Source organism: Dictyobacter formicarum (assembly GCF_016587435.1).
Genome location: NZ_BNJJ01000008.1, coordinates 346,028 through 392,464 on the forward strand (window position 1 = coordinate 346,028; position 46,437 = coordinate 392,464).

40 protein-coding genes and 1 pseudogene (1 of these 41 running past the window's edge) are annotated in these 46,437 nt (G+C 50.4%); 19 read left to right on the plus strand and 22 right to left on the minus strand.

Features of this window, described 5'->3' with window-relative positions; genetic code table 11:
* From fxsT to JMI88_RS16345, 4 genes are all read right to left on the minus strand, one after another.
* On the minus strand, positions 1-1,799 hold the 5' portion of the coding sequence (gene fxsT, locus JMI88_RS16325) for an FxSxx-COOH system tetratricopeptide repeat protein (RefSeq protein ID WP_201362993.1). The gene continues 1,066 nt to the left of window position 1, outside the view; only the first 1,799 of its 2,865 coding nucleotides appear in the window; its start codon is at positions 1,797-1,799; the stop codon falls past the left edge of the window.
* A 107-nt stretch (positions 1,800-1,906) separates the two neighbouring features.
* Positions 1,907-3,529: a gamma-glutamyltransferase gene (gene ggt, locus JMI88_RS16330; RefSeq protein ID WP_201362994.1), complete on the minus strand. Its 1,623-nt coding sequence runs from the start codon at positions 3,527-3,529 to the stop codon at positions 1,907-1,909.
* Between the two features lie 289 nt (positions 3,530-3,818).
* Positions 3,819-5,423: an ATP-binding cassette domain-containing protein gene (locus tag JMI88_RS16335; protein ID WP_236022931.1), complete on the minus strand. Its 1,605-nt coding sequence runs from the start codon at positions 5,421-5,423 to the stop codon at positions 3,819-3,821.
* Between the two features lie 215 nt (positions 5,424-5,638).
* Positions 5,639-7,420, minus strand: coding sequence for an ABC transporter ATP-binding protein (locus JMI88_RS16345; protein ID WP_201362997.1), 1,782 nt, complete (start codon positions 7,418-7,420; stop codon positions 5,639-5,641).
* A gap of 392 nt (positions 7,421-7,812) precedes the next feature.
* Between JMI88_RS16345 and JMI88_RS16350 the strand changes: the two genes are divergently transcribed.
* The 3 genes from JMI88_RS16350 to JMI88_RS16360 all read left to right on the plus strand — a co-directional run bounded on the left by JMI88_RS16350 (position 7,813) and on the right by JMI88_RS16360 (position 10,807).
* A complete protein-coding gene (locus tag JMI88_RS16350; protein WP_201362998.1) occupies positions 7,813-8,955 on the plus strand; it encodes an aspartyl protease family protein in 1,143 nt (380 codons plus the stop codon).
* Positions 8,956-9,179: 224 nt separating this feature from the next.
* Positions 9,180-10,073 (plus strand): RDD family protein, encoded by an 894-nt coding sequence (locus tag JMI88_RS16355; RefSeq protein WP_201362999.1) that lies wholly within the window; start codon positions 9,180-9,182, stop codon positions 10,071-10,073.
* A gap of 140 nt (positions 10,074-10,213) precedes the next feature.
* Positions 10,214-10,807 (plus strand): DoxX family protein, encoded by a 594-nt coding sequence (locus tag JMI88_RS16360; RefSeq protein ID WP_201363000.1) that lies wholly within the window; start codon positions 10,214-10,216, stop codon positions 10,805-10,807.
* Positions 10,808-10,911: 104 nt separating this feature from the next.
* Here JMI88_RS16360 and JMI88_RS16365 read toward each other — a convergent pair whose 3' ends face one another.
* On the minus strand, positions 10,912-11,574 hold the full coding sequence (locus JMI88_RS16365; RefSeq protein WP_201363001.1) for a LysE family translocator: 663 nt from the start codon (positions 11,572-11,574) through the stop codon (positions 10,912-10,914).
* Between the two features lie 382 nt (positions 11,575-11,956).
* Here JMI88_RS16365 and JMI88_RS16370 point away from each other — a divergent pair, with 382 nt between their 5' ends.
* The 5 genes from JMI88_RS16370 to JMI88_RS16390 all read left to right on the plus strand — a co-directional run bounded on the left by JMI88_RS16370 (position 11,957) and on the right by JMI88_RS16390 (position 15,863).
* Positions 11,957-12,148 carry a hypothetical protein gene (locus JMI88_RS16370; RefSeq protein ID WP_201363002.1) on the plus strand — a complete coding sequence of 64 codons (192 nt, stop codon included), beginning with the start codon at positions 11,957-11,959 and terminating at the stop codon, positions 12,146-12,148.
* A gap of 166 nt (positions 12,149-12,314) precedes the next feature.
* Complete coding sequence (locus JMI88_RS16375) at positions 12,315-12,860, plus strand: TetR/AcrR family transcriptional regulator (protein WP_201363003.1); 546 nt, start codon at positions 12,315-12,317, stop codon at positions 12,858-12,860.
* 180 nt (positions 12,861-13,040) lie between these two features.
* Positions 13,041-13,592: a hypothetical protein gene (locus JMI88_RS16380; protein ID WP_201363004.1), complete on the plus strand. Its 552-nt coding sequence runs from the start codon at positions 13,041-13,043 to the stop codon at positions 13,590-13,592.
* Between the two features lie 127 nt (positions 13,593-13,719).
* Positions 13,720-14,169: a hypothetical protein gene (locus JMI88_RS16385; RefSeq protein WP_201363005.1), complete on the plus strand. Its 450-nt coding sequence runs from the start codon at positions 13,720-13,722 to the stop codon at positions 14,167-14,169.
* Positions 14,170-14,441: 272 nt separating this feature from the next.
* Positions 14,442-15,863, plus strand: a complete 1,422-nt coding sequence (locus JMI88_RS16390; RefSeq protein WP_201363006.1) for a hypothetical protein — start codon at positions 14,442-14,444, stop codon at positions 15,861-15,863.
* An 86-nt stretch (positions 15,864-15,949) separates the two neighbouring features.
* Here the strand turns inward: JMI88_RS16390 and JMI88_RS16395 are convergent, their stop codons facing one another.
* Both JMI88_RS16395 and JMI88_RS16400 read right to left on the minus strand, forming a co-directional pair.
* Positions 15,950-16,765: an alpha/beta hydrolase family protein gene (locus tag JMI88_RS16395; RefSeq protein ID WP_201363007.1), complete on the minus strand. Its 816-nt coding sequence runs from the start codon at positions 16,763-16,765 to the stop codon at positions 15,950-15,952.
* A gap of 403 nt (positions 16,766-17,168) precedes the next feature.
* Positions 17,169-18,647, minus strand: a complete 1,479-nt coding sequence (locus JMI88_RS16400) for a glucoamylase family protein (protein ID WP_236022932.1) — start codon at positions 18,645-18,647, stop codon at positions 17,169-17,171.
* A gap of 628 nt (positions 18,648-19,275) precedes the next feature.
* Between JMI88_RS16400 and JMI88_RS16405 the strand changes: the two genes are divergently transcribed.
* On the plus strand, positions 19,276-19,680 hold the full coding sequence (locus tag JMI88_RS16405) for an HNH endonuclease signature motif containing protein (RefSeq protein ID WP_236022933.1): 405 nt from the start codon (positions 19,276-19,278) through the stop codon (positions 19,678-19,680).
* 186 nt (positions 19,681-19,866) lie between these two features.
* Here JMI88_RS16405 and JMI88_RS16410 read toward each other — a convergent pair whose 3' ends face one another.
* Complete coding sequence (locus JMI88_RS16410) at positions 19,867-21,498, minus strand: FAD-binding oxidoreductase (RefSeq protein ID WP_201363009.1); 1,632 nt, start codon at positions 21,496-21,498, stop codon at positions 19,867-19,869.
* Between the two features lie 376 nt (positions 21,499-21,874).
* On the opposite strand from JMI88_RS16410, the gene JMI88_RS16415 reads away from it, so the two are divergent.
* Entirely contained in the window at positions 21,875-22,186 is a 312-nt protein-coding gene (locus JMI88_RS16415) for a hypothetical protein (protein WP_201363010.1), read from the plus strand.
* A 170-nt stretch (positions 22,187-22,356) separates the two neighbouring features.
* Here the strand turns inward: JMI88_RS16415 and JMI88_RS16420 are convergent, their stop codons facing one another.
* Complete coding sequence (locus tag JMI88_RS16420; RefSeq protein WP_201363011.1) at positions 22,357-22,569, minus strand: hypothetical protein; 213 nt, start codon at positions 22,567-22,569, stop codon at positions 22,357-22,359.
* Positions 22,570-22,967: 398 nt separating this feature from the next.
* Here JMI88_RS16420 and JMI88_RS16425 point away from each other — a divergent pair, with 398 nt between their 5' ends.
* Entirely contained in the window at positions 22,968-24,899 is a 1,932-nt protein-coding gene (locus tag JMI88_RS16425; RefSeq protein WP_201363012.1) for a glycoside hydrolase family 127 protein, read from the plus strand.
* Between the two features lie 234 nt (positions 24,900-25,133).
* Here the strand turns inward: JMI88_RS16425 and JMI88_RS16430 are convergent, their stop codons facing one another.
* Complete coding sequence (locus JMI88_RS16430; protein WP_201363013.1) at positions 25,134-26,117, minus strand: L,D-transpeptidase family protein; 984 nt, start codon at positions 26,115-26,117, stop codon at positions 25,134-25,136.
* Positions 26,118-26,471: 354 nt separating this feature from the next.
* Between JMI88_RS16430 and JMI88_RS16435 the strand changes: the two genes are divergently transcribed.
* The 3 genes from JMI88_RS16435 to JMI88_RS40705 all read left to right on the plus strand — a co-directional run bounded on the left by JMI88_RS16435 (position 26,472) and on the right by JMI88_RS40705 (position 30,596).
* A complete protein-coding gene (locus tag JMI88_RS16435; protein ID WP_201363014.1) occupies positions 26,472-29,114 on the plus strand; it encodes a helix-turn-helix transcriptional regulator in 2,643 nt (880 codons plus the stop codon).
* 205 nt (positions 29,115-29,319) lie between these two features.
* Positions 29,320-30,363 carry an alpha/beta fold hydrolase gene (locus JMI88_RS16440; protein ID WP_201363015.1) on the plus strand — a complete coding sequence of 348 codons (1,044 nt, stop codon included), beginning with the start codon at positions 29,320-29,322 and terminating at the stop codon, positions 30,361-30,363.
* Between the two features lie 8 nt (positions 30,364-30,371).
* On the plus strand, positions 30,372-30,596 hold the full coding sequence (locus JMI88_RS40705; protein ID WP_201363016.1) for a MazG nucleotide pyrophosphohydrolase domain-containing protein: 225 nt from the start codon (positions 30,372-30,374) through the stop codon (positions 30,594-30,596).
* Between the two features lie 271 nt (positions 30,597-30,867).
* Here the strand turns inward: JMI88_RS40705 and JMI88_RS16450 are convergent, their stop codons facing one another.
* Positions 30,868-31,425 carry an RBBP9/YdeN family alpha/beta hydrolase gene (locus JMI88_RS16450; RefSeq protein WP_201363017.1) on the minus strand — a complete coding sequence of 186 codons (558 nt, stop codon included), beginning with the start codon at positions 31,423-31,425 and terminating at the stop codon, positions 30,868-30,870.
* 118 nt (positions 31,426-31,543) lie between these two features.
* On the opposite strand from JMI88_RS16450, the gene JMI88_RS16455 reads away from it, so the two are divergent.
* Positions 31,544-31,930: a tyrosine-type recombinase/integrase gene (locus tag JMI88_RS16455; protein WP_236022934.1), complete on the plus strand. Its 387-nt coding sequence runs from the start codon at positions 31,544-31,546 to the stop codon at positions 31,928-31,930.
* 135 nt (positions 31,931-32,065) lie between these two features.
* On the opposite strand, the gene JMI88_RS16460 is transcribed toward JMI88_RS16455, so the two are convergent.
* Positions 32,066-32,635: a redoxin domain-containing protein gene (locus tag JMI88_RS16460; RefSeq protein WP_201363018.1), complete on the minus strand. Its 570-nt coding sequence runs from the start codon at positions 32,633-32,635 to the stop codon at positions 32,066-32,068.
* A 309-nt stretch (positions 32,636-32,944) separates the two neighbouring features.
* On the opposite strand from JMI88_RS16460, the gene JMI88_RS16465 reads away from it, so the two are divergent.
* Positions 32,945-33,961 carry a phosphotransferase enzyme family protein gene (locus JMI88_RS16465; protein ID WP_201363019.1) on the plus strand — a complete coding sequence of 339 codons (1,017 nt, stop codon included), beginning with the start codon at positions 32,945-32,947 and terminating at the stop codon, positions 33,959-33,961.
* Between the two features lie 43 nt (positions 33,962-34,004).
* Here the strand turns inward: JMI88_RS16465 and JMI88_RS16470 are convergent, their stop codons facing one another.
* The 5 genes from JMI88_RS16470 to JMI88_RS16490 form a co-directional block, all read right to left on the minus strand.
* Positions 34,005-34,415, minus strand: a complete 411-nt coding sequence (locus JMI88_RS16470; RefSeq protein ID WP_201363020.1) for a DUF2000 family protein — start codon at positions 34,413-34,415, stop codon at positions 34,005-34,007.
* Between the two features lie 98 nt (positions 34,416-34,513).
* Positions 34,514-34,957: a MarR family winged helix-turn-helix transcriptional regulator gene (locus JMI88_RS16475; RefSeq protein WP_201363021.1), complete on the minus strand. Its 444-nt coding sequence runs from the start codon at positions 34,955-34,957 to the stop codon at positions 34,514-34,516.
* 405 nt (positions 34,958-35,362) lie between these two features.
* A complete protein-coding gene (locus tag JMI88_RS16480; RefSeq protein ID WP_201363022.1) occupies positions 35,363-36,697 on the minus strand; it encodes an SCP2 sterol-binding domain-containing protein in 1,335 nt (444 codons plus the stop codon).
* 44 nt (positions 36,698-36,741) lie between these two features.
* Positions 36,742-37,176 carry a MarR family winged helix-turn-helix transcriptional regulator gene (locus JMI88_RS16485; RefSeq protein WP_201363023.1) on the minus strand — a complete coding sequence of 145 codons (435 nt, stop codon included), beginning with the start codon at positions 37,174-37,176 and terminating at the stop codon, positions 36,742-36,744.
* Positions 37,177-37,482: 306 nt separating this feature from the next.
* The gene (locus JMI88_RS16490) at positions 37,483-38,082 is read right to left on the minus strand and encodes a nitroreductase family protein (protein ID WP_201363024.1); all 600 of its coding nucleotides are present in this window, start codon (positions 38,080-38,082) and stop codon (positions 37,483-37,485) included.
* Positions 38,083-38,287: 205 nt separating this feature from the next.
* On the opposite strand from JMI88_RS16490, the gene JMI88_RS16495 reads away from it, so the two are divergent.
* Positions 38,288-38,770 carry a GNAT family N-acetyltransferase gene (locus JMI88_RS16495; protein ID WP_201363025.1) on the plus strand — a complete coding sequence of 161 codons (483 nt, stop codon included), beginning with the start codon at positions 38,288-38,290 and terminating at the stop codon, positions 38,768-38,770.
* Between the two features lie 65 nt (positions 38,771-38,835).
* On the opposite strand, the pseudogene JMI88_RS40710 reads toward JMI88_RS16495, so the two are convergent.
* The 4 genes and pseudogenes from JMI88_RS40710 to JMI88_RS16520 all read right to left on the minus strand — a co-directional run bounded on the left by JMI88_RS40710 (position 38,836) and on the right by JMI88_RS16520 (position 42,740).
* Positions 38,836-39,512: pseudogene (locus JMI88_RS40710) on the minus strand (dienelactone hydrolase family protein).
* A gap of 139 nt (positions 39,513-39,651) precedes the next feature.
* Entirely contained in the window at positions 39,652-40,647 is a 996-nt protein-coding gene (locus JMI88_RS16510; protein WP_236022935.1) for a L,D-transpeptidase family protein, read from the minus strand.
* Between the two features lie 471 nt (positions 40,648-41,118).
* Positions 41,119-41,964 carry an MBL fold metallo-hydrolase gene (locus JMI88_RS16515; protein ID WP_201363028.1) on the minus strand — a complete coding sequence of 282 codons (846 nt, stop codon included), beginning with the start codon at positions 41,962-41,964 and terminating at the stop codon, positions 41,119-41,121.
* A gap of 224 nt (positions 41,965-42,188) precedes the next feature.
* The gene (locus JMI88_RS16520; RefSeq protein WP_201363029.1) at positions 42,189-42,740 is read right to left on the minus strand and encodes a hypothetical protein; all 552 of its coding nucleotides are present in this window, start codon (positions 42,738-42,740) and stop codon (positions 42,189-42,191) included.
* Positions 42,741-43,291: 551 nt separating this feature from the next.
* Here JMI88_RS16520 and JMI88_RS16525 point away from each other — a divergent pair.
* Positions 43,292-43,972, plus strand: a complete 681-nt coding sequence (locus tag JMI88_RS16525; RefSeq protein ID WP_236022939.1) for a collagen-like protein — start codon at positions 43,292-43,294, stop codon at positions 43,970-43,972.
* Between the two features lie 175 nt (positions 43,973-44,147).
* Here JMI88_RS16525 and JMI88_RS16530 read toward each other — a convergent pair whose 3' ends face one another.
* A complete protein-coding gene (locus JMI88_RS16530) occupies positions 44,148-45,200 on the minus strand; it encodes a class I SAM-dependent methyltransferase (RefSeq protein WP_201363030.1) in 1,053 nt (350 codons plus the stop codon).
* Positions 45,201-45,684: 484 nt separating this feature from the next.
* On the opposite strand from JMI88_RS16530, the gene JMI88_RS16535 reads away from it, so the two are divergent.
* The coding region (locus tag JMI88_RS16535) for a multicopper oxidase domain-containing protein (protein ID WP_201363031.1) at positions 45,685-46,437 on the plus strand (753 nt) is incomplete at its 3' end.

Consider the following 46,437-nt stretch of genomic DNA (forward strand, 5'->3'; position numbering starts at 1 on the left):
CTGCGATGACGAGGGCCCAGTATATGTTTTCTAAGTGTCAGGGCTTTTTGTAGATAGGTTTCAGCTTCAGCATAGGTGGCCTGCTCGGCTAGAAATCGGCCTGTCCAATTGAGTAGGGTTGCTGCTCCCGAAAACTCCATTTGCCAGCGATCAATCAAGCGTATACAGTTTTTCGCATGCGGCAATAACTCAAAGCAGCGTGGCCAGTTACCATAATTGATGCGAGGGATAATACGATTGAATGCTCGAATAGTGCGTTCGGCCCATACGCGTTGTATTTCTGCTTCCATCTCCATCAGGAGCACGGCTTGTACCAGGCGGTGGATGGTCAGGGTCTGATTGGGATTACGCTGAATGAGGGAATAATTGCGCAACTCGGCCAGCGCGTCATTGAGCGCGATAGGATCCTGTCCAAGCTGCTCTAAATCTGGTCCCAGTTGCCTGGCCCCTTTGCTGAAGATAGCCAGTGGAATAGCATCAGGATCTAAAAACGCACATAAGCGGAGGATTTCCAATGCCTTTGGATTTGTGCGTTGGACTTTATCGATCGAAAGTGACCAGGTCGTCGTTACGGGATCTGGATGATCGAGCACATTTTTGCCACGGCGTTTGAGTAATTCGCTGAGCCGCGTTTGATAAAGAGTGAGGTAATCTTGCAATGTGCAGCTGGTTTCTTCGATATATGCGCCGGCCTGATCGAGCGCCAGTGGCAAGCCACCGGTTCTCTGGACAATTTTAAGCGCCAGTTTGCGTTGCGCAGGTGCCGCGTCTTCCAGTGTTTTATCTAAATCAAGCAGGGTGGCGCGTCGTAGTAAAAATAAAGTTCCCTCCTTGCCCGCCATTTGTTCGATTTCTACGCGATGGGCTGCCTTGCCTGTAATTTGTGTGCGCGTGGTCAGGAGAATGTGCCCCTGGGGCGTGGCCGGGAGTATATCACGTACTATTGAAAGATCATCAGCGTTATCCAGCACAAGGAGCCAGCCTTCGTGTGTTTGTAGCCAGCGTTTGACCGCTTGCAATAGTAGTGGTTGATTTTGTTCCTGGCGCTCAGGCAGTTTCAGATATTGGGCAATCTCATCGACACTCGACAGCAAGGCCTCACGTGAATCTGCCTGAGCCCATAAAATAGTAGTATATTCGCTTTGGTAGCGGTAGGCATACTCAATGGCGATCTGTGTTTTGCCGATGCCGCCCAGTCCGCTAATAGCCTGCGTTGTCATGGTCTGGAATGAGGCATGGAGGCGATCCAATACCTCATCGCGACCGGTGAAAAAGAGATTGCGTTCATAGGGCAGGTTATGTAAAAGAAGCTGTCTGCCTGGCGATTGCGGACGCTGTTTATATAATTCATCAATGATTGTGCGTAGCTCGGAGACGACATCCAGAAATGCTTCGTCGTGCTGTTTCCAACTGGTAATAGGCAGGCCGTTGCTCGGCAGGCATTTCAGGTTCTCGAATGCGCTGCCCTGCCAATCACAGGGACGCAGAATAACGGGGATGACGCGCGCCTCATGGTTCTGGTGGCGTTCAATTGCCCGCGCCATCTCGACGCTTGAACAATACTCCGAAGCCAGAAAATCAGCGCTGATCAGCAAAAAAATAATGTCGGCCGTTTCTAAATGCAGCGCGACGGCTTTTTCCCATTCATCCCCGGCACGTATGGCATGATCCTGCCAGCTCGTGATCAGTCCCTGCCGCTTCAAACTGCTGAGGTGTTTCTCCAGTTCTTTAAGCAGCACTTTATCTCTATGGACATAAGAAATAAAGACTTTCAGGGGCCGTGAAGAGCTGGCAGCCATAATGCTATCTCCTTATTTAGGTGTCGTTTGTTAAAGTGCAGTATACCGTTTTTGCTCCTCCAGTGCAAAAAGAGGAAATAAAAAGTACTTTACCCACAATTGTTGATTTACCATCCGGCTGCAATGCCTTCAGCGCGCGGATCTGAGCCGCCTTGCATAACTCCGGTTTCGGGATCAAATACGATGCCCTGGGCATAACCCATGGTGGGAAGCCATGCATCACCTACCTGTATGGTGTGCCCCATCTGGCGTAGTATTTCCAGTGTAGTGGTCGGGAAACGATTTTCTACCAGCAGCGTCTCTTCGATTCCTCCATATTGTGCGCCATGTATCCAGCGTGGCATCTCGATGGCTTGTTGGATATTTAAGCCGAAGCGTGCGCTGGCTGTGTAAACCTGCAGGTGAGTCTGCGCCTGTCCATCGCCTCCCATGGTGCCAAAAACCATCGCTGGTTTGCCATCTTTGAGGGCCAATGAAGGAATCAAGGTATGTAAGGTGCGTTTGTGGGGCGCCAGTGCATTGGCGGCTTGTGGATCAAGCGAGAAGTATGCGCCACGATTTTGCAGGACAATGCCCAATCCATCGACTACCAGGCTGCTGCCAAAGCCCATATAATTGCTCTGGATCAGCGAGACTATGTTACCATCTCGGTCAGCCGCGCAGAGGTAGATAGTGTCTCCTGTAAAGCTGCCGGGCGATGCAAAGTTTTGTGCGTGCTGCAGATCGATCAGTGAGCGGCGCTGATCGAGATAGGCCGGGCTAACCAGTTGTGCCGGATCAACGCGCATGTGCGTGGGATCGGTCAGGTAAGCGGCCCTGTCGGTAAAGGCGATTTTCTTTGCCTCGACAGCTGGATGAACGGTTTGGGGAGCTAGCGGATCACTGCCCAGAGGGAGTTGATCCAGCATGCCGAGCATCTGGAGGGCGGTTACACCCTGGGTATTGGGTGGCATTTCATATATATGTAGGCCCGCAAATGGCACACTGAGTGGTGTCACCCATTCTGCTTGATGGGCGGCTAGATCTTCACGTGTAATCAGGCCCCCTTCGCGCGCAAAGAAGTCAGCAATTTCAGCGGCAATCGCTCCGTTATAAAAACTGGCTGGCCCTTCTTGCGCGATGGTTTTGAGCGTCTGCGCGAGCGTCGGAAAGCGTATGATGCTTCCAATTGGCGGAACGTTACCGTCGGGTAGGAAATGCCGATGCCATGAGGCATGGACTTCGGCCCGTGTACTCATGGTGGTCAAGGCATTGTGTAGTCCTGGTCCAATGGCAAAGCCCTCCTCCGCATAGGCAATTGCAGGCTGTAGGGACGCGGCTAAGCCGAGCCGACCGAAGCGCTGCGAGGCGGCATCCCAGCCACTTACACAGCCTGGCACGGTAATCGTGTGGACGCCGAAGGTTGGCATCGTTTGATAGCCCAATTCCTGATAGCGTTCGATGCTGGCTGCTTTAGCTGAACGGCCGCTCCCGTTTAGGCCATACACATTGCCGCTGGCGGCTTCATATATCATCATAAATGTATCGCCGCCCAGACCACACACAAAGGGATAGACAACCTGCAGCATGGCGTTGGCCGCAATGGCTGCATCTATTGCATTGCCTCCTGACTTCAACATATCCAGACCCGCTTCGGCGGCCAAATAATGTGGTGCGGCAACCACTCCACGTCGAGCGAGCGTAACTGGGCGATGTTGGGGAAATGATCGTATGGTTGCTGAATTGGTCATCAGGATCCTCCTTTTTCCGCTATCCATGGCGTAACTGGTAGCTATAGGATAGGAGTAAATAAATATAGCATTGTTTGGAATTGCTTGATAAGAGTATAACATTGTTTTGTATAGCACATATAGTCTTTGTTTTTATTTGTAGCTTTTTTACTTCAACATTATTATTGATAAAATATATGGCGATCCCGCTCACCTGCATTCAAGTTACCGTCAGCGAAAGCAAGGTGAGAGACAAATTGGACCTTGCGCCCGATTTGTCTCTCGACGCACGAAACATTGCCGTTCCCGATCAAATGGGGTTTTCGAGGCCAGGAGTCATGGAAGAAAACTGCTTGTAGGCACCATGCCAGATGTATCTGAACTCTTCGCTGGTGGAGAGGAGCTCTGGCAGTGTGCCCATGGCCTCAACTTGACCATTTTTAAGGACGATAATGTTGTTTGCTTGTTGTAGCACTGCTTTGCGATGCGAGATGACCAGGCAGGTGTTCTGGTGTTGTGCCAGCAAGCGCTGCCAGAGCAGCTGTTCGGTCTCGACATCAAGTGCGCTGGAGATGTCGTCAAAGACGAAGAGCTCGCTATCCCTTACCAGCATTCTGGCGGCTGCCACGCGTTGCGCCTGGCCTCCCGAGAGTTTCACGCCGCGCGTGCCGATGATACTCTGCAGTCCATGTTCCAGGTGAGCGATATCTGGCTCAAGTACGGCCAGGCGTAGTGCTTGCGGGATATCTACGTGCTCGGGCGGTATCCCTAGCAGGATGTTTTCTTCCAGTGTGTCGCTGAAGAGATGCGGCACCTGGGGCGTATAGGCGCTGTGTGGTGGCACGAAGAAGTTAGCGGGCTCGAGGACCCGTTGACCATTCCAGGTAATTTCACCCTCTTCTTTTGGGAGCAGTCCAAGCAGTGTTTGTACCAGTGTCGTTTTACCAGCCGCGATGCGTCCTGTAATTACCGTGAGTGTGCCACGCTGCACCTGAAAGCTGATATTGGCGATGCCGCGCCCGGTATCGGGATAGTGGTAGGTTAGATTGTTGACGGCGAGTACCGTCAGCCTATCCCTGTCTGCCTTAACTGGAACCTTCAACTCGGGTAAAGGTTGCTTGAGATAGAGGGGATCGTTGTTGAGCAGTATCTCTTCATCGGCTCCTTGCAGCAGCGATACCAGTCGTTGATGCGATACCCTGGCTTGAGTGTATTGTGTGAGCAGCGAAGCAGCGGAAACGATAAATGTCGTAATGGTTCCCAGATACGAAATGAAGATCGCGATATCACCAGGATTGAGGTGACGATAGAGGGCCGCTAGCACGAGGATGAGGCCGGTGCCGATGCCGACCGTGTTGCCAAAGACTGATTGCAAGGCGCTAAAAAAAACGGTGTCTTTCAGTATTTGACGCTGGCGTATGCGACTGAGCCGGCTAAAATAGTCGACTGCCGATGCCTCTGCCCCGGCCACCTGTATTGCTTGCACCGCACTAAAGATCTCGCCGATAGCCCCTGTCAGCAATCCTGTGGCTTCTCGGCTGGCGGCACGCAGTTGCTGTTGTCGTTGCCGCATGGCTTGAGCGATGGCTACCACACAAAAGAGTGGCAGGAAAACGCAGAGGGTAATCAGAACATCGATATGAAGTAAGATAATGGCCGCTGGTATCATAAAGAGAAGCAGGCCTACCATGTCGGCGATTTGTCCGAAGAGCCCATCGATGGCATCGGTGTCGTCCCGAAAGTAGTTGATGGCTTCTCCTGTGGACCCTGGAATTGCTCGCGCCTGGCTTTTGCAGGATATAGCGCAGCAGGTTCCTTTGTAACAATGCTGTGGTATTGAAGATGCAGGTAATGGTCGGCGCGAGCGCGGCAGCCTGAATGGAGGCTCTGAGTATCGCAGCCAGTGCGAGCACACCCAGGAGCAGCCAGGGAAGCATGCTGGCGCGGCTAGCGCTGTGGACCAGTGTATTTAACGCATTAAAAAAGGCTTGCAAGATCAATCCAAATGCCAGCCGTCCTATGACATAGAAACTGATGTTGCCGCATAAAGATCCGTAGTAGGACCAGGAGCGATAGCGGATCAGCCGTCCGATAAACTGATATGTTTTCATGCTGCTTATGCTTCCTTTTCTAGTGCGCTTCATTAGCGCTCTCTGGCTGGCTGGTTACTGCGCTGTCGATTTCCTGGGCTGTATGCAGTAAGCGAGAAAAGTGCGAATCTGGATCTTGTTCCAGTTCCATTCGTGGTCCCCACTCGCGTATGCGACCCTCTTCCAGTAGCAAGATGTCATCGACTCTTTGAATGGTTTTCAAGCGATGAGCGATCACCAGCGCGGTGCGCCCGTTCAACAGCTTATCAACGGCCCGTTCAATCTGGTGCTCGGTGGCTGGATCCAGTCTGGATGAAGCCTCATCCAGAACGACAATGCCTGGATTGGTCAGGAAGACACGCGCGAATGCGAGCAGTTGGGCCTCGCCCGCTGATAATCCTTCGCCGGCTGTCCCCAACATTGTATCCAGGCCATCCGGAAGGGTTGCCAGCCAGTTTGCGAGGTCAACTTCGAGCAGTGCTTTTTTGATCTTCTCATCTGAGATGGCGCTGTTGAAGAGGGTCAGATTGTCTCGAACGGTAGCATGAAAGAGTTGCACCTCTTGTGTCACCATGCCAATGTGCTGGCGCAGCGAACGCAGTTGTAGAGTTGGCAGTGGCTGATCGTTTAGACGTATCTCACCAACTTGAGGATCATAGAGGCGGAAGAGCAGGCGTGACAGCGTACTCTTGCCGCTGCCCGTGCGGCCAACGATGCCCAGTACGCGCCCGGCTGCGAGGTGAAAAGAGAGTTGCTGCAGCACCGGCTCATCTGCCACATAGCCAAAAGTGACAGTATCAAACGTAACGTCGAGTGCGCTACTGGCGTTTATTTCTTGTGTCCCATCAACCAGAGCTGATTGTGTTTCGCGCAACTCTTCTATACGCCTGATACAGGCCTCGGCCTGTTGTAGATCCTGTAGTTGTTGCTGAATCTGCTGGATGGGCTGTGAGAGCTGATCGGTATATGAAAAGATCAGGTAGACGGTTCCGATGCTAATCGTCCCTTGCATCCATAGAGCCGTACCAATGGAGAGAGAGAGGACGCTGCCCAGGACGAAGAGGAGCAGGCTGATAATGCCCATCATGGCTCCTGCCCTGGTTGATTTGCGAAAGATGGGCGACCACGCTCGCAGCAGGAGATAAAAGCGATGAAGCACGTAGCTGGCCGCTCCATTGGCTCGGATATCCTCGGTTCCGACCAGGCGCTCACTGAGGAAACCATACAGGGTTGTGATGGCCTGACGACCCTCTTTCCATAAAGGGACCGCGCGGCGGCGCAATTGCATGAGGATGAGCAGCGCCGCGCCAGAAAAAACTGCCATCGCGAGCCCTTCCCAGGTATTGATGGTAAAGAAAAGGATCAGGATGGCGAGCAACAGCAACAGGCTGGTGAGCAGGTTGAGGACAAATTGTGAAAAGAAATTGGTCAATGCATTGACGTCTCCATCAATGCGCTCGATCATCTCTCCGGCTGTCCGCGTTTTGTGATAGTCCAGGTCCAGCGCGAGGCAATGGGCGACCAGATCGGTGCGCAACTGGTTGGTGGCTGTCCATGCCACATTGGTGTTGAGGTAGGTGTTGGCGATGGAAATACCTTGTTTGGCCAGGGCTACACCTATGAATAAGAGACCCGCTCCAATCAATGAAGCGTTCGCGCCATGATAGACAGCGGTATCAATAAAGTAACGCAATATTTGTGGGTTAAGGAGCTGCAGGCCAATACTGATCAGTAGTGAAACGGCTAACAGCAAGACATTTTTCCATTGCGGCTTGAGGTAGGTGGTTAGTAACAGCAGGTCGCGTTTACGGAAGATGTGCATCGATTCCTCCAGGTGAAGGTGATATGCGACAACATTTAACAACACACATAAGGTGCCAGGCTATTGTACCTGCAGTTGATCCGCTAAAACATCGTCCAAATGAACGATGCGCAGGGGTTGACAATTGTATTATAATAATAATGACAGGAAGTAGGCTGTTTTTGCCCCTTTTATGGCTGGTTTTCTATTATTTGTAGAACGCTCTCCAACTATGTGACACCACTGCAACTTGTTTTCCGTGTATAGGATATCTGCGTTAACCTGGAAGCGCACCCGATAAAAATCATACACATGACTTGCGCATTTGTTGTTGTGCTATTAAATTACGTATTATGGCAATGTAAAGTGTTTATATCATGTTTCATGATGTATTTTCGTGCAAAGGAGCCATAATGACTGTACAGCAGCATGGATGTATCTCGCTTTACCTGTCACACGATCGGCCCTACGTTGAACTTGAGGTACGCACTGATCGTGGTTATGTACGTAAAGCACGGTTTCTGGTAGATACTGGTGGAGGGGCATTAATTCTTACAGAAGCCCTGGTGCGGGATTTAGAGCTCTCTTTTGAGGATGAGTCTGTATGTTGGCTTGGGAAGCATATCTTTCGCCATGTGCGCCCGCCGCGTCTGCTAGTCGGATCCTGTGAGCTTGGGCTGGCCCAGGTATCAGCTTTGATGGCGGTCGGAACATACTCGCTTTTTCCTGGAGAAGAGCTAGATGGCATCTTGCCTGGTTTCTTGCTGTCGCGTTATTGTGTGTTGCTGGATTACTCTATCGGTACCTTTTCTCTTTCTTCTGCCAGCGCCATGTCCACGCGCGGTGAGCCGGTACCTATTTCGCTCCATCCTCATAGCTGTTTACCGCGTGTCGAGGTAACGATTGCCGGTGAGCAGTATGGCTTATTGCTGGACACGGGAGCATCCTGTACCATGCTGTCTGATGCAGTGATAGGCAGATGGATCCAGCAGTTTCCTACCTGGCCACGGGCGTGTTGTGCGGTGGGAACCGCCAACATGGGAGTGCCGGGTGAAGAACACGCAACGATGATGCGTATTCCGCGCCTGACCGTGGGCTCGGTATTACTGAAGAATATTACCGTTGTTTCTCATCCAGGCAGTACGTTTGAAGGTACGTGCTCAGATTATATGACTGCTCCGATTGTTGGTGCCCTGGCTGGCAATGTGCTCAGACAGTTCAGGATCGAGATAGATTATGTGCATGCTATGTCTTATTGGGAATGGAACGATGATGCATATCCATACGATATGGATATGGTGGGTTTGACATTAGCGCTCAATGCTGATAGCTCCTATTATGTAGCCGCGATCTCGGATTGTAACTATGCCTGCGTGCGCCAATCAGTGCGCGTTGGAGATCGCCTGCTGCAGGTCAATGGTCTGAAGATGACAGGCCTCCCGTTGTCGATGGCAGTGGATGCTTTACGTGGTAGCCCGGGACAGCGCCACACACTCTTGCTCGAGCGAGATGGCGAGCTGCGCAGCGTCTCTGTGGCTACGGCACGTATCGTTTAATATGGCCTCTTCATGCATAAGCCTTTGCATTCTTAGCACTCAAAACAGATCTCTGGTAAAGGCTCGGGCGCGGATGAGCACGTCCGCGAAGGTGCGCTGCAATTCCCAATAACCATGGAATATCGCACTTCATCTAGAAAGCTTGCCTGTTATTTGTATAATGAGGAGAAAGCAATCTGATTTGCAGGCGTCTATTTATATTTTTCTCATAGAAGAGTGCGCTCATGCTAACTGACGGTGTAGTTGGAACAAAACCAGGGCTTTCCAGGACAAGGACACGTATATTTTTCGCGCGTATAGGCGCGGCTATCATTGATTTTATCGTTCTTTCATGTCTTCAAATCTGGATCAGTACTATATTTGGAGTTGTGAATCCTGCTTCAGGTGGCGACCAGTATTTGTTTGATGGTGATGGTCTTGGCTCAACCTTTGCCGGGGCCGCCATTATCCATCCTGTCTGGTTGTATCTCATAGCATTTGTGTATTTCTTTGTACAAGAAACACTGTTTGGCACCACCATAGGCAAATTGTTTCTAGGCTTGCACGTTACCGGTATGCATGGCGAGCGCTTAACGTGGCTAGCTTCTTTGCTGCGTAATCTGTTGCGCTTTATTGATATGCTGCCTTTACTGTATATTGTTGGTCTCTTTTCGAGCTGTATGTCTCCAACCTTTCAGCGCATTGGGGATCGCCTGGCGCATACCGTTGTGGTACCAATCAAAGCTACGCCAGCGGCTTCCTACCCGGGTCCAACGGTGTTGAAGCGGTATGCGATCCTCTGCATGATCGTCCTGGTCATGGCCGGTTTCTGCCTCAACTATATGTACTACTATCGACCTCCTCTGGTCATACAAGGCTGGGCTAATATCAATAACTCGTACCAGTTTAATGCTCAGAGCACAATCCCTCCTTGCGGAAAAGTGAGCACCATTTTTGACGATATCGTTGTCAATCGCCCCATTCACTTATTGCAAACCAAAACTCCCATATGGAATGGTGATGCAGTGACTTATCCTATAGTGTATGCGGATAAAGTTACCTGCACGGCGAATGTAACTTTGCACTGGAATGGATTCTTGGATGGATGGTCTGTTTCTAGTGTGCGTATCGACAGCTAAATATAGCAGTCCCTCTCTTTTTAGTGAGCAATTGATTTCGGCGCAGACGAAAGTAGATGTCTCTTCACCGGTTATTATAGCGTGCTTATCGTAGATTGCTTGCTGTTATTATAATCCTTCTTCAGGAGGTAGTGTCCACGATGAGATTTCTAGAAAAACCGGCTAAGCGAAAGAAAAGCCTTGTTAAATCTGACTTTCGTGGCAGTTTCGAGGACATTGAAGAACATAGCTACGATCTGGCGGCACTTATTTTGCGCCTTTTTGTAGGTGGATTGTTTGTTGGTCATGGTGCGCAAAAGCTGTTTGGATCCTTTGGGGGTTATGGACTGGAGGGAACCGCGGCCTGGTTAGAGTCTCTTGGTTTAAAGCCAGGTAATCCGTGGGCTTTTGGATCTGGCAGTAGCGAGTTTGGCGGCGGGATCCTCACTATGCTTGGTCTAGCACATCCTCTGGGCTCCATTGCTATCATTTCTTCCATGTGTATGGCCATAGCCAAGGGACATTGGGGCAAACCCATCTGGGCCACAGCGGGCGGAGCAGAGTTACCTGCAACAAATCTTGTGATTGCCCTGGCCCTGGCAATAGGCGGACCTGGACGGTGTTCAATGGATAACGCGCTAGATATTGAAGTGCCTGAATGGTTGACCGCTCTGACTATAGTATCCGCAGCTGGAATGACCATCTATGGGATTAGTCGCAAACCGGAACCAACTCCACCAGGCGCACATACATGAGCTTTTGCTCTCTGTGAGCTCAAACCATACGCCAGTCAGTGGTGCAAACCGTGCGCGGTGCACCACTGAAGAAAATATGTGCGGCCACGCATGCGGACCCTTTCTTAGCGGGCTGGTTTAATCGAGTGCCAGATCTGCTGTTCAAACCATTCATACGCGGTGGTCCAGAGGATACGGAATCCAAAATAGCCGAGTGCCAGGCCGCAGAGCGCACTGATCCAGCGAAACATTACCGGGCGAATCCAGCGACGACCCCAACGAATGCCAGCGCTAATTCCGATGCACCAGAGTGCTGCTCCTATAAAGAAGCCCAGGAAGAACACAATAAATTGTATCCCTACAATACCAGAGGCGACGACGCTGCTCCCCATTCCTGACCAGAAAGCCAGTCCAACTGGATTGGCCAGTCCAAAGACTATTCCCGTTGTGAAGTGGCCTTTCTTCGCGTCCTGTGAGGGCGAGGAAGTGGTCTTTCGTCGTGACAGTGCTTCATAGAGGGCTAGCCAGGCCATCCGCAACAGGAAGCAGCCGCCTGCGATACCGAGTACGAGCTGAAGAGCCAGGTAGTGAGCAAAGAAGGTTACTCCAGTCAATGCTAGCAAAGCCCAGAGTGAATCACCAATTAATGAACCTGTTTCAACTAACAGTGTTGTGTGAGCTCCATGAGCGATACCGCGCCGAATAGCTTCCGTATTGACCGCCCCGGGTGCTGCTGCATACGCAATACCTAACCCGATCGCGGTGGTAATAGTACCCCAATCTGTCATAATGTTTCCTTTATTGACTGATTCTAAAGAAATAGAGAGGAATGCCTATATCTTCTTTGTAAAGATACATAAAATTGTTGCCATATGCAACCCGACTATAATTACCTGCTCTACTGCTGAAAAATATATTTTTATGATATGTCAGGCCCAAGATGTAACAAGAATTTACTCAAGTTCTTAGTGATGGGAGAAATTCGATACCAAAGGCTATGTTGAATCGTCACAATAAATGGGCAATTGACTGCTGCTCAACTTATTGTGAGTGTGGGCTGTATCGCCAATAGCTCTTTGAGCTATGCCATGCGTGAGTGCATCTTCCGCTGTTCCTGGGACTAAATGTATGTTTTGTAGTGTGATGTTTAGCACACAGGAGGTCAAAGGAATGAAGCAGCAATTTTCAGGTTTCTGGCATTTGTGTAAGGATACCATTGTCATTCCTATCGCGAAATCGGCCTTGTACTATTTTTGTTTTTTTCTCTTTATGGGTTTCGCTGTTTTCGTCTTTTTGCTGATCTGGGGATCTGCCGTTACAGGATTAGTGTCGGCTCTTTCACATATTCATTCAGTTCCGTGATAGTGGCGCGAGCATTTTCAAAAACGCGCTGACGTACTTTAATTCCACCTGGTGTGATTATTTATGCTGCCTCAACGTGTATACTTTTGTATATACGTTATTTTTTTCTTGATAGAACATGTGGGTTTGAATTGGGACACACTGGTTCCAAGGGAGATGCATATCTATGGCCATGGATCGAGAGACTATCCAGGATGTGGCGATAAAGACGCTCATTGCCAATAATGCAGCTTCGATGCATGATATCGCTGCCGCCGCGGGCATTGGGCGTACAACGCTGCATCGCTATTTTGCGAGCAGGGAAGAGTTGTTGCGTGCTCTCATCGCTAGCGCTTTTGATGATATTGAACAGGTTATGACGGCCAGCCAGATAGGACAGGTCCCGGCCTCACAAGCGCTGGAAAATATGGTGTTGGCTCTGGTCCCGATTGGACATCGTTTCCACTTTTTAATGGGTGCCTGGCCCTTTGATGAAAGTGACGAAGAATTTAAAGTCAGGGAGTTACGTCTGCTGGAGCAGTTTGAATTACTCGTGCAGCGTGGACAGCGCGAAGGCACGTTTCGTTCTGACCTGCCTACTCGCTGGATTATTGATACGATCACCGCGTTGCTATTTATGGCCTGGGAAAGTATTTCCGAGGGCTATACGGCGTCATGTGATGCTTCCAGGCTCGTCCTGACAACGTTGCGCGCAGGTATTGGCACTAAATAGGTTCGGGCCTTGCGCCCGATTTTTTTCTCGACGCCTGAAAATCCCCCTCCCCATAGATTCGGGCCTTGCGCCCGATTTTTTCTCGACCCACGAAAACCGACAATTTATAGCGGAACAGACACAACATGTGGTACATTAAGAGTAATATCCAGGGTTAAATATGTCGAAGAAAGCGAAAATATGCAGCGGCAAGAAATTGAGAAATATTTGCAGGAATTGGGAGATGAATTGGAGCGGCGCGGCTTTCATTCTCCAGTGCGCGTGATGATTGTGGGCGGGGTCGCAATGTTATTGCTGGCTGCGAACCGCGAATCTACCGAGGATGTGGATGTGGTGTTGATGGATATCGAAGGTGATAGCTCGACCAATCCTACGCCTGAAACGAAAGCTTTTAAGTCCGCCGTTAATGTTGTGGCTAAAAAGCATCAAATGAAGCGGACCTGGATCAATGATGATGTGGCCTACTTTATTCGTGATATGGCTCCTAATCCGGGGGCTACACTATGGCATGAGTATAAAAAACTACATGTGTATTTACCATCGAAAGAATATATTCTGGCTCTGAAATTGATGGTCTATCGTCCAAAAGATATGCCTGATATTGAAGCATTGCTCAAGCAACTGCAGATAACGACGCGTGGGCAGGCACAGGATATTGTGGACCGCTTTATACCCGATACCGCCTGGCAGGACCACTATCAGTTTAAGGATACGCTGGACGAACTTTTTTAAACGTATAGGGACTCTTGTATCCTGAATGTAGGATGCTTGATTGTATTGTTTACCGCATGTTCCCAGTGCAAATTTTTTGCTTCGCATGTTACAATACCTATAGGTGATAACAGAAACAAGGTGGCCAATGAAGACATGTACTGAATTGCAGACAATCTCAGTTTCTTATCGAGAGATTTGTGCGGGGGCCGAGCCATGGCTTCCCCTGGGTAATTTTATGAATGATTTTTTCGGAAATTATCCAGATCAAAGACAGGAATTATTGCAAGATCCCATTCAAGAGCCCGCGGAGCCAACTGAAGATGAGCATCGTTGGGCTGTCTTTTGTGCTGCCTCTGTCGAGTATCTGTGCCAGAAATATGATCTTCCCGTACCCGCATGGGTGACTGAACTGGCTTATGCTCCATTGCCTGAGCCCTGGTACCATTCAAAAATGGCTTTTAAACCGGCCGTCCAGGACCGCCTACGGCGTGAGACACCGGTTGCTTTTACCAAATATAACATTTATTGTGGCGGTAGAGTGTTTGCCAATAAATATGAGTTGGCCGCCGAGCTACGCCAGCGCCAATCTGCGTAATTTTCATCATAGCCTGGCTGGTGCCCGGTTGGACTACTTTTAAAGCGCTCTTTTACCATGACAACAGGATACAAAGCTGCAATGGCTTGCCCGTATCCTGTTTTTTGTTGCTCATCGTTCCTGGGGATAGGTATTCTGGTGTTTTTTGTGCCTGTTGGATTGAAAAGAGGCTATTTAGCATTATAATTGTTGTTAGATGTGTTTATGCCAGTCATATGCTTTAAATCTTCCATTGAAAATATTGGGATCTTCTATAGAGGTAGAGCGGGGGCATGGATAATAAACCGCAAGCTATGATACGTCCGGGCGTGGCTGATGATCAGCCAGTCTCCGTTTCCTTGGCGACACAACCGGACCAGGTAGATCGGCAGGATATACCGACCTCTTTGCGTTCATGGCACTCTCTTGTGCTGGTCATTCTGGTCTGCCTCTTCTTTGCGTTGTTGACTTTTTGCGCGCATTTTGTGCATATAAAATTTCCGTATGAAAATCCTCCTTACCCATCGCCCTACAACCCGACCCCGACCTCTGCAGCTCGCGTTTACATTGCACCACAGGTTTATTCGGGGGAACATTTCATTTATCTGGCGAATGGCTGGTTACAGGGCCATCTCTATGTGGATGCGCCGAGCCCTGCTGATGCGAGTGATTACACATTCTGGCATGGACATTGGTATGTGGCGTTCCCACCGTTGCCGGCGGTCTTTTTCCTGCCATTGGTTGCTATCTTTCACTATAGCAATCAATTTGCTATGTCGGTGGGCGTCGAATTGGCCTTTGGCATCGTCAATTGTATGCTCGTGTTTCTGGTATTACGTCGCCTGGTTGAGAAGCGGCTGGTAGAACTCTCTTTCTCTAGTGTGGCCTGGCTGCTTGTTTTTTTCGTATTTGGCACCGAACTACTTTATGTCTCTATGCAAGCGAGTGTCTGGTTTCTGGCTCACGTTATTGCTACTACTTTCCTCTTATTGCATGTACTTGAGCTGCTTGGCAAGCGTCGCGGCTGGCTAGCTGCTTTCTGGCTTGGGCTGGCCGCCCTCTCGCGCAGTACCGCGTTGCTGGCCTTTCCGTGTTATTTGCTGCTGGTTTACCTGGAAGAACGTCGCCACACCTGGTTACTGCTGCGTAAGTGTAGCGCTTTTTGTGCTGTGCTGGCTCTTTTCGTTGGAGGGATGCTTCTCTATAACCTGGCCCGCTTCGGGTCCTGGCTGGATTTTGGCTACATGAGCATGAATGTGAGCCCTCGCGTAGCCGATGGACTGCACCAGTATGGCCAGTTCAACCTGCATTTTTTAGCGACGAATTTTTACTATATGCTGATTCAGCCGCCCCAACTTTTGCCCGGCTGGCCCTTTGTGCTCTTTGATCCAATGGGTACAGGTATTTTCTGGACTATGCCCGCGCTCTATAGTATGGTGCGTACCTTTCTGGTGCGTCCACGCAACTATCTGGCCTGGAGCCTGCTGGCTGGCTGTATTCTACCCTTAATTGCCCTTTTTCTCTATTACAATACAGGCTGGTTTCAGTTTGGCTATCGCTTTTTTGTAGATATCTTGCCGCTGGCCTTTATACTGGCTGTCATGGGCTTTCATGCCAGGCTGCGCTGGTACGAGCAGTGTTTTATCCTGCTCTCAATCGGCATCAATGTTTGGGGATTGTTTGAGTATACTTATTTGTTGTTCTTTCTGCGCTGATTATCTTCTATATTAGCCGAGCCCTCAATATAGAGAAAAGGGCAAGTAGTGAGAACTCAGGCTAACATATAGGACAAGCTGATGTCTTAGCGCAGCAGGTGTTTGATCTCTTTGACGGTTAGTTGCCAGGCTTCCGAGCCTGGATCGATAAGTATAAAGTGGTCGGCACCCGGCAACTCAAGCAGCCGAATATGTTCTCCCGCCGCTCTGGCTTTGTGAGCATATGCCTGGCTAATTTCGATTGGCACACGGTCATCAGCGCTGCCATGTACCAATACTTGAGGAATGCCTGATGGTAGCAGGGCTGCGGGTGAAGCTTCCATATAACGCGCGGGCTGTTCTGTCAGACTGGCCTGGAGTAATTCCTGCACCGCGTTCTGGCCTAGATGTAGCTGCCATGCCTGCTGCAGATCGACGACTCCCGCCAGGCTGACAACTCCCCTCAATCGTAATGGCGTCCTTTCGGTGCGTATAGCACTGTCACGAGGCAGCAGGTGACGGCATGCCAGCCAGCAGGCCAGGTGTCCGCCCGCAGAATGACCCACAGCAACGACGCGTTGCATATCCAGCTTATAGGTTGGAGCCAGTATGCTCAGGTAATCTGTGGCGGCCGCGACATCCAAAAACGTTCCTGGCCAGGCGCCTCCGGGATTGCCTATGCGCCGATATTCGATATTCCAGGCTGCTATGCCCTGCGTTACCAGGTGCTCTGCCAGGCCATGCATTAGCGTTAGATCGTAAGCCTTGCGCCAGAAGCCGCCATGGGTCAGTTGTACTACCGGATGTGGCCCTGGGCTTTCTGGTAAATAAAGTTCGCCATACTGAAACGGATCATTGCCATAGGCCAGTCTATGAAAATAATCGTCCACCCGGCCTTGGTGCTGTTCTAATGATCCACCCATCTGTTTTTCCTTTTACTATATAATTAAGAGACACCTCATTATAAGAGACACCTCATTATATGATCCATACTATATATTCTCAAATTTTATAGCTGGTCACTGTTTTTCTAAGAGAGTATTTGATTCCCGTTGTGATCAGCGTCTTTATGCATGAGCTTTGGCTCTCTGTGAGCTCAAACCATACGCCAGTCAGTGGTGCAAACCGTGCGCATCGCGCACGGTTTGCACCACTGAATAAAAAATGTGCGGCCGTGCATGCGGACGCCCGCAGGGGGGCGCATTGATTCCCATAATCATGGGAATCAAACACTTCTTAGTTCGGCTAGCATAGAAAAAGCTTGATGCGTTTATTAGACGCATCAAGCTTTTTCTATGCTAAACTGATCTCAATATGCCTTATTGTTTACGGCAGCGAGAACTTCTCCTGTGAGAGATAGGGTTGGGCGGCGGCGATGATAGGATCTTCCGCAAAGTGGTGTTGCATGCGATTGTTCAGCAGGGCATCGTCGAGGGCCGCCATGATCATGGCCTGGTCCAGTACCAGGTAGCGGTGTCCAATTTGTCCGGTGGCAGGATTGACGCTGTCATAGAAGCCGTAGCGATCGTAGATGCCCGGATAACACTGCTGTAACTGCTGAATATTGTTGAACGCCGCCTGTGGGGTAACGGTCAAAGCCAGGAATGAGGCATGTGGCGTGATCGCTGTCTCATCATAGGGGCAGCAATTTTTATTAGATGCCATATTGCGCGCCCCGTAGGCGTCATAGTTTCCGGTATCATCGGGTGTGCTGGCCGGGGAGAGTCCCCAGACTGGATAGTTCAGGGTTTGCGTGGCATAGGCTTGTTGAGCCTGGGCATAGAGTTGATCGTTGAGCCCAAAGCTGTGTTGACCCCAGGTGGTTTCAGGAATGACCAGGTTATTCATCAATCCTTCGAACATGCTGCCACCCCAACTGGGGACGAAATTGATGCCGTTAGTTGAGTAGTGGCCCTCAAAGACCGTAAATGGCTTGCCTGATTGGGGATCGTGATATGTGGCATTATAGCCTTGAGGCGTCTGTCCCTGCCAGGTGAAGTCAGCGGGCAACGTACGCCAGGTGCGCCACCAGACATCGCCAGGCATACGGTGGGTTCCGATGCCGATATAGGCCGCAATACGTGTCTCTGCATTGAGTATCCCATAGTGGAAGGTGGCCGGTCCCTGGTCCGCATTGTAACCACCATACATCTGTCCGGCGGTAATGCTCTGGCTTTGATCCCCATTGTCATAGAAGATCCCAAAATCCATCGCGTTGAGCAGCGCCGTGGCTCTAGGCGCCAGCGTCGGAAAGACGTTTCTGGTGACAATTAATCCTGTTGCATACCAGGCATTATCCACGGTTGAGATAAATGCGCCGGTCGCTGGTTTGCCCTCCTGGTCGGTTCCACCGGGACCAGAAATGCGGTGCCCATTGGTGGTGTCGTACCAACTAAAGAGAAAACCATGCCATTTACTGAGCTTTTCGACCTCAGTAAGCAGAGCATTGGCACGTTTAAGTGCGTCGACATGGCTGATAAGGCCAAGATCCTCGGCATTTACGATGCTCCAGAAGGAGACGCCGACATTTGTTGGCGAGGTATAGGTTCCTCTGGCAGGCGCACCATTAAAGCCTATGTTATCCATTGGTAGGTGGGTCGTGGGATCGGCATCGGCATCAAAAAATTGCCAGGTGCGTTGAGCAATAGCGTCGAGCTCTAATTTTTGCGCTTGCGTGAGGGACGCGGACGGATTTGAAGCGGCGGTATGCGCGGGTGCCGCGATTGCTGAGACTGGAGCTACCACAGTGCTCAGGCAAAAAATACAGCATAAAAGGCATCCAATGAGCAAACGTTTGACTTTCAAAGCCATTCTCCTCTGACATTGAGGTTCATCCCGTCAAAATACAGATTGAATGGATTTTTGCATAAAAATCATTCAATATACATCTACAACGACAGGATTGAACTCGCTTGCTTACGTTAATAATTTGAAGCTAGATATATAATAGAAGTTTAGCATAACATAAGAATTATATTAGTGAAAATCAATCAAGTCAAGTCTAGCATATTGATGTGCAAATATTCCTGTAACTGATGAGTGAATTTTCCATTATAAAATAAATTCCCTGCCTAAAACGATGAAGGAGACGGAATGGGCTCGATAGAGAGAATATACCTCTTAAAAATCTAAAAAACGCCCTGGTTCGTAATATATGTACAGGATAAGCTTGTGCTATTATTATTGCTGCTACTCAGCAAGTCAATCTGGCCTTATGAGGTGAAATTTATATGAAAAAAAGCATTCAATATGTGATAAGTATGATTGTGCTGGCTTTCTTGCTGGCAGGTTGTACTGTCTCCGTTGGGAACGGAGGTGTATCTAGCTCTGGTAATGGATCGCACTCAAACGGGAATAGCTCAAATGGAAGTAGCTCAGATAACGGTAATTCGGCGCAGGTGCCCAACATTGGACATCAGACCAAGACCTCTGGTTGCCAGGCCCAGGGGGATTACAGGACAAGCAGTGTACTCCTGGCGCAATTTTTCCCGATGCTACTGCCAGGCAAATTTGCAGATCCGGGTACTCTAAATCTGTACGTAATGTACCCGTAAGCGTCAAAAATCAAGTCTATGCCGAATATGGTATTACCCATCATAGCACAGGCCAATATGAGGTAGATCATCTCATTAGTCTGGAACTGGGGGGTTCTAACGACATTGCCAATCTGTGGCCCGAGGCCGCATCTCCTACGCCCGGTTTCCACCAAAAAGATCAAGTGGAAAACTATCTGCACGATCAGGTATGCAGCGGCAAAATGGATCTGCGCACCGCTCAGACCAAGATCGCGACCGACTGGCTAAGCGTTTATAAGCAAATGGGTGGCTCATCATATTAGACGAGCAGCTCAAATACTCCCAATGAATAGTAGGTGCGCCCCTTGCGGGCGCTTTTGCTGCTCAAAATCGTCTTCTATCGAGAGCAAGCAAACGCCCGCAAGAGGAGCATCTACATATTTTCATCTTTATTGTGCTTTATCTTATCATCTTCGCTTACATGAAATGTGTTGGTCCTGTTTTGATGTCTAATGAGGTAGTGGAATACTTTGTTTGAAGCGGAACAGATTGTTTGGATCGTAGGTGGCTTTGACTTGTTGGAGCCGAGCCAGGTTGGCGCCGTAGTATGCCTGCTGCCAGTTAGATAGGGATGAGTCGATATAATTCTGGTAGGCAGCGCCGGAGGCGTAGCTGCGCATGGCCTGCCAGGTATTGTTTAGCCAGGTGCGGTTCTGCGCGATGACAGTATCTGAGGAACCGACATCCCAGTTGGCATTATATTGGATTGAGAAGAGCATGTTGCGGTGCACGAAAGCCGTGGCGTTCGGAGCCACGCGATTGATCGCGCCCCCATACGCGTCGATGCCTATGCCGCCCGTGCCGGGCGTTGGTGATTTCTGATACTGAGCGATGGCGTTGACCAGCGTGTTGATCGCCTGGGTGGACATTGTTCTGGCGAAGTAGTCTGATTTGGCCGCGTATGTGGTGCGTTGAATTTGTCCCTGAGGATTCTGGCTGGGGAGGCGACATTGGCTGATGGATTTGTTGGAGCAGCCTGCCTCATAGAGCATGGTGTCCAGTAAACCGGCGTTGGAGACGTAGCGTGTGGTGGGGGCTATGCCCAGTCCATTGATCAGGTTTTGTAGTTGCTGGTTGAGCGCATCGGTGCCGCCTACGTAGACGCCGTTGACGCGCACTAGCGGGTCGCCGTTTTTATCTGTGGTGTTGAGTAGCAGGCAATTGGACCATAGTTCGTCGGGTGCGTGAGGGGCCCAGTTTTGCCAGGCGTTGACTACGGCGGTGGCGTCACTCCAATTCCAGCCAAGGGTGAAGATTGACAACGAGTCAACCTTATGGGTCTGGAAGGTGAATGAGGTGACGATACCGAAGTTGCCGCCTCCGCCACCACGCAGGGCCCAGAAGAGGCTGGAGTTTTGATTGGCGTCACAGGTGACAATGCGTCCGTCGGCCAGTACCACCTGCGCTGAAACCAGGTTGTCGCAAGTCAGACCAAACTTGCGCCCGAGTACTCCAACGCCACCACCCAGGGTTAATCCAGCCACACCTACTGTGGGACAAGAGCCAGCTGGAATCACACGTCCTTTTTGCGCTAGCGTAGCATAGACATCAATCAGCTTAGCTCCGCTTCCAATAGTTGCATTTCCACTGCTACTATCTACGCTGATGGTATTCATGCGACTGACATCCAGTAGCAGGCCGGTCGTGGTTGAATAGCCGGCATACGAGTGACCACCGGAGCGAGCGGTCACTGGCAGGTTGAAGCGGCTCACAAAGGCCAGGCAGTTCTGCACATCTTTGGGTGAGGCACAATAGGCTACGCCCGCTGGCTTGATGGCATCAAATTGTGGATCAAAGAGCTGGTGCGCGGTTGCATATTGAGGATTGTTTGGGCGTATCAGTGTGCCTTGCAGGCTTTTGGCCAGCTTAGACCAATCGGCCTCCCCCAACACTGGAGGTTTGGTGGGCGTTGGCTTGACTGTGGGTATCATCGGAGGTGTGTTAGTCGCGTTGGCTTTAGGCTGCGACTGGCAGGCGCCTAATAAGATGGGGAGGCTACCGGCGGCACATAGTGAAAGAAAGCCACGGCGATTTATCTGCGCGTCTTCTAGCCAGTTCTTCTGTTGCGTATGTTCCTTCATTATTTTTCCTTTTGCTGGTCGCAGCATGCAATAAATAGAGTTTGCTGCTCCTGTTATCTATTCATAGAGGCTATGCATTATCTATGCAGCAGCCTGTTCGTGTATTTCTATTGATATATCTATTCAGGCGTGTATGGATAATAGTTTATACCAATTGGTCAGGCTATGAATTGTTTCACACTTACGTTGTGCTAGAAAAAAACGTCTGCTTGCCGGTGCCAACGCCACAGCGCATATAGAACTGCTACGTCAACTATACTGTCCATACTATCACTAATGCTGGCTGATATGCTATGCTCTCGATAGCTTTTTTCCTTTGCACAATGGCAGGGAGTGTGGTGTATAAACATATGGTAAATGGGGAGAATAGAGAAGTATGACCACAGATGATGCTGAACTAACAGCCTTGCGCGAGAACGAAGTGCGCTGTATCCGCGTGCTGGCCGCCTGTCGTCGCTTTGCGGTCAATATTGGTGGCGCGGCGGGCAACTATGCGACCTTTGCACAAAACGAAGAGGTGCTCTTGCAATCTTTCCATGACATTGAGTTGGCCCACGCCAGTTCCGATGGACGCTATGATCAACTCTTTGCGCAGCGCTGTCAACGCGCTGGCCTGACCGCCGCCGATGTGCATATGCTACAAACCCGCTGGCAGGCGTTGAATAACGACGATGATCTCAATGAATAATCGCTATCAAATTGGTCAAAAAGCCGGTTCCAGGATTGCTGTATATGCATAAAAGGTACGATAAAAAAGCTAGCTATTCTGATGCAATCACGTTTAAGGAATCAGCATCAGAATAGCTAGCTTTGTCTATCTTCAGACCAGCTAGCCATTGCCGGGTAGCCTGTCAGCGCTTAGTAGTTGTTGCGGAAGCGATCGTTCTCGTGTGTACCCTCTTTTAAAGAGCGTAGCGAGTAACGCTGATCGCCAACCATGACGAATACACCGCGTCCATCCTGAAGGTCGCTGATCTGGCGATGGAGCTCTGCGTTCTCTGCCTGCAAAGCCTCCATGTGCTGTTTCTGACGAAAAATTTCTTGCGCGAGCTGATCAAATGAATTATTCATGCTTGTCTCCTCCCTCAATTGTTGCCCCTTTATTCCAGAACGCAGCAAGCATTCGGTCTATAACATTCCTGGTACTCTGCTATCTGTACATTACAGCACAAATGTTCTTTCTGTACCTTCTAAATGTATAAATGGAGCAGGCAACAGGTAATTTTTTTTCGCACCATGGGGACGAAATTACCTCACTATTATGACTTTGTATCCTATTTTATAGCAGAACCTGTCATTACCGCTTGCCTGTAAGATTTTTGTCTTATATGCTGCTAGTATTTTTGATCAAATGAGTTGCCAGAGATTGATTGAGCGACATGGAAATACCTCGATCAAGCAATGTTTTCGTGTTATTTATATGCTAGTATGGTTAGTATTATGTGTCATTGAAAAAGGAGAGATCAGACATGATTCATGATAGCCGGAGCAGGCTTGATCCTGTTGCGTTCGATGCCGTTCACTTTGCTGATACATTCTGGGCGCCGCGTATCAAGCTGGTGCGTGAGCAGACGATTCCTTTTCAATATCAGCAGTGTAAGGAGACAGGGCGCATTGATGCCTTACGGCTGGATTGGAAGCCTGGCCAGGAGCCGGTGCCTCATATTTTTTGGGAATCTGATATCGCCAAGTGGCTGGAGGCCGCCAGCTATAGTCTGGCCGTGCATCCAGATCCTGAACTGGATGATCTGGTGGATCAGGTGGTGGCATTACTGGCTGGCGCGCAGCAGCATGATGGCTATCTCAATGTCTATTTTACGGTCGTCGAACCTGGATGCCGCTGGACCGATCTGCGTGATGCACATGAGTTGTATTGCGCTGGTCATTTGATCGAGGCTGGTGTGGCTCACTTTCAGGCAACTGGCAAGCGCCAGTTGTTAGAGGTCGTACAGCGTTATGCCGACCATATCGCGACTGTGTTTGGGCAGGATCCCGGTCAGAAGCGCGGATACTGCGGGCATGAGGAGATCGAACTGGCATTGGTCAAACTGTATCGCGCTACCGGCTCTGAAAAATATTTACGTTTGAGCCAATATTTTGTGGATGAGCGAGGCCGTAAGCCTTTTTACTTTGAGCAGGAGGCTGAAGAGCGCGCTACCCCTGGTTTTTTCTCGACGATGTTTCCTGAGCGCGAGCAGGAGCGGGCAAAGTTTCGTGAGTATAATCAGTCGCATCTGCCGATGCGGGAGCAAACAGAGGTTGTTGGCCATGCGGTGCGAGCGATGTATCTCTACTGTGCTATGGCTGACCTGGCCCGCGAAGTCGGGGATGTGAGTCTGGCGCAGGCCTGTGAACGGCTCTGGCAACATTTGACGACCAAACGTATGTATCTGACGGGCGGCATCGGCTCTTCGCGCGCCAATGAAGGTTTTACCAGCGATTATGATCTGCCCAATGAATCTGCTTATGCTGAAACCTGTGCCGCGGTGGGTCTGGTATTCTGGGCGCATCGTATGCTTCACCTGGATTGTGATGGTCACTATGCCGATGTGCTTGAGCGGGCTCTCTATAACGGAGTGCTGAGCGGCATCTCGCTGGATGGTAAGAGGTTCTTTTATGTCAATCCTCTGGCCAGCGCTGGTGACGCGCACCGCTATGAGTGGTTTGGCTGCGCCTGTTGTCCACCCAATATCGCTCGTTTGCTATCCTCACTGGGACAGTATTTCTATTCTCAGAGCGCTTCCGAGCTGGTAGTGCATCTATATGCCAGCGGACAGGCACAATTGCAGGTGGGTGGTCAGGCGCTGACAGTACAACAAACCACCAGCTATCCCTGGGATGGTGCGGTACGTCTCGTTGCCGAGCAGCTGGCTGAGCCTACTACGTTCAATATCAAACTGCGCATTCCTGGCTGGTGTAGCGAGCCAGCCGTACGTGTGAATGGTGCGGCGGTGAACGTTGCGGCTAGCCTGAAAAAGGGATATGTCAGCATCGAGCGTACCTGGCAGGCGGGCGACGTGATTGAGCTAGAGTTGCCAATGGCTATCAAGCGTGTCTATGCCCACCCTGCTGTGGAGGCCGATCAGGGCTGTGTCGCCTTACAGCGTGGCCCCATCGTCTATTGTCTGGAGGGGGTAGACCATGCCTCTGTTCCGTTGCAGGAACTGGAGCTGCCAGTGAGTCAGCCATTGCAGGCAACTTTCCATCCTGATCTTCTGGATGGTGTGGTGGCTTTACATGGTAGCGCCCTGGCTACTAACCAGGCGGCCTGGGATGGTCAGCTTTATACTAGCCGGCCACCGGATATGCAGGAAACACCGCTGACCGCGATCCCCTATTATGCCTGGGATAATCGCCAGCCGGGCGAGATGCGTGTCTGGATACATGAGCATCGATCATGATTTATTGGTAACAAAAAACATTAAATGCGTAGATGCGAACCTTGCGGTCAATACATGTCATTTAGACGACCAATAAGAAGAGAATGCAACACGAAACATCGCAGGTGCGGGCCTCAGCGCCCGCACCTGCGATGTTTCGTGTTTCCTGGTGGTTTTTCCTCCGTGGAGGGTACGAGAGACGTCTCTCAATGACATGTATTGACCCTTGTGGTCGCTTATAGCCGCATCGCGTTCCTAATAATGAATATAGACGGTTGTCCCGATGGGGGCCCAGCTATACAGCCATGCAGCCTGCGCGGTGGACATGACGACGCAGCCATGTGTTCCGGTCATATCTCCATATTCTGGATCGGTATGGGGAACATTGGTGCCAGGACCAAAGGTACTCCTCCACCAGGCGTCATGCAGGAAGAAGCCCCCTTCTCTGAATTCCAGCGCATAATTGATGTGCGTCGGCTCATAGTAGTAGGGAGAACCCACCGGCCATGGCGAATAGAAGGTGGTAGGACTCAATTTTGTAAAGACGTGGTAGGTACCTGTGGGCGTGGCTAGATCGGGCTGGCCACTGGTGATGGGAAAGCTGTTGTCCATCTGGCCATTGTCGCAGAAGGTGGCCCACTGGGCGCTCAGGTTGACATCCACAGTTTTCCCATCAGTAGTGGCGCAGTTGGCATTATTTTCTCCTGTATTAACAACCGGTGCTGGTTTATTGGTGGTGAGCAGACCACTGTAGATGTATTGTGGTGCGCTGGTTCGATTAGAAACACGATACCAGGTTAAACTATTGCTGACGGTTTCGCCTGCGATTGTTCCATACACCGTTACCTGGGCGCCAGCTTCTAGCGTCGAGACAATCGCACTATTGGTATAAGGAGCGCTGCGTACATTGGTTGCGCTCGTTGTATATTCTGTGATCGGAGCCTTGTTCCACTGCACCGCCGGTGCAATCGGTGCTGGCGTCGGCGTGGGCTGAATTGTCCTGGTGGGCGCTTGTGTGGCCTTGACCGTCGGGGTTGGTTGAGTTGTCACAGTATGAGTGGGCGTCGCCTTTTTGCCGTCCGCATATGGCGCAGAAATGGCAGTGCCTGTGGCCACGGGTTTTGTTGTATTTGAGGTTGCCTGCGCGGCAAAAGGATGTACAACCACGAACAAGGCGGTGCCAATAAGCACCATAATAACAATAGCAGATAGTAAGAAAGTTTTTACATAGTTTTTCATGTGACACCCCATTTCGAATGTATTTATATGGCTCAGTAATAGTATAGCCAACTTTATGGATGAATTAAATGGTGTGCGTCACAATTCTGGCGTGTTGTGTTAAACAAATGAGGATATATGCTGGTTTGCTAAAGGAAAGCGAGGCACCAAACAAGCGAGTAATATCCTTCTCCTCCTCGTGGTGCTGGGGAAGAGGAGCGTATTTCGTGTTGCATTATTCCCCAATTAGCCTGCGTGGCTTTTTTTGCATAGGCTTGTAATGCTTCCTTACCTGCTTCTTACCCAACAGCTTCTCCATCTGCTATACTGTTAGGTAAGAGATCCCTGACATCAACCATGAGAAGGGTAGGCCCTGTGGTTCGCGATACACTTCACCTTTTGCGTTGGATCACACAAACGCAGCGCTATACACTCACTCTGGGCACCCAGACGCTGCCATCCGAGATCACCTCTGGAGACGAGGTCTGGACCCAATGGCTGGCTACTGTCTCATCGTTTGCTTTTGAGAGTCGCTCTGGCATTCACTGCACTATTCGCAAGGAACGACTCCAGCGTGGCGATGCCTACTGGTATGCCTATCGCTCCGTGTCTGGGCGAACGAAGAAGCGTTACCTTGGGCGCTCGGCTGACCTCTCCTTTGCTCGCCTGGAAGAAGTGAGCACGCTCTTTGCGAACGAGGGACAGCATACCCGGCAGTCGCTTCTCGAAGCTCAGGATAGCGAGCCTGCTGTTCGGCAGGCAGCGCCCCCAACTCAGAGTGAGGATCTGGATATCCCGTACGCTACTACCACGGCTCAGCATGCCGAGAAGGGTATCAGGAAACTCCCTGCTCCATCCGCTCTGCCGCTGCTAGAAACCAAGCTGCATCCGCCGCTCCTACCGGCCAAGCTGGTCAAGCGAACCCGCTTGCTCGAACAGCTCGATACGAGCCTGACCCGAAAACTGACAATATTGCAGGCTCCCGCAGGTTCTGGCAAAACGACGCTGGTCAACCAATGGCTGAGTACCCGCTTCCCCAAGGCAAAGAACGGAGCGTCAACAGAGCCAGTTCTAGCCTGGCTCTCACTCGACGCTGGCGACAATGATCCCCTGCGCTTCTGGCGCTATCTCATGACGGCTTGGCTGAAACTCCTGGCACCGAAGCAGGTTGCCTCGGGACAGGCTGCGCTGGCCCTGCTCAGCGCGCTCCATCCTTCGCCTTTCGAGTCACCTGCTCTAGAACTCGCGCTGACGCAGTTACTCAACGCTCTCGCGCGTTCTCCTTTCGAGGGCTTGCTGGTGCTGGACGACTATCATGTGATCAGCGACTCCCGCATTCACGAGCCGCTAGCCTTTCTCATCGACTACCTACCTGCGACGATCCATGTCCTGTTGCTGTCGCGCTCGGAGCCTCCATTGCCACTCCTGCGCTGGCGGGCTAGGGGCGAGGTATACGAGCTGCAGACAGCCGATCTGCGCTTCTCCCTCCAGGAGACAGCGGCTTTTTTCCAGCAGGCTCTGCCGCTCGACCTGTCATCAACAGCTCTCAGTCGGCTTGATAGTAAGCTAGAGGGGTGGGCCGCCGGGTTACGCCTGCTCTCTCTGACACTCTCTCAATGGCAAACCCCGCAGGCCATCGAGCAGGCGCTCCTCTCGCTCGGCGCGCCGAATGATCCTGCTGATCGCTCGCTGCTCGATTACTTTATCAGCGAGATTCTAGAGGCACAGTCCGAGCCAATGCAGCGCTTCCTCCTTCAGACCAGTGTGCTCGGTCGCCTCTGTGCTCCGCTTTGCGCAGCCGTCACCAGGAACGAGAAGAGTGCGGATTTGCTGGAAGCGATCGCACGCGCCGGACTCTTTCTGGAGGCGCTGAAGGGTCCCGGAGGATGGTATCGCTATCACGCGCTCTTTGCGGCGGCGATGCGACAGGAGGCTGGACGGCGGCTCGGCGAAGAGGTCCTGCGCAAGCTCTCCTCGCAGGCCAGCGCGTGGTATGAGCAGGAGGCTTTGCTCACAGAAGCTATCGAGGCAGCATCCCTGGCGCGGGATGTGGAGCGGGTCGTGCGGCTGATCGAGCGGGTGCATGAGCAGAACTTCGACTCGCCACAAACGATGCTGCAGTGGTTGGAACAGCTCCCGGAAGCGGTTTTACGCGAGCATCCAACGCTCTGTTTCCTCTTTGCCACCGAACTCCGCTTTCCTGTGAAACTCTGGTTTGCGACTGAGGCAGCGGTAGCAGCAGAGGCGGCCTCAATCCCTTCTGCAGAACGTGTGCGCATCGAGACGCTGCTCTCGATGGCCGAAGAGGGCTGGCGGCGCCGTGGAGAAGTCTCCTGGATTGGTGCCATCTGGGCGCACCGCGCGCTGAGTGCCCTACTGGATGAAGAACCGTTCTCCTCGGTCGTGCATTTCGCCCGGCAGGCACTCATTTTCCTGCCGCGCAAGGGAGCGCTGGATCCCCGCGTCCAAATGTATCGGTCGTCATGTCTCTTGTTCGTTGGCCAAGAAAAGCTTGACCTTGGTCAGGTAGACGAAGCGCGCGAGATGCTTCTCCAGGCGAAGGCGGATAACCTTCCTCCTGGCAACCGATTTCTCGCCGTTGACATCCTCCTGACGTTGGGCAAGATCTATCTGGCTCAGGGCGAGTTCTCGCTTGCGCAAAAGTATCTTCTCCAGGCTCTCTCAGACGCCCGCGAACTGCATGATGAGAAGGTCATCGTAGAGGCGCAGCTTGAACTGACCATGCTAGAGGAAAAAGCGGAAACTCGCTGGCAAGTTTCGCCGCTCTCCGCACAGGAAGAGCGGGTGCTGCAAGGGCTTTCTGCAGGATTGAGCAACCAGGAGATTGCGAACGAATTGATTATCTCAATCAATACCGTGAAGTACCACGTCAAACACCTTTATCAGAAGTTGGGCGTCAGCAATCGCCTACAAGCCAGCGAGGCAGCGCGCCAACTGCGACTCTCCTCTCCTGCACCTCGCTTGCCCGCTGATTCGCAGCGCAACGAGCCACACTAACCAGCCCCACCTCACACGTTACTCACATCGATTCTCCGCCAACTACCCTCAGCACTACCCGCAAGGATGGGGATTTCGTCTCCTGAAAACGGCTATACTCTCACCAGTTGAGTGGCGAGTAAACGACACCAACAGAGAAACAACAAAAACGAAACACCCTGTTATCTGGCCAGCGAGATGGCTCGAAAAGAAAGAGAAAAGACGAATGGGTATCAACATGTTCACCGCTCTTCTTACACGTAAAAGCACTCAGCAAAAGCTCGCAAAAGCTCTTCTGATTACGACTACCAATGGCATTGACGAAAAACGCTTCATCAAAGTTGGCGGAATTGACCAGTGGATCACGATCCGCGGCGAAGACCGCCACAACCCGGTCCTGTTTTTTATCCATGGCGGTCCTGCGTCACCCTATTCGATCTTCGCCTCACTGTTACACCCGTGGGAGAAGTACTTTACGCTCGTCCAATGGGATCAGCGTGGCGCAGGCAAAACCTTCCGCACAAACGGGAAAGCCGGCACTGGCACCCTCACCTTTGAGCGTCTCGTCCAGGATGGGATCGAGATCGCGGAGTTTTTGCGCAACTATCTTGGCCAACCGATCATTCTTGTGGGTAGCTCCGTAGGCAGCATCACAGGTACCATGATGGTCAAACGACGGCCTGATTTGTTCGCAGCCTATGTAGGTACCGACCAGAATAGCAGTCCAGATGCCAGCGAGCTTTCGTATCAACAGACACGAGAGTGGCTCCGCGCCTTGGGCAACACCAAAGGCGTGAAAGCTGTTGAGCAACTCAGAGAAAGGTCAGACCGGCTGACTCCGAAAGAGTTTACCAAACTGCATCAATGGACAATCAAGGCGAACCCGGCTATTCCGAACATGATCATGGATATTATGCTCCCAGCCATGTTGACCTCGCCCGATCACACGTTCAGTGATCTCATGAACATTTTCAAGGGCATGAACTTTTCGACCGATCAACTGTTTCACGAACTTCTGACGGCTGATCTCCGCAAGCTTGGAATGCGCTTCGAGGTCCCGTTCTTCATCTTCCAGGGCGATACCGATGCGATCACGCCAACGGCCTCGGCGAAAGCCTACTTCGACGAGCTTGAGGCCCCTTACAAGGAGTTTGTCCTGATCAAACAGGCTGGCCATCTCGCGGCTTTTGCTCGACCAGAACAGTTTCTCGACGAACTTCTGCAGCGAGTGCGTCCATTGGTGCTCAACCTGATCATCAGCGAGAAATGATCAACAGCATGCCCTTGTCGCTCATATCGCGCGTATTGAACAGGAACCGTAGGCTGCTCGTTTTCTCAAGATCAAAAAGAGCAACTGACCTTGAGTGTTTGGGATTAACTGGTGAGTCGGGAGAGATAGCAGATAGTGTCAAGAAAGCGTTGTTCCAGGGACATGACATTGATGCTGTCCATATTGCCAAGGAATTAGGTGATGTCCTTTGGTACATTGGACTTGTCATTTGACCGAATTCTTGGTGGCTTTGCCAGATAAAATGCCGACGTTTTTAGCGCCTGGAAGCAGACAGCCTGTGCCGCATAACCTGGCGGAACATCGTAGGAGCATATAATCATGCTTCAGATGTGCTCACTCCTGGCTGTTTCTCGTCATCATGCCAAATGAACTGGCAATCTGGCATGGTATCTGGCAAAGAATCAGGGGAAGAGTTACGGAAGGTGGAACCTTCCGCAAAGGAACTAATGATTTAAACTGAAGTTCGTTGCAGACTAGCTTCAGCTAGATTCTGGGTTCCAACCGCTTGATGTCTTGAGCAAGTAGAGGCAACCCTTCTGTGAAAGAGTGTTCCTTCCCATCGAGCACTCGAACAGTTGCCTGGGGCAGTCGTTCTTGATAGCGTCTAAGAGAAGAAAACGGGACTTCTTCATCAGAACGACTGTGATACAGGAAGAGTTGTCGGATCGGGGGGAGGCGTGAAGCAAAATCATCTGGCACAGCGTACTCAAGCTCCCAATCCTGCTTGCCCCAGTAGGGCGCAGCCACCAGAAACAGCCCGGCAATCGGTTTCTGGTGGGTTCCTTCTGCCAGACATTTGAGCAACATTGAACCACCTAAAGAATGCCCAATGAGCAAGGCATCAGCATCGAGCTTGCCGAACTCTTGCTCAATCTGGTCCCTCCAGGCAAGGTATCTAGGATGGTCAGGATCAGGCATATCTGGAGCCAGGACTTGGTAATCGCTGCCAAGCTGTTGCCGCAGCGATGCAACCAATTTCCCGCTGCCTAAAGGTTTGTGCTGATTGCCTGCACCCTGAATGAGAAGTATTTGTTTTCTCACTCGTTTCCTCCTTTTCACATGATTGCTTTTGTCTTCTTGTACTGTTTCTCGACGAGAGTGCATCTTCCACGCATGACTGCTCTCGCAAAACGGGCCGCTTCGACACGAGCGAGATTGCTTGCAAAATGCAAGAAGACACAGTTGCTTCTTCCAAAACAAGAATGTAAAATCGGAAACACGAGAAGGATCGGATGACCAAATCTTTCATTACTACCTGCTTAAGATATTCAAAGAAGCGCTCACAGCTGCTGGTCTACCTCGTATGCGCGTACACGACCTGAGACATAGCGCTGCAATAATCCTGCTATCCATGAATATCCATCCGAAGGTGGTGCAGGAGCTTTTGGGACATAGCTCTATCAATATCACGATGGACCTTTATTCACATATCCTGCCATCTATGCAACAAGATGTCATAAACAAATTGGATGATGCATTCAAGCTGCTGAGTAACGTGGTGGAAGAAAGCAGTTCTGAAATAAAGAGCGAAGATGAAGAGCTGTAAATGGCATTGCTACACGGTTGCTACATTTTCTACATTGGTCAGGTTTGGCAGTTGGATGTAGATGACGAAAAAGGGAACTAAAAGCCGACGTATAAATCGGCTTTTAGCTTCCTTGTATAGGCAGAAAATACAGGATTAGCGTTTTTTGCCATAGGGATAATGGCGCTTCTTGTCGCCTTCCCAATCTGCGCGCAAGCCAGGTGTGGAGAGGTCCCAATCGGGTCGGACCTTCTGGAAGACGGCGCGTAGATCCTGGCGCAGGTCTTCGGGTGAGGGGCGGCCCCAGAACCAGTAGCCGTTATAGATTTTGTAGATGCGCAGCCCCGGTTCCAGTACCAGCGTATGGGGGATCATGGGGTTGTGGTGGGGATCGGTGTATTCCTGGATCTCCAGATCCTGCTGAATTTTACGTCCGGAGTCCGATAAGAAGGTCCATTGCGCTCCGACGGCGGCTCGGAATTCGTTTGTTTCTAGAATGTTGTCGGTTGAGATTGTTACGATCTGCGTATAAGAGACGGCGATCTTGGGATAGAATTCTGCCAGTTCAAGATGTTGTTGATGATCCTTGGGACAATAGTGTCCGCGCGACAGGATCAAGATCATCGGATCAATGCCCTGTAGCTCGCTTAGGCGACGGCGTGTTTTTGTGTGATCGGTCAACTCATAATCAGGAAACGTTGCGCCGGGAACAATATCTGCTCGCATTTCTCTTTGCTCCTTACTTTCACACGCTCAACGACTTTTGACAAAAAGATCGTTTTTTCTACTACTGGTTGTTCTTCTTTATTGCGTTAGGCCTGCAGGTCGGTGATACGCAGGTGATAACAGATTGTATACTTAGTCTATTCCTGGTTGTGAAAACGTCTATTGTCTTTGTGAATTCGTGTCCGGTGAATGTCAGTCCTGCTAGAATCTGTTACAATATCAGCAAGGTTTCTCTTCGGCAGCTTTTGGAATATCATATCTATAGGAATACGTAATAGTGAGAAAATAACGGAATTGGAGTTGCTCCGCATGGATGTCTCTGCTATATGTGCGACCTGGCCTATTCAGGGCCCCTGCTCTTTGACGCCACTTACTGGTGGCACGAATAACCATGTCTGGCGCGTGGATACGGCGGATGGGCATGCCTATACTTTGCGTGTATCCTCCGGAGAAACACATTTGCCGCGCCTGCGCTATGAGATGACGATACTACAAGCGTTGTCTATCCAGGATCTACCGTTTTTGCTCCCGCTACCTATCCACGCTTACAGTGGTGATCAACTGGTTCCCCTTGAGATCCAGGATGGTACGATCGGCATCGCGACGCTTGCTCCGTTTTTGCCGGGTAGCGTCTCTCGTAAAAGCACCCCTGAGAAGGCCAGCGCTGCCGGCCGTACCCTGGCTATTTTAGATCAGGCTCTGGCTTCGGTTCCTGATCAGTCGACTCCGCAGGAGATCAGCATACTGTTGCCGTTTGGTCGGTTAGAGATGCGCAATCCTCAAGTACCAGATGTGGGGAAAGCTTTGGAGTTATTACCATTGGAGCGTCAGCAGGTGCGAAAGATGCAGGATGTGCTGGAAGATCATCTGGATGGTGTTGAGAAGCTTTACGATAGCTTGCCCCAGCAGTTGCTGCATCGCGACCTGGATACCAGTAATGTACTGCTCGATGAGCAGGAGGGCGTGACGGCGGTACTGGATTTTGAGTTCGCGGCCCGCGATATTCGGGTCCTCGATCTAAGCGTCTCTTTGAGCTGGTGGCCAGTCAGTCGGATGGGAACTGGCGCCGAATGGGAGATTATTGACCCGCTGGGCCGTAGCTATATGGATATGCTGCACCTGGAAGAGGCTGAGCTTAGAGCGATCCCGACCATGATGCGCATGCGCCAGTTTGCCTCGCTACAGCACCGCATCGGTCGCTACCTGTCGGGTCTGGAAGCCGATGCGGCCATACAGGATAATATCGAGTTTGCCCTCTGGCGCCTGGACTGGCTGGCGAGCCAGCAAGAAACCTTAATTGAGCACGCGCTACACTGGCGAGACTGATGTTGTTCTCAGGCTGCTTTATTGCCTTTGGGTCCTACACCTGTTACTGGTGGAACTTCAATTTGTCCACAATTTTGTCAATCACTTTTCTCTCTGCTCTGATGGCGATACCCACCAGGTTCAGGTTCTCTCGTTCGACACTGCGAACAGCATCGCGATTGGCAGCATCATGGGTCGTCGAAAACATCTCTTCTGTATAGAGGGCAGGCTGTGCTCCTCGTGCGAGGGCGCGATCAAGCACCCGCGCTAACGCGGCACTATCAGCTCCATAAATCAACATAGGTTGACCAATAAGTCGCAAGTATCCATTGCCGGATGCGTCTTCGTATGGTTCTCCGATACTTTCCGGATAGGATGCAGCGATCCCGCTTGCCAGGAATGCTGCCACATTCATTTTTTGCCAGGAGGCCAGGTCGTCTCGAATAACCAATGCGATTTTTGTATCAAAGAGCATAAACAAAATCCTTGCTTGAAATCTTTTGTGAAAACGGTCAGGTACATACCGCTCTCATGATGTTTCGTAGTGGTAATCGTTTCTCTCTCAAATCGCTATCAAGTAGCAGGTGGATGCTCTGCCTGCTTCCATCCAGCCACGGCCGTGAGCAGATGCCGCAAAAGCTTCCTCTCTTCAGAAGAGAATTGGTCGAGAAAATCCTGATTCATCTGGTCCATCTCGCGATCAAGCGGAACCTGAAGATTGCGCCCGCGAGCCGTGAGTGCAACCTTATTCACCCGGCGATCGGTTGCATGTGCCTTGCGCTCAATCAGCCCCGCTTGTTCCAGGCGATCAATGAGACCGGTAATCGTCGCGCTATCTAACAAGAGGCGCTCACCTAATTCAGCTCCACTTTGCTGATCGTGTTCCCAGAGAACCTTGAGCAACGCGTACTGTACAGGGGTAACACCATATGGGGCCAGACGCTGTTTGGCCGACTGCGTGACCCGCTGATACGCCTTACCAAGATAAAAGCTCAAACAATCCTCAATCTGATCCATGAATACTCCTGTTGAGAGAAAAATAAAATACACCTTTGTATCAATCAACATGTATACAAGTATAATCTATACAAAATACTTTTACAATAGTTACTTGTATGCAAGCTATTTTGGAAAAGTATGTAGACACTGATCTATTGTGGAGCAGAAAACAGCTTTGGAGTGATTTATTTGCAAAGCTTTTCAGGCTATCCGCATAGACTTCAGCAGACTTTGTCTGTAGGCTTCCAGAATTTTTTCGGCTACCTGCTCCGGTGTTTCGGCTGGCATGATGCTCTGTCGTCGCTCGGCTCTCTGCTACAGAATGGAGCTCAAAACTTCTTTTATTAGTTGGTGCATGCAGGGCTGTGCGCCCTGCATGCACCAACACAGAAAACAGACTCGGCCGCGTATGCGGACGCCCCCTTACGTAGCGAAGCAGCGCTGGAAGGCCTGCAAGAGTTGCGGTGAGCCCCTGAGTTGTAGCTTGCGCCGCAGGATTGCCAGGATGATATTTTGCTTCTTATTGAGTATTTTGAGCCAGGTAGCGCTATCGACTTTGATCGAGAGATTGGCTTCTCCTGTTAGTCCTTTCTGAATGAGCAAAGTTTTGTGTCGAATAATGATGGTCGCCTCCTGCTTTTCCTGACCTGTGAATGTGAAGTGATAGGCCACGTCCATGTCAGCCGCCTTCTCACGTTGGAAGACGAGTGGCAGGCCATTCAGGAAGCTATGAATGGATGGGGTACGCAGGCCATTATGGGCATGTCGAATTGTCTTGTGGGGGAAGCGTCGTTTAACGTGTTCTTCTGCATCTGATCCCGGCGTGACATAGATGATTTCTTCTTTATTCTGTAGCGGCTTTACCACGTCCTGAAGATAGGTTTTGCGGTTCTCTAGAAATGGACCTATGACGTCTTCACCCGCAGGGCACACTGCCATGCAGTAGGCGGCCTTATAATTGGCTTTAAAGGAGAGGCTCTGCCACATTGACGCTGATTCTGCTGGCGTCACTTTTTCACGATATTCTGCTGCGTCCTTGCTGTCGGCTACTTTTTCGACCCAGTCGGTGAATCCACCCATGAACTCGCGATAGTTATGCGTCATGCAGGCAGAAAAGTCGAAATGCCCATCACTTCCGATAGCTCCTACTGGACAGGCCGCGACGCATAACTTACACTCCAGACAGGGATTGTAGTCAATCGGTTGACTATAGCTATCGATGGTCGCTTCCATCAAAATAGTCTCTAGCAGGATAAAATTGCCGAAGCGAGGATGGATGACGTTGCGGTGGATACCCATGCGACCCATACCGGCGGCTACGGCTACCGGTTTATGGGCAACGACCCAGATTCTACCAGGGTAGCGGTCCATCTCCTGTGGAAAACCTACCGCGGGACAGATGGCTCGAATATTTTTTTGTTCCAGCGCGGCGACAATTTTTCTGGCGACATCTTCTAGATCATGGCTGCTATGGTGAAATTCAACGTTGGCGACTGAGCGTGCTGGTGTACGGATATTCTCCCGGTTCATTCTTCGCACCAGGCTGATGAGTGTACGCGTGTGGGGCAGTGCGGCCAGGATATGCGAACGCTCGTTTTCTAGCTCGGGACGCTCAATTTCAACGAATCCAACATCATCCGCACCCGATTCCAGGCATAGATTCCGTAGCCAGTGCTGATCAACTGACGTCGGTGGACGTTCGTGCGGCTGGCGAGCCTGGAATGCCTGTACCGTGGGATGCTCAGAAAGTGAGGCCATAATCTAGCTCCTTTACGTGTATATACACCTATTTGCTAAAAAAATTATTGCGTAAGCCTTTCAAGTACGGAAAGTTCATCGAGCAGGGCAGCCAGGCGTTCGTCCCCCATCTGTTTGACTATGATCGTTTGAGCCTGCCGCCAGAGTGGTCGGGCGCGTTCCAATGCTTCCTGCCCCGCCGCGGTCAATATAACCTGGCGCGTACGGCGATCTGTACCTGCTTCTACCTGAGCTAACCCCTGCTGTGTTAATAATTTGAGCTCGCGTGTGAGCGTGGTACGATCCATCTTAAGCCAGTCGGCGAGCTGGCTAATGGTCGCTTCTTTCAGACCTGCGATGTTTGAGAGCAGTGTAAACTGAGTTACATGCAGCCCACTGGGAGCCAGCGTCTGTTCATAAAACTGGGTAATCAGCCGATCTGCGCGCCGAATATTCGCGCATGTACAGGCTCGGACATCCAGCATATTTGTTACTTCCATCGCTTCAGCTCCTTGCATTTACGTGTATGTACACTTATCTTAAGCGGCCTTAACCTTTTTGTCAAGGGCGCATAAGTGTTGATCAATTGAGCTGGCTTATTGACCCCCTGGCGTTCTGTGTTTAATATTACGTGTATGTACACTCAATATTGTTCGACTTTCAAATTTGTCCTATCTCCTGGGTGGATTGTTCGCTGAAGGAGGGAAATCATGCGGGAAACACTGGTTTCGGTTTTTTATCGGCAGATACTTTGCTGCTGGCTATGTCTATGGAGGAGTCGCGATTGTATAGCGTTTGGGCCAGCCTTACCATCCCTCAAGGTGCAGGAACTCGGCCCTGGCCTTGCGCCCACGTTTGAGGGAGGGTGAAGGCACATCAGCCGCGGCATGTCCGATGGGAATTACGCCCACTGGCGTGCAATCATCAGGAATATTGAGCAGGTGCTTGAGGCCCGCGTTATTCTCTTTACCTGGAATACCCACAAAAGCGGCTGCCAGCCCCTCATCAACCACCGCCTGTAGCAAGATCATCACCGAGCAGCCAATGTCCATAAACCAGAAAGGAACTGGCCATTCAATTTCCTGTCCCTTATCATCTACTTTGTCTGCCTCCTGATAGCGTTGATGATAGGCGGACTCACTTGTGCAAGGGATTGCCAGTACCGGCGCTTCCGAAATAAAGGGATACTGAAATGTTTCCGCATAATCCTCTTCTGAGCAGAAGCGAGCGATCTCTTTTTTGAGCTCGGGCCGCGTCACTACAACAAAAGATTGTCCCTGCGTAAAGCCTGCGCTAGGAGCACGCTGGACCAGGTCAAAGATGCGGGTGATGACTTCGGCTGGAATGGGATCGTTACTAAAATGGCGCACCATGCGCCGCTTGCGCACTACTTCTGAAAATTCCATGCGCTAAACCTCTTTCTCATGATCGTTTGCTAGCAATTATGTACTTGAATCTTGCTATTACATTTATCTATTGTTAGAGATGTTTAAGAACATATCAACTCTTTGTATCTTAACTGTGCACGTCAATGGGAGTTTGCATGCCAGCATATCATGTAAAGAGGATATGGATTTTAGCATCGAGCATTTAGTAAAACTGGAGAATGCGATGTCAGATCTTGTTTTTATTCCATTGGATGCTGAAGAACATTCTCGTTATCAGGATTGGTTTCATGATCCAGATTTGGCGCGACGGATTAACTATCCCGATACGGTTTGGTTTGATTACGTTAGTACTTCCCCTCATGTTTATACTTGGATGATTTATGCTGACGTGGGTCCGGTGGGGGTTATTCAATTTGAGAAAGATCATACTCGGGCCAGTTTTTCGATTGCTGTCAACCCGCGCCTGCGTGGACAGGGTTATGGAAAGCGTATTATGCGGGCTTTCCTGGCTCGACCTGAGGTCCAGGCGGTGGCTTGTGTGCATGCCGGGGTTGAGTACGATAACCAGCCAAGCATGCGTTGTCTGCAGTCAGCGGGCTTTACCATGCTGAGCCCGGTACCCGACGAACATGGCTTTATAGAATTCGTCTATAACGTTAAAAAAGCGCCAGGAGATGCTTGCCAGTCGGAAGCTCACACCGCCTAGGATAACGACCTGTGCTATTTTATCTGGGCGGTGTGAGTGAGTCTCAGGGATTTCAGGGCGGCCTGTTAAATATGTTCCTGAAAGTAGGCCAGGACGCGCTGCCAGGCATCCTGAGAGGCGGCGGCATCGTAGGTTTTGCCCTGATCGTTGAAAAATGAATGTTTGGTGCCAGGATAAATTTTGATATCATGCTCGACCTGATGTTGGGTGAGGGTCGTATCAAGGCGTTGAGCAGGTTTAGCGGTAAAGTCTTCGCCGGGGTATGAACCGACAACGGGACAACTGCGCGCGACTGCCTCGAGGGGCCTGGGATTCATAGCGTAAAATGGCGCGATCGCTTTGAGGCGGCTGTCGCTACAGGCCCAGGCGATGGCAAAGCTGCCCCCATACAAAAGCCGATCGCTCCCAGGCGCTCGGCATCCACCCTGGGTTGCTGTCCCAGATAGGTAAGCGCCTGTTTAAGGTTACGGATGCTGCCATTATTTAATGGATTAGCCATAATCTGGCCCATGAAGCGAAACATGCAGATGGTTCGATTGCGTCCGCCGAACAGGTCAATGGCAAAGGCTGCGTAGCCCTCATCGGCGAAACGCTGGGCGATGTCCTTGATGTTATCATTGAGCCCAAATATCTCATGGATAACCACTATACCAGGAAACGGACCTTCTCCCTCTGGATAGGCCAGATACCCAGAGAGCTTTTCTGTCCCTACAGAGAGCGCGACTATTTCTTCTGTTGGCACAAGGAACCTCCTCTAAATATACGAAGCTAATGGATCAGCATATATCCAATACAATATCACATGCTGCCATTGTTGTGCATGTTGCCGCAATACGTAGGTTCGGGCCTTGTGCCCGATTTACCCTTCCAGCTCGAAAAATTTAATATGTAATTTCGACGGTGGTGCCGAGATCGGCCCAATTATAGAGCCAGGACATAGTGCTGTATGGAACGTTAACGCAGCCGTGCGATCCCAATTCTGTTCCGTAGCCGGGGATGTAATGGGGTACATTGGAGCCGGGACCATAGTCGTTGCGCCAGAAGGCGTCGTGGATAAAGTAACCTGAACCCAGAAATTCGAGCGCGAATTGGATACGGGTGGGCGGGAAGTAATAGGGTGATCCTTGCGGCCAGATCGAATAAAAGGTGGTTGGGCTTTCCTTATTAATGACTTGAAAGGTGCCGATGGGTGTGTCCAGACCAGGGCGGCCGGTGGTGATGGCGCTGCTGGTGACTTGCTGGCCATCTTGATAAGCGTAGAGCCACTGGTTGGTGACATTAATAATGATGATCTTACCTGTATCCGGTACACTGAGCGTATTGACAGGATTCCAGCTTGACTGTGCGGGTGGAGTCGTGCTGACGAGCTCACTGTATACATATTGTGGCGTACTCTGCTGGTCGGATACGCGATACCAGGTCGTTGTATTGCTTAAAGTGTCTCCTCTGATGGTTCCATAAATGGTCAGTGTCGTGTCTGGCGCCGCTGTGCCAAGCAAGCTGCCGTCGCCATGCGGACTGCTGCGAATATTGGCCCAGCCCGTCGTATAAGCAATAAAGGGTGTGGCCTCCCACGTTACAGCGAAGGCGCGCTCATCTTTTCCCAGCAGACTCAGGTGCGTAATCAGCGCGTGTGTGAGCGTGCTCCGAGCGTTGCTCTCACTGGATTGTATTGCCTCTTCACTGGCACGATTTCGTAGCCTGTCTGTAGATAATAAAGATGAAGTTTTAATTGTATTTGTATGCAAGAGGTGAAGCGGCGTTGGTTGTGCCAATAGTGGAGCGTGGTATTGACGGGCCGCAACCATGCCAGCTATCGAGAGCGCAAAGACGAGCAGGACTCCCCATATTAGTAGTGTTTTAAGTCTTTTTTGCATTGATTGCCCCCTTTGTTATATGTATCGGCTCTCAACGCTCAATGATTTAAACTACAACTTTTATCAAGAATGCTCAGCACTTTAAGGATGTGTCTAATCCTCCTGGTGATGGGAAGCAAAGCGCCTCCTTGCGGGCGGGCGCATGCGCGCCCGAGTTCTTTTTATTTGTTGGTGCAACACGGTCGCACAGCGACCATGTTGCACCAACAAATAAAACACCTTTTGAGCTCCCAAGGAGCGTAGTGTGAGGGGCCGAAGGCGCAAAACGTATAGCTTTCAGACATTCTCCAATCAGAGTAAAGAAAAAGAGAGGTGCTATACACCTGTAAACAGGTCTGGCACCTCTCAATTCTCCACACGATAAACTTGAATAGTCGCTCAGTTATGGGTATGGATTACTTGACTATTCTTTTTTTCTACTAAAAAAATGGAAGTGTAATATGCGTCTCTTTTTATCTATTCCGTCAGTTGTTATTTCATATAGATCAGGCGCCGACCATGTGATGGGAGATAGCAGCTCAACTCTGGATGGCTGGCGCGAATATAATCGATGAAGAAGCCAGGACGACCGACGTTGCCGGCAAACATTTCATAGTGGGTAGGGATAACCGCCTGAATGCCTGCGGCTGCGGCCAGTTCAGCCGCCTCGCGCTCATCCATATTACCAACCAGGTTTTGTTGTTCGCGGAAATAGCTGCGACCATTAATGGGGAGCAAGGCCAGATCGATGGTGAGTGGCTGCAGCTTTTCGACCAGTCCTTCAAACACCAGCGTATCGCCTGGATGATAAACTCGTACACCTGCCAGTTCGACAACATAGCCCAGGTAGCGATACTGGCCATTGCTGATCTCTTGCCCGAAGCTATAGGACACCGGCGGAAAACTTAATCCATGCAAGGCGGGCAGCGGAATGATGCGCGTATCATCAACGGTAATGTCCTCTCCTGGCTGCACTCCTTGCAATTGCTCGGGATCTACACCTGCTGCCAGCACCTGGTCGACAATAGGACTGGGCGCGATAAAGCGTGGTTTGGATGGGTGCCGGGCTAGAATCTTGAGGGTGGGTATATCTAAATGGTCGATATGCTCGTGGGTATAGAGAATCAGGTCAACGGGTGGACACTCTTCTGCTGTGAAGGGAGGCGGCACGACACGGTCCTCCATTGCGGTTAGAAATGGGTCGATCAGAATGGTGGTAGCTGCGCTGCGCAATGCGAAGCTAGCCTGTCCCAACCACCATAAGGCCACTGCACCAGAGGGAATCTGGGTGGAGGTGGCAATCTGATTGGCCGTATTAATAGTATGTTTAGTTTGCATGATTTTGTCCTCTGAGCAAAATAGGCGTGTATCACACACGTGGCATGTGTGAAGATGATAGATGCAGAAACAAGCGTTTAGCTTTGTTCATCATACCATATGGAGATTTGGAACATAGCACGCATTGAAGCGATTTTTTCAGGCTACTATAGCTTTATTTTATGTGGAATAAGTGAACGACCCACCCACAGTATGGGTGGGTCGTTCCAGCTTGAGAAATTGTCTTATGCTGAGCGTTTTGCGGCACTCGGCTGCAGAGGCCGAGGTAGAGGCAGAGGGACAACATGCGAATGGCTAGTTGGAATCAGGACATCGCCATCGTTCTGGCAATTTTGAACATGTAAACCATAGAAATCCCGGTACATGCTACTGCAGACGTAAAAAGCCATCATGTGGCTGCCGGGACCGACGATGGTATAGGGTCGCACTTCATCGGTAATCTGGCAACGGAATCCACGTCTAACCAGGCTGAACTGGTGGATCGTGCCGGTATCTATCCCTGTTTGTTGATAGGTAATGGATTGATCCGGCTGGCACGTTGTATAAGCTCTCCAGAAGCAATCTTCATTCTGATTGGCGTCTGCATTGGTGGGTACAGTGCTCCCTATGCGCGCATAAACTGTCCCACAAGTTGGCTGCCTGGCGGCAGCTGAGGCACTAGGAGTGAATTCAAAGCAGTAGCAGGTTAATGCGCCAGCTACACATAGAATGGCCAGGCTTACTGCCAGAGCCAGTGGAAGTCGCGAAGTTTTTAAATGATTAAGTGTTTTTCTCATAAACTCATCCTTTCAGTTTGCATTCGTTTATACATCTATCCATCAACCACTAAGATCATTACCTGTTTTCATTATACTGATGAAGCAATACAAGAATATGCGATTTTTATATAGAAGAACTCATTTACTTGTGTTTGATCTATTATTTCGTGCTTTTTTTAATGCTGTTAAGAGTACGTCTGACGCCCATCACCTGTCCGGTCTATGAGCTACCATCACTGTGCCCCCGATCTTCACGATAGTGGAAGATGGAGTATTTGCGTATTGCAATCAATCACACTTCAAAGATTTATGAAGTGAAAAGAGATACTTCTCTGATTATATCTATTACTCAAGATATAAAAGTATCTCGGACATCTTTGTCGTGTTTTTTTTAAAGAATAGAAGAGGTATCAAAGAAAACTTGTATGTGGAGCGTCTATATATACGTAAATTACAGCACGTTCCTCTGAGCTAAATGAAAAAATGGCTGAGGACGCGATGCATTCTCTCTGCTCGGACCATCTTTGTGGAAGTATATATGTCAACTTTCAGCTGTAAGGAGGCAATTGATGAAATATTTGACAAAACTCGTGTCCGGAGCACTTCAAATCAGAAACTGGTTACGTCTGATCGGGCCATTCATCGTCATTTGCTTGCTTGGTGTACCTCTGGCGACCACCGTGAGTGCCGACTCAGCACCAACGACGTATTATGCCTGTGTCAACACGAACAGTGGGAAAATCTCCATGACCACAGCCAACGCCACCTGTCCTGGCAATGAACAACTGATCAGTTGGAACAATGTTGGCCCGCAAGGGCCAGTCGGTCCGGTTGGTCCAACTGGACCACAAGGGCCTCAGGGACCACAGGGAGCTACAGGTTTAACCGGGGACGCGGGTCTTCAGGGACCAGTAGGACCAGCTGGCCCTCAGGGTCCTGCTGGACCAGCTGGTCCTACTCAGAAGCTCCAACAAAATGTTGTGTTTAACCGCTGTAATGTGCCCACAGCTGATAGTGGGCTCACGGGGCTTGCAAGATGCACTGTGGATTGCCCAACTGACTATATAGTGAGTGGTGGGGGCTTCACGGTCAGTCCAGCTAATAGCCCCGCTGTAACCTGGGTCGTCTTTGAAAATCGGCCGGAGCAGCCAACGCCCCAATTTCAGGGGTGGGTTGCTTCTATTGCGAATGAGTCTACCCAGACTAGCCTTACTATGTTTGTATATGCTGACTGTATAACGTTGGTGTAGTCCCTCTCGTCTTTGTGGGAAGCGTTGGAGGATTTGACTGATTAGCTCACCGATCAGCCAGTCTGCCAACTGGAAAATTCTGACACACTCTAAGTCGCACAAAAAGACCTGCAAGCAATCTGCCTGCAGGTCTTTTTGTGTTTGATTATACTATTTTAAAGCAATGGTATAGAGGTTAGCGTGTACGAGCTATGATGCCATTATGGGCCTTGATGCGGCCATGGCGCAGGATATCAAATCCATTTTCATAGGCATATAGGCCGAGGTGTTTGACATCCATTAGCTCTCGATAGGCAAAGTTCATGATGTCTGCAAAAAGGGTATAGAAGATTTTGGATTGCAGTTGTGCCCGTGGCGTGGTCATAATGGCATAGCCGCCAGGCTTCAGGAAGCGTCTATGCATATCCAGGGCCAGTGGCTTATATTGATCGGGAAAATGCTCGATCAGACCAATGCTGACAACAATGTCAAATTCTTTACTATATTTGAGATCTCGAATATCACAGACCTCAAAATCAATGTTCATCTCATCTCGATACCAGACTTTAGGGGCGCCGGTCGCTGGATTTTCGCCGAGGAAGGGATAGGACTTGGGGAACTCACCGAAACGGTGGGTGCGACAATAATCATCATAATCTACCAGTACTGCATGTCCACCTGGATACATAGCCATCAACTGCATGGCTTCATAGCCATCTGCAGCTCCCAGAAAGAGGATCTCTGGTTTTTTGACGTCCAGACCCTCAAAAAGGGCACGCTTGCCGCGCGGATCCCAGATGGCATCTTCGATGCGGTGAATCTTGTTCCAGACGCTGGTATGAACGATGTCTTCAACCGCTTCAAAAGCCTCATGCAGCTGGAGCGTGCTCAGGCTCTTTCCTAATGTTCCCAGGGCTTCTTTACGTGCGGCCAGTGCATCCTCATCAAAGAGATTCTGGAACGAGCGATTGAACATCTCCCAGGATGTTTTTGGGGGAAGTTGTTGGTCGTGCTCTTTTTCCCAGCGCAGCTTCTCTTTTGACCAACGTTCAACTCGATATGGGCGCCCGATTTTCTCCCAGGAAAGCTCGCTCCAATCAGAAACCGGGTTGGCTTCGTAAAAGACATCTTTAGTATGGGTTGGTCTGAGATCCATACGATAGGTCGGTAGGAGCCTGGTAGTCCCAATATCTTTCTCTGTATATGGATGAGAGGCTTGAGATGTATGCGAATGTTGATAAACGTCCATTGTAAATCCCTTCAAAAACGGCTTCGCTGCCCTGGCCCTTAAATAGACTGTAGCAATACTCGCCCTATTTGATTGAAGTATGCTTGACTGTCCATCCATTGTCAAGTGGAATGCTTTCTCTTCCTCAGAGAGTACTGGACTCCTATACTTTTCGCGGTCTCTCTGCCTCACACTTCGCTCCTGCGGAGCTCACAAAATGTTTTTCTATTGGTGCAAAAATTGCGCATGACGCAATTTTTGCACCAATAGAAAAAAAGAGATTGGAGGCGTCAGCGCCTCCATCCCTGCTGCATGAGCTTTCGCACCCCCGGCGCTCAAGGAATAATCTACATATCACATTACTTGTGACCATTTCTTCTTCTGCCGTGATCCTTTTGTGATTTGTCTGCATTATGATATGTCTATCGAAAGCAGATAAAACGCTAAAGCATAAAAATATGCCGATTGCTTCATCTTTTTTTATTTACACATAGGAGAGGAAGACATGCTAAATGTGCCTGATAAACCGTCCGTAGAGGAAAGCGTTCCCGCTTCTTCTGTCTCTCAACCTTCTACACCATCTGTGAAGATTACTTATCAACGACCGGCGCCGCGCAAGCGTAGCCAGGCTATTGAATGGTTTTCCTTTGGTTGTATCATGGCCCTGGTTGCTCTATTGAGTTATGGCGTTGGTGCGATGATGACGTTGAATCGTGGCGACTCCTCCAGTTCCAGCAGTTCCAGTAGTTCCAGTACGATGTCTATGTCCGATTCCAGTTCTGATTCATTCAATACCGCCAATGTACCGCTGGCAACCGAAAAGTATGGGGACCAGCCAGCTGCTTATAAAGTCGATGCCGATGGGGCAAAACATTTTACGTTGACCGCCGAACAGGTGATGTGGGAAGTGACCGCAGGCCATCGTGTGCTGGCCTGGACCATTAACGGGACCGTTCCTGGGCCAAAGATCACTGTTAATGCTGGCGACCATGTGCGCATCACTTTTATCAATCATTTCCCGACAGCGACGGCTGTACATTGGCACGGTCTGGAAGTTTCTACTAAAGAGGATGGCGTGCCCGGCCTTGGCCAGAAGCCGATCCAGCCTGGACAGACATATAATTTTGATTTCACTCTTCATGATCAGGATGTGGGTACGCACTGGTATCATAGCCATTATGACGACATGGAGCAGGAGACCAATGGTTTCTATGGCGCATTCATTGTCAATCCGCGTCCCGGTAGCCCTCAGGTTATC

What these genes read in the sequence shown, in the direction of transcription:
- ggt (WP_201362994.1), bottom strand. Translation starts at nt 3,529, where the DNA reads ATGACCAATTCAGCAACCATACGATCATTTCCCCAACATCGCCCAGTT.
- JMI88_RS16345 (WP_201362997.1), bottom strand. Translation starts at nt 7,420, where the DNA reads ATGCACATCTTCCGTAAACGCGACCTGCTGTTACTAACCACCTACCTC.
- JMI88_RS16350 (WP_201362998.1), top strand. Translation starts at nt 7,813, where the DNA reads ATGACTGTACAGCAGCATGGATGTATCTCGCTTTACCTGTCACACGAT.
- JMI88_RS16355 (WP_201362999.1), top strand. Translation starts at nt 9,180, where the DNA reads ATGCTAACTGACGGTGTAGTTGGAACAAAACCAGGGCTTTCCAGGACA.
- JMI88_RS16360 (WP_201363000.1), top strand. Translation starts at nt 10,214, where the DNA reads ATGAGATTTCTAGAAAAACCGGCTAAGCGAAAGAAAAGCCTTGTTAAA.
- JMI88_RS16365 (WP_201363001.1), bottom strand. Translation starts at nt 11,574, where the DNA reads ATGACAGATTGGGGTACTATTACCACCGCGATCGGGTTAGGTATTGCG.
- JMI88_RS16370 (WP_201363002.1), top strand. Translation starts at nt 11,957, where the DNA reads ATGAAGCAGCAATTTTCAGGTTTCTGGCATTTGTGTAAGGATACCATT.
- JMI88_RS16375 (WP_201363003.1), top strand. Translation starts at nt 12,315, where the DNA reads ATGGCCATGGATCGAGAGACTATCCAGGATGTGGCGATAAAGACGCTC.
- JMI88_RS16380 (WP_201363004.1), top strand. Translation starts at nt 13,041, where the DNA reads ATGCAGCGGCAAGAAATTGAGAAATATTTGCAGGAATTGGGAGATGAA.
- JMI88_RS16385 (WP_201363005.1), top strand. Translation starts at nt 13,720, where the DNA reads ATGAAGACATGTACTGAATTGCAGACAATCTCAGTTTCTTATCGAGAG.
- JMI88_RS16390 (WP_201363006.1), top strand. Translation starts at nt 14,442, where the DNA reads ATGGATAATAAACCGCAAGCTATGATACGTCCGGGCGTGGCTGATGAT.
- JMI88_RS16395 (WP_201363007.1), bottom strand. Translation starts at nt 16,765, where the DNA reads ATGGGTGGATCATTAGAACAGCACCAAGGCCGGGTGGACGATTATTTT.
- JMI88_RS16410 (WP_201363009.1), bottom strand. Translation starts at nt 21,498, where the DNA reads ATGAAGGAACATACGCAACAGAAGAACTGGCTAGAAGACGCGCAGATA.
- JMI88_RS16415 (WP_201363010.1), top strand. Translation starts at nt 21,875, where the DNA reads ATGACCACAGATGATGCTGAACTAACAGCCTTGCGCGAGAACGAAGTG.
- JMI88_RS16420 (WP_201363011.1), bottom strand. Translation starts at nt 22,569, where the DNA reads ATGAATAATTCATTTGATCAGCTCGCGCAAGAAATTTTTCGTCAGAAA.
- JMI88_RS16425 (WP_201363012.1), top strand. Translation starts at nt 22,968, where the DNA reads ATGATTCATGATAGCCGGAGCAGGCTTGATCCTGTTGCGTTCGATGCC.
- JMI88_RS16430 (WP_201363013.1), bottom strand. Translation starts at nt 26,117, where the DNA reads ATGAAAAACTATGTAAAAACTTTCTTACTATCTGCTATTGTTATTATG.
- JMI88_RS16440 (WP_201363015.1), top strand. Translation starts at nt 29,320, where the DNA reads ATGGGTATCAACATGTTCACCGCTCTTCTTACACGTAAAAGCACTCAG.
- JMI88_RS40705 (WP_201363016.1), top strand. Translation starts at nt 30,372, where the DNA reads ATGCCCTTGTCGCTCATATCGCGCGTATTGAACAGGAACCGTAGGCTG.
- JMI88_RS16460 (WP_201363018.1), bottom strand. Translation starts at nt 32,635, where the DNA reads ATGCGAGCAGATATTGTTCCCGGCGCAACGTTTCCTGATTATGAGTTG.
- JMI88_RS16465 (WP_201363019.1), top strand. Translation starts at nt 32,945, where the DNA reads ATGGATGTCTCTGCTATATGTGCGACCTGGCCTATTCAGGGCCCCTGC.
- JMI88_RS16470 (WP_201363020.1), bottom strand. Translation starts at nt 34,415, where the DNA reads ATGCTCTTTGATACAAAAATCGCATTGGTTATTCGAGACGACCTGGCC.
- JMI88_RS16475 (WP_201363021.1), bottom strand. Translation starts at nt 34,957, where the DNA reads ATGGATCAGATTGAGGATTGTTTGAGCTTTTATCTTGGTAAGGCGTAT.
- JMI88_RS16480 (WP_201363022.1), bottom strand. Translation starts at nt 36,697, where the DNA reads ATGGCCTCACTTTCTGAGCATCCCACGGTACAGGCATTCCAGGCTCGC.
- JMI88_RS16485 (WP_201363023.1), bottom strand. Translation starts at nt 37,176, where the DNA reads ATGGAAGTAACAAATATGCTGGATGTCCGAGCCTGTACATGCGCGAAT.
- JMI88_RS16490 (WP_201363024.1), bottom strand. Translation starts at nt 38,082, where the DNA reads ATGGAATTTTCAGAAGTAGTGCGCAAGCGGCGCATGGTGCGCCATTTT.
- JMI88_RS16495 (WP_201363025.1), top strand. Translation starts at nt 38,288, where the DNA reads ATGTCAGATCTTGTTTTTATTCCATTGGATGCTGAAGAACATTCTCGT.
- JMI88_RS16510 (WP_236022935.1), bottom strand. Translation starts at nt 40,647, where the DNA reads ATGCAAAAAAGACTTAAAACACTACTAATATGGGGAGTCCTGCTCGTC.
- JMI88_RS16515 (WP_201363028.1), bottom strand. Translation starts at nt 41,964, where the DNA reads ATGCAAACTAAACATACTATTAATACGGCCAATCAGATTGCCACCTCC.
- JMI88_RS16520 (WP_201363029.1), bottom strand. Translation starts at nt 42,740, where the DNA reads ATGAGAAAAACACTTAATCATTTAAAAACTTCGCGACTTCCACTGGCT.
- JMI88_RS16525 (WP_236022939.1), top strand. Translation starts at nt 43,292, where the DNA reads ATGAAATATTTGACAAAACTCGTGTCCGGAGCACTTCAAATCAGAAAC.
- JMI88_RS16530 (WP_201363030.1), bottom strand. Translation starts at nt 45,200, where the DNA reads ATGGACGTTTATCAACATTCGCATACATCTCAAGCCTCTCATCCATAT.